This is a genomic window from Prevotella sp. HMSC077E09, from assembly GCF_001814685.1.
Taxonomy (GTDB): Bacteria; Bacteroidota; Bacteroidia; order Bacteroidales; family Bacteroidaceae; genus Prevotella; species Prevotella oris.
On the sequence record NZ_KV817544.1, the window covers coordinates 1 to 49,263 of the forward strand.

A 49,263-nucleotide genomic window follows, 5' to 3' on the forward strand; every position below is an offset into this window, starting at 1 on the left:
GTCGCATTTACTAATTTAAACTGCACTTTAGAGCAGGCATAGATAGAAGAAGAATAGCAGAAAAATAGGTGTAATCTTTTTGTTTCAAAGAGGTTGGTGTGCAATATCATTCATAATACGCTGTGTTTTGATGCAGATTGCATGGCTATTTGAGTCATATCATGCGATAATCTGTGGCAAGTTACATGGCGATTTGACGCAAATGACATCACTTTTTGATGTGATATTGTGTCTGATTTTGTAGGAATAACCGTAATGTTCTGATAGTCAATGTTTTGCTTGTTGTTAAAAGTTAGTATGTTTTTTAAGCGAAACAGCCTTTCGTTTCAAATATGCAAAGCTCGTGAAAGCATTTGTAAACTTATATGATGAAAATTAACATAAATTTCGTTTATAGGTTTACAGCCCTAAATGATGTTTGCTGTTGAATGGTGGGCTCATGCAGATGTTTAGGTTGTTTACATTGGATAGAGTAATAATGGCCTACGTGTTGTTTTGCTTGACAGCTTATTTGATTATCCAGTCATCAAGCATTCTTCTTGCAATACTCAGTTTTTCGGGAATATTGGGAAGATTATCTTTAGTGAACCATGCCCCTTTTGACAATTCTTCTTTTTGCAGATGAATGTTTCCACTGACGTAGTCGGCTGTAAAACCAATCATCAATCCGCTGGGATAGGGCCATGGCTGACTGCCGAAATAGTGGAGATTTTCAATGGTTATTCCTGTTTCTTCCAACACTTCGCGATGCACGGCTTCTTCCAAAGTCTCACCGGTTTCTACAAAACCTGCTACAAGTCCATAGAAGTCGCCTTTGAAGTTGCGGGCGTGAACAAGCAATACTTCATCGTTCCTTTGGATGAGTACGATGATAGCTGTAGCCAAAGAAGGCCACACTTCCTTTCCACAGTTGATACAACGCTTGCTGATATCAGTGTGCATCTTCATCGGTGCACCGCAAACTCCACAGAACTTTGTGTTTTGATCCCAGTAAAGGAGTTCCTGACATTTACCAGCCTTGAGATATAGTTCGTTGGATAGATAATAGAAACTCTTGCGGAGTCCGCACATTTCATAGCGTGGATGGTTGCTGACAGGATTATCAATCATGAAGGTTTTAACCTCTTCTCCATTGTCCATCGGCGTGACATTCAGAACGTGTGTCCATTCTTTTGTCGGTAGAGGAGCTTGCTCCCCTTCTGGAATTGTATAGCTTCCATCGGGGAGTTTCTCAAGCATGATGTCTCCTTTACAGAATATAAACCAAAGGCGTTGCATTATTTTTCGTCTTTTGGATTAGGCGTATAACCAAACAACAGCAAGCTGTCGCGTGTTGCAGCAGGTTTTGTCCAGTTCTCCGGAACAAACTTCCAGTTGTTGTTTGCCTTTGGAGTCACTGTCCCCATCTTCTCAATTTCCTGCATCAGATAATATCTTTGGTCGCGTGGACTGCGGTAGATAATCCTGCTGTTGAGACTGTCTTTTGGAATGCCTGCTCCTTTCGTAAGCAACTCTCCACCGCCGTTTCCACGATAACTATTAATAGCAACAGTGTACCATTTGTGCTCGTCAAAGGGCTGTCCATTTGACATTTGCAGTATCTTTACCTTTTGTCCGTCGGGCTTTGTCACGTCGACAATATAGTCAATTCCTGCTGCAGAATCAAAGTTGAAGGTAAAGTTCTTGAAGCCTAAACGCTGGGCATCACCGCGTGTGTCAGCTAAAAGGAGAAGATGATCATCGGGAGATTTCATCGTGTTGACCCAAAGATCATAACTCATTTCAAGGTGTTTTCTGATTTCTTCACCTGTCAGCCGCATGACGTAAAGCTGATTTTCAAACCTATAAAGATTGAACATGTCGGCCACTCTCACAGGACCAGCCTTGATAGATGCATTGAATTGGAGTGGGGCGTTAAAGGCAATGTCGGCCTTGGTGATTTGTAATTCAAGATTAAGGATAAAGTCATTGAACGCACTTGAACCGAAATAGCTGTCACGAGTGTAAATGGTATTGGTGAAATTACCGATAACTCGGTCTACAAAATTGTTCACTTTGGCAATCTGCGGCTTGAAATGTGCCATGTATTCTTCATCTACTTGCATCTGGGTAACGTCAACTAAGGTGCCTGTTACCTGCTTTTTAGTTACTTTGCCATTATGAAGCGTGAGTGTAACATCGGCTTGAGCCACTGTCATTGCATTGTTGGCCGGGTCTATACAGAGCACTTCCTTACCCTCAATATTCTTTATCTTCTGGTTGAAACGCGTGTGGTCATGACCAAACATGATGACATCGAAGCCTGGAACCTGCTTAGCTACGGCGCAGCTCGCATCTTCTTGGTATTCATTTGTGGTGATTCCGCCTTCACGTCCACTGTGGAATAGGCCTATAACAACGTCAGGATGCTCTTTCTCTTGAATAATCTTCATCCATTTTTTTGCTGAAGTGACCATGTCTTCAAAGCGTAGTCCTTCCCAAATATTTTCTGTCAGCCAGTTTGGAATAGCCGGTGTCAGCATGCCGAGAACTGCTATCTTTACGCCGTTGCGTTTCAGAATGGCGTAAGGTTGTGTGTAGGGCTTGCCTGTTTTCTTATTGATTACATTGCAAGCAATAACCGGGCATTTCACTTCTTTAATCCATTTGTCATATACGGCATGTCCCGGTTCGATGTCATGGTTGCCGATAGTCTGGGCTGAATAGCCTAAATAATTGATGACCTCTGCAGCAATATTGATGTCATTGGTGGCTACATAGTTGTAGAAATAGCTGGTAGGTTGGCCTTGCAAGATGTCGCCATTGTCAAGCAAGACAACGTTATTGCCATATTGTTTACGCAGTTGTTTAACATAACTGCTTACTCGTGCCATTGAACCTTGCCGTGGTTTACGGTTTGTGAAGTCGTAAGGAAAGAAGCTTCCATGTACGTCACTGGTCTCAATAAATCTAAGTGAGACGGTCTTTTCTGTTGCATAAGAAGCGATACTTAATGCCGTCAAAAGGAGGATTGAAAAGAGTTTTTTCATAATTGTATTTATGTTAATCAGGACATAAAGCCGAGACTTGTAACGTGGTCTCGGCTTTATCTATATTTATCTACAATGCTTCGTCTTCGGGTTTTTCAGGGCGAGGCCTTTTAATCTTGGTGAGATGTTTCTTGTTTTTCAGCCATTGCTGTTTGCGTTCCTCGTAACTCTGACGTTGACGTTCAAGAAAATTATCAGCCATGTTGGATGATCTATTTGAATTTACTGTATATCACCGTGAGCTTGACAGGTGTATTCCCACCCTCTATCTTAGTGCTCTTTATCGACATATCGTGATAGACTCCGGTTTGATAGGTCGAAGTATATCCTCCGTTTTGAATGCTCATGCTGGTTGTTGTCACTGGAATGACAACCACTTGGTTCCAGTTTGGCGATGCAGTTCCATTTTTCTTACTCTCATACATCGTGCGAATAATAGAACTGATATTGTTGAAAGTATAACCGTTTTGGTTCAATTTTGCCACAAAAGAGTTCTTGTAATTTGTATAATTATGATGTTCAAAGAATGTTTGTATGCTATCAACAGGAATCATCAGCACTTGTTTGGGAGCTTCCAATGCATAGTTGTTTGTTGATGAATTATTAATTCGCTGCAATGTAATCTTAGCACTATTGATGCTGTCTTTCTCATGTCCGGCAACGATTTCCTCAACAGGAAGAGTCATCTGGGTAAAGATACCTGCTGGTGTCTTGAGATAAGTGCCGCTCTGATTATTTATCAACTGCTGAAGTGCATTGCCATCGTTGACAATGTGAGTAGTCTGCATAACTTCCTGTGTACCACCGAATGTGGCAGCTCTTGTATACACAGAATCTTTATACTGCATGCGGAAGTAGACAAATAAAATAGAGTTGAAAATCTTACCGATAGAGCCAGATCCCCCGACAGACTTGAAGTAGAAGCCTGGCATGATGTTATGAATCAGCTTATATGAATTCTTGAAATTTACAGAATCCGGACTGTAATATTTCTGCATGATATAAGTACCATAGTTCTTATAAGTCTTTCCATTCTTGTCTGTATAAGGCTTATTGAGTGGTATACGAATGCTCGGACTGTAACCTTTTGCTTTCTTTTCCTTGTCCGAACTCGTTACGTCTGCTAAGGTATATGCCTTCTCAACGGTGAGACCTCCATTGCGAATATAGTTCTCCTGAACGGGATCAAAGTTTGTATAGTAGTCTTTACTGTCGCTGATAGGCTTACTTAATTCATACATCTTCAAGTGCATTGGCGCTAAAGAGTCGCCAACTGTATCTTCGTTATACAGTCTAATCTCACATGAATCTGCATAGACAAGATCGTTTTCCTTAGATACAATACTCTTTAATTCAGGGAGGTAGAAGTTCTCAAGTACACCAAACTGTGTCATGAAATCAGCTGTAATATCTGTTTCGGTCTCGGGGTCTTTGAATTTACCAATATAGCCACTGATGTTCCTTGACAGTACGGCATTGGCCGCAATAGATTTCGTCGTAACATTGAAAGTATCTGTAGTAATGTCCAACTGATCACGTTTATTTGTGAGAGTTGTACCGATACCATCTGTAGAATCGTCGCAAGAAATTATAATCAGAGATACAAGTAAAAGGCTTGTAAGCGTTTTCAGTTTCATTTTGATGAATGTTTTATATGATTATTCTTCACCTGATGGGCATATCTTTTCATAGAAGTCTATATATGACTTCATGAAATCTTCACCTGGATAATTAAGGACAGGCAGTTTCTTTTCAGCTGCATAATCCAACAGGTTCTTATTGACTTTGGGGCGAGCTTCAATGATACCGTCACTGTAGTCGATTGCAAGTTTCCCTAATTCAAAGAAGTCAAACTTCTCATTATAGCCTGCAACCAATTCTTTCTTGGCTTCTCTGAAAGCTACGGTTGATTTGAATTTACTTCCTAAATCACCTTTCAGTTGCTCTGAGAAAAGCGAAGTTACTATCTTAGTATTTGCAAATGAAGGCTCTTCGTGGTAGGCTTTCTTGATATAGAAAGGCACAACGGCACTCATCCAGCCTTGACAATGAATGATATCTGGAGTCCATCGCAGTTTCTTTACTGTCTCCAAGACGCCTCGCGCAAAGAAGATGGCACGCTCTCCATTATCAGCATACTCTTCACCTGCTTCATCTGTTGTCATCTGACGCTTGGTAAAATAATCATCATTATCTATAAAATAGACCTGAATTCTTGATTGTGGGATAGACGCTACCTTGATAATCAGAGGGTGGTCGGTATCATCAATGATGAGATTCATACCTGAAAGCCTAATCACTTCATGCAGTTGGCCACGCCGTTCATTGATATTACCCCATTTGGGCATAAACGTTCTGATCTCAAGTCCGGCCTCCTGTGCTTTCTGTGGTAAGTCACGTCCCATGATTGACATATTCGTTTCAGGAACGTACGGAGTAATCTCTTGATTGATGAATAATACTTTCTTTGCCATGTCAATTTTCAAATTTGAGTGCTACAAAGGTATAAAAAAAATGCGAATAATGTGAGAAAAATGCGTATAAAGCCAGGAATAGGGGTGTTTATTGGCATATTTTTAAAAATATTCTTTCTTATTTAAGAAAAAAGTTGTTATTTTGCGGTTCGATTTGAATAAATAGAATGAAAGTTTTCAGAAAGACAGTTGAACTTCAGAATGAGCTTTTCTGTGCTCGTAAAGAAGGGAAGAAGATTGGTTTAGTGCCTACAATGGGAGCATTGCATGAGGGACATGCTTCTTTGATCAGGCTCAGTGTGAAGGATAATGAAGTGACAGTGGTTTCTGTGTTCCTCAATCCTACCCAGTTTAATGATAAAAATGATCTTGAGCGTTATCCTCGTACGTTGGAAGCCGATTGTCAGTTGGCAGAAGCTTGTGGTGCAGATTATCTGTTTGCCCCAAGCGTAGAGGAGATTTATCCGACTCCGGATATGCGTCATTTTGAGTTCCCTCCAGTCTCAACAGTCATGGAAGGCGCGCGTCGTCCGGGCCATTTCAATGGCGTGTGTCAGGTTGTCAGCCGTTTGTTTTATATTGTAAAGCCAGATAAAGCCTATTTCGGAGAGAAAGATTGGCAGCAGATTGCGGTCATCAAGCAACTTGTGAAGTTCATTAATAGTAATGTACAGATTGTGGAATGTCCGATTGTCCGTGAAGCAGATGGCTTGGCTATGAGTAGCCGCAACAGTTTGCTGACTGATGAGGAACGCGCAATCGCTCCGGCAATATATCAAGCATTGAAAGACAGTGTAGACTTCTCACAGTCGCATACTGTCAAGGAAACTCACGATAAAGTCGTTGAACAGATTAACGCTGTCAACGGACTTGAGGTCGAATATTTTGAGATAGTGGATGGCGATAGCCTTCAAACAGTTGATAATTGGGAAGCATGTGATGGTGTTGTTGGCTGTGTCACGGTCTATTGTGGCAAGACTCCAATCCGTCTCATTGATCATATTAGATATAGGGAGAACAGATAAGATGATGATAGAAGTATTAAAAAGTAAGCTTCATTGTGTTACGGTTACGGAAGCCAATCTGAAGTATATGGGGAGTATTACGATAGATGAGGATTTATTGGATGCTGCCCATTTGATTGCAGGAGAGAAGGTTCAGATTGTCAACAACAATAATGGTGAACGGTTTGAAACCTATATCATCAAGGGAGAACGTGGCTCCGGCTGTATCTGTTTGAATGGTGCTGCTGCGCGTAAAGTCCAGGTCGGTGACGTCGTTATCATCATTGCCTATGCTCTTATGGATTTCGAAGAGGCCAAGAACTATACGCCTATAGTTGTTTTCCCAAAGGAGGGAAACAAACTTTAATATGCTCTTCTGGTGCAACAGAAGAGATGCTGTCCTACGAATTAGGCCACAATACTCTATGGATAGCATGGTGTGGGCAGGTGACAGATAGAAACGTTGTTCACAAAATCAAAGGAGTTGTTTCGTATAATTGCAAATAAGGAAGTAAAATTCCACTCTTTTGAAAAACATTTACGATTGTCGTTGCAATGCTCGTGTATTTGAAATGGAATGCTCTTTCATTCAAAATATGCCCTGTTTTTGAGGAAATCACAATGCGTTGACAATCAATGTGTTGCAAAATACAAGGTAGATTGTAGTGTGATGCCATGCTGAAAAGCATTGCATTTTCTATTGAATTACCTCGCAATCTGCATCAAAATGCGTGATGTTTTCAGTCACTTTAGACGGTAAAGTGATACAGAAAGCAACGCGAAATGACCGATGTTGCAAGATAGAGTGATAAAAGCGAGGGTATCGAAGTCATAAAATGGCTTTGCACAAGCATTGAAAGTGAGTTTTCATTTCTATTTGGTGAGGTCTGGAAGTGTTAAAAAATGGAGATAATCTTTACAGAAAGCAAGACGTTTTAGAGGTGATGTTTCTGTTTGATATATTCCAAGATATGACTTATTCACACAGCTTTGTCTCCTTTGAGACTATTGATTTTGCTAAACGGTGGCATTCCTATTCCTAATGAAATCTATGTCGTGAAAGGAAAAGTCGACGCTATGCGTGTTGCTTTCTCCGTTTATCTATGTATCAAAGAGTGAACTAAAGGCTTGCCAAGTGTTTCCTTTTTGCACTGCACGGTGATGTCTTTTGAATGAAACTCCTGTCTTGTTTTGTTATTTTTGATAGTTTACTTGCTTCAGTTTTATGGGTTGTGGGTTGGCAATCACCCATTTGACAGTCAGTTCTGTCAGTCGGTATAGGTCTTCTTCCGTGCTGTCTGCATGAATACTTTTAGCCAAGGCTGCTAATTCTTTGTTTTCATCTTGCTGCTGATTTGGTTGCAGAGATGAAGAAAAGGCAGATGCAGGAATAGGGTTTCCCATGGAAAAATAGTCGGGGAGAGCCTGTGGTAGTCTTTTATATTCACGGCTCCAGTTGCATGAACCATTGTCAAGAATCTCGCGACTTACCTTTCCACAGATGCGTATTACTTCGCCTTGAACAGGCGGCGCATGGCCTTCTGAAGGCACAAGGTAATCCCAAAACTCTTTAAAGCAGCTCGTCTGGTTGGTTGAATGAACGGTGAAAGGTTCATTTCCTCTGTGTTTCTTGATTGCCCGAACAGGCCTTATGCCAGATAGTTATATACCACATACATCCCATTCTTTGAGATTTTCTTTCTTCACGAAAATAGAGAAAATAGGGGAAGTGGCGAAGGAAATGATAAAAAATAAAGGGTTTTATAGAATGTTTAGGAATAAATTAGTTAATTTTGTAGCAGACTTTTAAGGATAGGGTGCATGTTATGTGTGCGCTTTTAATTTAACACCAACATCTATGAAAATTAAAAATCTCTTCAAACGACAGTTGCGTTCCGTCATAGAATGGAAAGAACAAGATGTGCATATCCTGTTTCATCGAATGGAAACAACTACTGATGAAATTAAAAATTCGAGTAAACTCATCGTTGCTCCTGGCCAGGGTTGTCTCCTTGTTTATGATGGAAAAGTGAAGGCTACTCTGACAGAACCTGATACCTATGAACTTGCAACGGACAATCATCCGTTTATCACAACGTTGCTCAATCTGGCACAGAGTATGGAGAGTGAGCACAAGATGCGCTTCTATTTCTTTCGAACGGCAGAGATGGTGAATGTGCTTTGGGGCACAGCGACTCCTGTGAAATACATGGAACCGAACTATAAGATACCGGTAGCTTTGGGAGCTTGTGGTAACTTCTCGGTGAAGATTGATAATGCTGCAACCATGTTCGGCACGCTTTTAGGTTCAATAAGTGATTATACTTCCCGCGAAGTCCGTGAACTTGTGTCGTCACGTATCGTTGCTCCTTTGACCTCTTTTCTTGCAGAAAAAGCTTACCCTTACACGGAAGTGGATAAACATTTGTTGGAATTATCGGCAGATCTTCAGACTCGTACAGCTGAAGAATTGCAGCGATTAGGGCTGATATTGACCGATTTTCGTATTGATTCTGTCACTTTTGACGATGATACGCTGTCGCGCATCGGTAAGATTGCGGACATGACTGCAGAGAAGCAGGCTGCAGCCGAAGTTGATCTTGATTATGCCGGAGTACAGAAACTGGCTGCTTTGCGTGATGCTGTGCGCACGGAAGGAGGTCTTGCTGGTGCTGGATTGCAGGTAGGTGCAGGTGTTCAACTGGCTAAAGAATTCTTCAGTACAAAGGAAAACACTGCAACTTCAACTGAAGCTGCGCCATCAGAAGTCAGTGCTCGGTTGAAACAATTGAAGCAACTTATGGATGAACAACTCATCACCGAAGAAGAATATAACAAGAAAAAGAACGAAATCCTTGAGAAGTTATGAAAAGAATCTTAATTATTTCCATTATCATACTTGTTGCAAACCTGCTTGCAGGACTTGTGATTACAGCCTATTCTCCTCTGAACTTGCTTTTCACGAGTATGGTGATTGTCATTAACACAATGTTGCTTGCATTTGCTTTCATAGGGCGTGCAGAGAGTACTCACCGTTTGAGCCTGGGTTTTATATTTGCAGGTGTTGGCGCCCTCGAATTTATTACAGGTTTCTTTGCACCTGAACAATGGACCAACAACTGGTGGTTGCTATGCACAATCATTCTGACTGCAGTGCAGTCCATACTGCTATTCTTGGCGGTATATTATTCAAAAGAGGTTTAATCTGATATATGGCAACGAAATTAAAGGCTGTTAAATGTCCACAATGCGGTAGTGAAAAGCATGAGCAGATAGATAAGAAACGCTATAGATGCTTGAATTGCGGGACGGAATTCTTCTTGGATGATGATGACATTAATATTAATGTAAATCATCATTACGACTTTCAGTCGTCATCAACTTTCGGCAGTGATCTGGGAGTTGGAATGAAACTTGGAATTGTCGCTTTGTTGATTCCACTGGCTGTTGTATTCATATTTGTATTTTTCTTGTTTCAAACTGGGGAAAGTAGTGTTGCATCAGGTGGAAAAGATTCTGTGAGTGTGAGAGAGACTTTCGAAGAAATGATTCCGATGATTCATGATGGAAAGGCATGTGTTTTTTATATGACAGATCGTGATTATACTGTAAGTTTTGGTCAGGATGAGTCAAAATATGTGAATGGTTATTATCTTGGATTTCGTGATGCAACGACAGGTAAGGTGCTCGTGGACCAGCTTTTCATGTCTGAAGAGGATGCACGTGATGAGTCTGTCTCTTCTATTTCAAATACAAGTATATCCTATCTTCAGCAAGCTCACCGTTGGTTTCTTATTATAGGTAAGCGTTATGTCTTTGAGATAGAACCTAAATCATTGGCTATAAAGGATGTTTCCAAGTTACTTTTTAAGGGAAAACAGGCTATGAGTACTGGTATTTCATCCATTACATTCATTGATAGTGATTATGGTGAAGGCTTTGAAGTGCACAATAATTTAGCTGAAACCTATTATTATTTCCCTGCTTCCAATCGTCTTTACTCGGAGGAGGCATTTAAGTTTGCAAGGCGACTTCCACCATCAGAACTGAATGGTGAAGTGCGTGATACTGCATATTGGGAAATGCATAAGAAAAATATAAGCGAAGAAACAAGCAGTGCAGGTGGTCTCCTGCGCCTATGGAAAGTGCATGCAAAATATCATTTGGGCGATCCTCAAGACTTTAGTTTCTATAATTGGATAAGTCAGACTTTCTCTTATGATCCAGGTAATCGATTGGTTAGTGCAACTCCTGTTACAAACTGGTTTATTGGTTTTAACGGTGGTGTAGTTTATCAAGATGCCCAAAGACTACTGATAACATTCTATCCTTCTATGGCTCCGGATGCTAATTCTGTATTCCAAATGCGTGACAAGGAAGGAAATGTGCTTTGGACGCAGGCCCTAAGAAGATTCTCAAATGTAAGTGTTGGAGCCTGCTATGGCAATAAGATTTGGTTCTTGGGACAAAGAAGTCGTCGCTCCGGATATGATGACATACATAGCTATAGCTTTGATATCAATACGGGAAAGTGGGCACAAGGAGCACAAATGTCTCAAGAATATAGTATAAAAATTGAGTAGAATAGGATTAATGATGTATTGTGAATATGAATAAGACTCTATTTATAGGCCTGCTTTCTCTTACCTCTATTGCAGCAACTGCTCAAGAAAAATATATGGAACACGATGCTGATGGCAGATTACGTGTGTTGGGTTATATTGACAAAAAGACTGAAAAGAAAGTTGGTCATTGGGTAGAATACGGGAGAAATGGGCGGAAAATCAGTGAAGTAGACTACAAAAACGGAGAGAAAGACGGGCGTTATTATGAATATGATGACGAAGGTCGTGTAGCCGTTATGCAGACCTATCGTGATGGACTGCTTGATGGACCTTACTTACAATATCATGATTCTCCCAACAAGAAAGGTGTATTACCGCTTTATGTTCGTGCTTTTTATCGCGATGGACAACAGGAAGGTATGGAATATATTTATGAATCCAATGGGAAAATCCTACATCGAAGACGGTATGAAGCAGGTACAATGTTGACCGATACGGCTTATGAGTATAACGGGATATATATAACAACGATGCGTCGTGTTACAGATCCAACAGATCCTGAAGGTTTCAGATATAAAGAAGTAACAGATTTTACTCCTTACAAGAAGGCAAAAGTAGAGATCCGGGAGGAGAGACAGTCTCATAGAAGAAAGCAAGTGAAGTCTAAACATCCTCAATCACAGGTTGCTCCTAAACCTAAAGAAACCCCAAAAACAAAACTGAAAGTAGGGAAAGATGGTGCTATAGTGCTTGATTGATCTGGTGATTTATCTCATCATATAAACTTGAAGGGGGCGACAAGTGTTTGATACCTGTCGCCGTCTTTCATGGGTTAATGCTTGAAGTAAGCATCCATGTTGATTACCTTATTCTGTTTTTAACTGCCTATTGATGTAATCTCGCAATACTACAGCTTGGTTGTGGACTTCATCTTTGGCGCCGAACAGAATAGTTACATTGCTCTCTTTGAGTTGTTTTCGGCAAAGCTCAATGAATGCATTTGTCGCTGGGTTGGCCTCAAGTTCTTTGATGTAGCGTTCTGTGAAAGTAGGGAAATTCTCCGGGATATGGCCGAACCATTTCCTTAATTCTGCTGAAGGAGCAATATTTTTCTCCCAAAGATTAATGTCAGCTTTTACTTTTGCAATTCCTCTTGGCCACAATCTGTCAGCCAAAATGCGATAGCCGTCGTGTTCATCGGCAGCATCATAAACCCTTTTAATCTTTATTTCGTTCATGAAAGCAAAGATACTAATATATATTAAAAGCGGGTAAGAATGAGGTAGAAAAATCTATTTAATTTGTAATTTTGCGGCTCATTAATATATTAGTTGTCGTGGAAATAAAGAATAAGAAGATAAAACAATTAGTCTCTTTTGTTATCTGTTTCGTAGTAATGGCCGTTATAGCTGTTGTGCGTGATGGGCAGATTTTGGGGCATAAAATGCGTGTAATGCCAGGTGATTCAATAGCAAAGAATGTAGCTGTTGATACAATGTATCAGACAATGAATAATGTGACAGTTATCAATACGACCTCTCTTGCAAAAGATGTGACGGGATTCGGAGGAACCGTTCCATTAGAGATTTACTTAAAGGATGGTAAGATTTTGAAAATCAAGGCACTGAAGAATCATGAAACACCAGAGTTCTTTGAACAGGCAAGTAAATTGCTGACAGCGTGGAATGGAAAATCCGTTGATGAGGCACAGCAACTGAAAGTCGATGCCATTAGTGGTGCAACATTCTCATCGCGTGGGATTATCGGTAATGTGGAACGTGGCCTTCAATATGCTGCAAAGAATGTGCATGAGAAGAGTTTCTTTGAGAAAATGGATCTTAATACCAAGACTGTTGCGGGTTTGATAGTCGTACTTTTAGCGGCTGTTGTCCCCTTGTTCTATCGTAAAAAGACCTATCGAACGATACAGCAGATACTGAATGTGGCCGTATTGGGGTTTTGGTGTGGCACGTTTATATCTTATTCCCTCATGGTTGGCTATATGTCAAGTGGTGTAAATCTATGGACTTCGCTTATCCCTGTCATTATGTTGATAACGGCATTTGTTTATCCTTTGTTTGGTAAAAAGTACTATTATTGTACGAATGTGTGTCCTTGTGGAGCACTTCAGGAGTTGGCTGGAAGAGTCAATAAGCGCAAAAAGTTGAGAATGAGCCAGGAAACAGCCAAGCAATTGGGACGCTTTCGCGAAATATTATGGGCCACACTTACGATGTTAATGCTGTTAGGCGTTGGCTTCCAATGGATGGATTATGAGGTGTTTGCAGCCTTTATCCTGCAAAGTGCATCGGTCGTTGTGTTGGTTTTGGCAGTCGTAGTGCTTGCATTGTCAATCTTTATACCACGCCCTTACTGTCGCTTTGTTTGTCCAACAGGTGTTTTGTTCAAGATAGCTCAAAACTCGAAGTCATGAAAATACGTTTGATTTTATTTGATTTAGGTGGCGTCATCTATACCAGTGACCGCCATGAAGCGGTGAGACGCTTTGGAAGTTTAGGCCTGAAAGATGCTGAACATCAACTGAGTATGTACACTCAAACGGGCCTTTTTGGTGCGCTTGAAGAAGGAAAGATTAGTGATAAAGAATTTGTTGCACAGCTTTCTGACAAAGTCGGGAAATCGCTTTCATGGGATGACTGCAGGCTGGCGTGGTTGGGTTATGCCACCTTTTTGCCGCAACGTAATCTCAATGTGCTACTTCGCTTACGTCACATGGGTTTTCGTTTGGCCTTGGCCAGCAATACCAATCCATTCATGATGTCGTGGATTGACAGCTGTGATTTTGATGGGAAAGGCAATAGTATTAGGTCTTATTTAGATGAACTTTACGTCAGTTATAAGATAAAAGCGTTGAAACCTTCACCTGTTTTCTTCGAATATATCCTTCAGAAGGAGAAGGTACAAGCCGAAGATGTGCTGTTCATTGATGATGGACCACGCAATGTTGAAGCTGCTCATAGCTTAGGTATCCATACTGTTCTGGCTGTGAACGGGGAGGATTGGACAGAAGATGTGTTGCGTTTGTGCACGCAAACAGATTTTTGATATAAATCAAGAAAGTAGCTTTTAATCAATGAAATGCGTTATGATATTTGGAGCATTCATGAAACTTGCCTAACTTTGCACATACAAAAGGTTAATAGATTGTTTAGGTTTTTAGTTATTAGGTTTAAAGATTGTGATTCTGAAAGGTATTAGTTTAAGGTAAAAGTCATAGATTGTGGATAACACCGAGTGAGCAATCACTCAACAATGAAATTTCAAATCACAAAATATAGCAGTCTTGGAAGTGATTCCGGGACTGCTTTTTTTATGTCTGCTAACCAATGAATTCATTCTTAACTCTATTGATAACAGATGATGATGACTTATTGTTATAGTGGGAGATAAGGTTTCTGTATGCTGTAACCCCAGGCGATAAGCCATGTCTTTTGATGCATATGGACTCTACGATGTTTACAGGTTACATCATCATTTACGCTTTCCTAAAAGCCTTCCAGTATCAAGAATAGTTCTCGTTTTGTAAAGATTATTGGCCGAAATCTATGACTAAAAAATTGCACCAAATAGAAATGGAAAAGCAGGAAAATAGGTTAAATCTCCCAATTTCAAAGTCTGCAGTGTGTAATTTGAGGCATACTACAGTGTAATTTGATGCAAAACGCGTGGCTATTTGAGTCAAAATACACGATGAAATGGCGCATATTGCACTGTAATTTGATGCAAATTATGGGTGTTTTTTACATGATTTCACTTCACTTTTTCTCTTGAATTCAGTAACATGTTGACTCTTAAGAATTTATAAACTATCGGAAAACAGCGGTTATTTGGAGCAGGGAAGACTCTCGTTTCAAATACGCAAATCTGACAAGGGTATCTGTAAAATCATTTGACAGCCTTGATTTTAATAGAATGGAGTTCGAAAGTTAGATTTTGTTCCCTTTGTCCGGACATGTTTTTCTCCGTGCATATGCACTTCAGTGTGCCGATGATGTTAGGTTATAGTATTGCAGATGAAGATGTTGATTGGGCTTAAACTTTCTCTGTCTCTTGAATATTTATTAGCGATATCAACATACTTCCAGAGAAAATTCGTATTTTTGCAGGGTATTATTAAATAAAAACAATGACAGACATCATTACGAAATATTTCCCTCATCTTACGGAAGTGCAGTCCCGACAGTTTGCAATGCTTGATGCACTCTATCGTGACTGGAACAGTAAAATCAATGTGATTTCGCGTAAAGATATCAACAACTTGTATGAGCATCATGTGCTCCATTCCTTGGCAATTGCCAAAGCTATCCGCTTTAAGGAGGGTACGGAGATACTCGATTTTGGCACGGGTGGCGGTTTCCCCGGTATCCCCTTGGCCATAATGTTCCCACAATGTAGGTTTCGGTTGATTGACGGAACGGGTAAGAAAATACGTGTAGCCACAGAGGTTGCACAGGCAATTGGACTGACGAATGTCGAGGCTTTGCATCGTCGTGGAGAGGAGGAGAAGGGAAAATATGATTTCATAGTGAGTCGTGCTGTGATGCAGTTGCCCGATTTGATGAAGATTATCCGCAAGAACATCCGTAAGGAACAGCGGAATGCTTTGCCTAATGGTCTGCTGTGTCTGAAAGGTGGAGACTTGCAAGAAGAACTCAAACCGTTCAAGAACATTGTAGAGGTGACCCCGTTAGCAGATTTCTTCGACGAGGAGTGGTTTCGTGAAGATAAGAAACTTATTTATGTCCCAATAGGCTGATTATGTTAAAGATAAAACGCTTTTTGTGCAACATGTTGCAGGAAAACTGCTATGTTGTGAGTGATGAAACTGATGAATGTGTCATCATTGATAGCGGTGCTTTCTATGAAGAAGACTTAGCTGCAATCAAAGATTATATTCAGTTTGAAGGGCTGAAACCGGTGCATCTTCTTGCCACGCATGGTCATATAGATCACAATTTCGGCAACGGAATGATTTATAAGGAGTATGGCTTGAAGGTTGAAGTGCATGAGGGAGATAAGCCTTTGATGCTGAAACTTAAGGAACAGGCGCTTCAGATAGCGGGTGTGAAACTTGAGGAAGATCTGCCGTCAGTAGGAAAATATCTCACGGGTAAGGACACAATTGCCTTTGGCTCACATGTGTTTACGATTATAGAAACACCGGGACATTCTCACGGTAGTGTCTTCTTCTACGATGAAGGGGAGCATGTTGCTTTCACGGGCGATACTCTTTTTCAGCGTTCCATTGGGAGAACAGACTTTGAAGGTGGCTCAATGTTCCAGATGATACAGAGTCTTCGCATTGTATGTCAGCTTCCTGATGACACAATAGTGTATCCCGGACATGGCCTGGAAACGACAATTGGCGCAGAACTTGCCAGCAATCCCTATTTAGACCGTTAGTTTATGGCGGTGAACAAAGCAGAGAAAATCATCTTAGGTATTGACCCTGGAACGAATGTTATGGGTTATGGTGTACTTCGTGTGAATGGAAACAAGGCGAAGATGGAGGCTATGGGCGTTATAGATTTACGAAAGATGCATGATCCTTATTTGCGTTTGGGACATATTTTCGAACGTGTAACGGGCATTATTGAGTCTTATCTTCCGGATGAGTTGGCTATTGAGGCACCGTTTTTTGGCAAGAATGTACAGTCAATGCTGAAGCTCGGACGTGCACAGGGGGTAGCTATTGCTGCTGCAATACGGCGTGATGTGCCCATTCACGAATATGCTCCGTTGAAGATTAAAATGGCTATTACGGGTCAAGGTCAAGCGTCTAAGGAACAGGTGGCAGGCATGTTGCAGCGTGTGTTGCATCTTGAGGAAGAAGACATGCCAAGATTTATGGATGCAACGGATGCTCTTGCTGCAGCCTATTGCCATTTTCTGCAAATGGGAAGACCCGAAACTGATGCCCGACATTACAGCAGCTGGAAAGACTTTGTCACAAAAAACAAGCAGGTTGTTTCTAAGACTTCAAAGTCTGTGGCAAGTGTTGTGAGATCACATAAGATACCTTGAAACAAGGTCTCATGATGTTTTAGTAAGATATATAAAATAGCAATGAAAAGAGAGGTAAAGGCAGCTTTGTTTGATTTGGACGGTGTTATATTCAACACCGAACCACAGTATACGGAATTCTGGAGGTCGCAATGCAGGTTGTATCATCCCGAAAAGCCAGGATTGGAGAATCAAATTAAGGGACAAACGCTCGTTGAAATCTATGAGAAATATTTTGCTGACGTGAAGGGAGAACAGGCAAAGATAACCGAAAGATTGAACGAGTTTGAAGCCAATATGCATTTCGATTATGTTGATGGCTTTCTGGATTTTGTTGCCGATCTGCGTCATCATGGTGTGAAGACGGCTGTTGTCACGAGCAGTAATGTTGCTAAGATGAACACGGTTTATGCGAAAACACCTTCTTTCAAAAGTTTGTTTGACCGCATTTTAACCAGTGAAGACTTCACTGCAAGTAAGCCAAATCCTGCTCCTTATTTGAAAGGTGCTGAATGTTTTGGCTTATCTCCGTTGCAATGTGTAGGATTTGAAGATAGTTTCAATGGCTTGAAGGCTGTCCGTGGGGCAGGAGTGTTCACGGTTGGTCTGTCAACTACCAATCCGGAAGAGGCGATTAAACCTTATGCAGATATTGTTATTCCCAACTATGTCGGCAAGAGCTATGAGTGGTTGGCAGGCGAATTAGATTGATATATATACGCGAATTCGGTTTAAGCATCAATCTTTCTGCTTCCCAACTTTGGGAAAACCGTTTTTTCCCATTTTTTTAGTTTCCCAACTTTGGGAAAGCCGTTTCCAAGCATTTTCTTCGTGTCCCAACTTTGGGAAACTTGTTTTCTCCCGTTTTTTTCGTTTCCCAATATTGGGAAAGCTGTTTTCAAGCATTTTCTTCGTGTCCCAACTTTGGGAAAGTCATTTTGGGACTGTTTTTTCGTTTCCCGTAGGGCGAGAAAGTCGTTTTGAGGCTGTTTTTATGTTTCCCGTAGGGCGAGAAAGCCATTTTGGGGCTGTTTTTGCGTTTCCCGTAGGGCGGTAAAGTCGTTTTGAGGCTGTTTTTATGTTTCCCGTAGGGCGAGAAAGCTGTTTTGAGGCATTTTTTCTGCTTCCAAGGGGTTGGAAATGTGATTTTCAGCGTTTTTTCAATTTCGGCCGTGGCCGAAACGCAGTTTTTTTTCATTTTTAAGCTTTCGGCCATGGCCGAAAGTCGATTTTCGCTGTTTTTTCAGTTTCGGCCGCGGCGGAAATACTGTTTTCACTGTTTTCTACTCATCCGCCGCGGCGGAAATGCTGTTTTTGCTGTTTTCTACTCATCCGCCGTGGCGGAAAGTCGGTTTTCAGCGTTTTTCCACTTTCATCCACGGATGACGGGCATTTTTTTCCTCTTTTTCGCTTTCATCCATGGATGACGAATGATTTTCGGCAAATCCTGCGTTTCGTCGGCCGACGACGGGCGTTTTTCGGCGTTTTCTGCATTTCGTCGGCCGACGACGGGCATTTTCCAGCGATTTCTGCATTTCGTCGGCCGACGACGGGCGTTTTTCGGCGTTTTCTGCATTTCGTCGGCCGACGACGGGCATTTTCCAGCGATTTCTGCATTTCGTCGGCCGACGACGGGCATTTTTCTGCGTTTTCTGGCTATCCAAGGAGTTGGATAGCCGTTTCTTAAACCGAATTCACGCATATATATTTTGACATGTCGTGTTTTTGATGTACTTTTGCATGCTGAAAAATAAAATAACATGGGATATTTATCAATTGACAAGAAAAAGATTACATCGAAAACCTTCGTGGAATTAAAGCAGGCTGGTGAGAAAATCACAATGCTTACCGCCTATGATTATACTACTGCAGGCATTATTGACGCTGCAGGCATTGACGGAATCTTGGTGGGTGACTCGGCTTCTAACGTCATGGCTGGCAATGAGACCACCCTTCCTATTAGCATAGATCAAATGATTTATCATGCAAGAGCTGTGGCTCGTGCTTGCAAGCATTGTTTGGTTGTCTGTGATATGCCTTTCGGAAGCTATCAGGTGAGCCGTGAAGAAGGTGTCCGTAATGCTGTCAGGATGATGAAAGCGACAGGCGTTGACGCCTTGAAAATGGAGGGTGGCATTGAAATTGCAGATACCATAAAAGGTATTATCGATGCAGGTATTCCTGTAATGGGACATTTGGGATTGACGCCACAGAGCGTACATAAGTTTGGTGGTTATGGTCTTCGCGCCAAAGAAGAAGCCGAAGCAGAGAAACTTCTGAATGATGCGCGGACGCTTGATGCTGTCGGTTGTTTTGCGATTACCCTTGAGAAAGTGCCTGCAAAGCTTGCGGAAGAAGTCACAAAGTCTGTTAGTTGTGCAACTATTGGTATTGGTGCGGGTAGCGGTACAGATGGACAGATATTGGTTTATGCAGATGCTTTGGGAATGACCCAAGGTTTCAAACCAAAGTTCCTGCGTCATTTTGCAGATGTGAATAAGTGTATGACTGATGGTGTTCAGGAGTATATTCACACCGTGAAGGCTTGCTCTTTCCCGAATATTGACGAAAGCTATTGAACTTATGGATACTCAAAACACCCCAATACATATTAATCTGTGGCATCGGGAGTTCTGGATGCTGTCGTTAGCTAATCTCTTTCTGTGCATGGCAATCTATATGTTGCTTCCCATTGTACCGGAATGGTTGATGAAAGTGCACCATACCGTGCATTGGCAAGTGTCATACGCTTTTGCTTTTTATGCCGTTGGATTGTTTTTCTTGGGTGGGTTCTGTAGTTATTTTGTTCAGAAATACCGACGCAACAGAGTTTGCAGAGTCGGTATTTTCATAATGATAGTGTGTCTGTATGCCATGACATTCTTCCATAGATTGGAGAGTTCTTATGTTTTCTGGGCAGTCAATATGCTGAGCTTTTTGCTTGGTGCTGTGTTTGGGTTAGTACAAATGGTACTTTCAAGTACGCTGATTATAGATGTGTGTGAGTCATTTCGGCGCACAGAAGCAAACTATGCATCTTCTTGGTTCGGTCGTTTTGCACTCTCACTTGGCCCCATTGCAGGAATAATCATCAGCAGATTTTTGGGTTTCAATAGTTTTATTGTGGCTTCAGTATTGCTTTGTTTGGCGGCAGTTTTATTGATTTACGGTGTGAAATTCCCTTTTAAAGCACCTGATGACAATATTCCTCTCTATAGTCTTGACCGATTTTTCCTCCCACAAGGTAAGTGGCTGTTTGTCAATTTGATGTTGGTGTCGATGCTGTTAGGTGTTCTTCTCTCCATTTTTCATACGCTGACATTCTATGGAATGATGTTAGTTGGTTTTGCTTTTGCTATCTTAGCTCAGAAGTTTGTCTTTGTAAATGCCGATTTGAAGAGCGAAACAGTTACCGGACTTCTTGCTGCTTCAATGGCTTTGTTGCTATTATTGACACGTCGGCAATTGTCTGTTGATATTCTGGCACCGGCACTTATCGGGTTTGGGGTGAGCCTGATAGCTTCTCGTTTTCAGTTGTTTTTCATCAAATTAAGCAAGCACTGTCAGCGTGGAACCTCTCAAAGTAGCTATTTCTTAGCTTGGGAATCGGGGCTTGCATTGGGCCTGTCAGTGGGTTGGGGCTATCTTTATAGCCAGGAACAATTGGCTTTGTTTGTAGCATTGGGACTTGCAATCCTTGCTTTTCTCTATTATCAATTCTTTACTCATCGCTGGTATATGGAAAATAAAAACCGATAAATTGCGTTATAGCAATAATGAAACGGTTTTTATCAAGCATCTTTATTCTTGGTGCTTTGTTTGCAATAGCGTCCTGCAATGACGAAGAGACATTCTCTTTGTCGAGGGCAGATAAGCTGACTTTCTCTACAGATACGGTCAGTCTTGATACGCTTTTCTCTACTACATCATCTTCAACGTATCAGTTTTGGGTTTATAATTTGAATCGCTCAGGATTGCGTTTGGCTAACATACGGTTGGCACATGGTAATCAAACAGGCTTTCGGGTGAATGTGAATGGAACTCCCTTGAATGGCAATAATGGCTTTCAGGCGAGTGATATGCCCATTTATCATGGTGATAGTCTGCGTGTATATGTTGAAGCTACCGCTCCTAATACTGGAGCAACTGCACCGCAGGCATTCACAGAAGACCTTGTTTTCACTTTGGAAAGTGGGGTGGAGCAGCGGGTGAAATTACGTGCCTGGGCATGGGATGCCACGCACTTTGATTTCTTGGATGTGCGCCATGACACTGTTATTGACAGCCCCTCGCGTCCAATTGTAATCTCCAAGGGTATTAAGGTGAACGAAGGAGCTACATTAACTGTAAAGGCAGGTACAACGATTTACTTTAATCATTCGGCAGGTGTGGATGTTTTCGGTCGGTTGGTGCTTGCTGGAGAGGCGGGGAAAGAAGTGCTAATGCGTGGTAGTCGATTGGATAAGATGTTTGACTATCTGCCTTATGACCGTGTTAGTGGGCAGTGGCAGGGATTGCATTTTCATAGTTCTTCCTATCAAAATCAGTTGAATTATACTGAAATTCATGGCTGTTTTGACGGTATAGTTTGTGACAGCAGTGATGTTAGCCGTGAGAAATTGAGACTTGAACAGGTCACTGTGCATAATTGTCAAGGTGATGGTGTGCGATTGACCAATAGTAAAGCAACACTGGTTAATACGCAACTGACAAATACATTGGGCAACTGTTTGGTTGTTGATGGGGGAGATGTGGCTTTGAATGCTTGCACATTGGCACAATTTTATCCTTTCGACAGTAATCGAGGTGCAGCCCTACACATTGCCGCCAAACATGCTTTGGTGAATTTAATGGTAAGAAACAGCATTGTTACGGGCTATGCAAGTGAGCAGGTTGAAGTATCCTTGAGCAGGCTTTCTACGTCAGCTTATCGTTTTGCACATTGTCTGTTGCGTGCCTCTAAAACTCAATCGGCTGATAGTGTGAACTATACTAATGTCATATACGAAGTTCCTACAGACACGGTTTCTATGGGCATGAAACTTTTTCTTAAGGTTAATGGCGATCGTCAAGACTATGATTTTCATCTCAGTAAGCAGGCTTTTGCTATCGGTAAGGCCGATAAAACAACGGTTCCCTCTATTGATAGGGATGGAAAAAGACGCAATACTGTACCCGATTTAGGTGCTTATGCACATCATTGAAATAAGAAGATAATGCTCATATTCAGGATATGATAAAATAATGTCCATTACATGGCGTTGTAATTTGTATTGAATCACACCACAATTTGAGTCATTTCACCTCGCAATTTGAGTCATTTTACCATGTAACTTGAGTCAAAATGCAGTGTAATCTATATCAAGTTAGGCAGCAAACTGATATGAATTACATTCTCTGGAGATTAATCTTTGCTTGTAATAGTTCCAATTGCTTATTTCGAACAGAGGTTAGATAACATATTAAATGTAAAAAGGGAAAGCAAATATCACTTGGTTTTATTGCTTTCCCTTCCTATATTAATAAGGCTTTCTCCTTGTTTTCATATGGAAAAAGATCTTCTTTATTCCAGATTATAGCCTTTGGCAAGACCACCCTCACTGGTCTCTTTGTAGAGAGAAGGTAAGTCATGACCAGTTTGTTTCATCACGTTGACCACGCGGTCGAAGCTTACACGGTGGCTTCCATCGCCAAAAGAAGCGTATAGTTGGGCATCAAGTGCACGGGTTGCTGCAAAGGCATTCCGTTCGATACATGGGATCTGAACGAGTCCGCAGACAGGATCGCAGGTCATTCCCAAATGGTGTTCCAAGCCCATTTCGGCAGAATATTCTATCTGTGATGGGCTTCCACCGAAGAGTTGACAGCTTGCAGCGGATGCCATTGCACAGGCTACACCTACTTCTCCTTGGCATCCTACCTCAGCACCGCTGATAGATGCATTCTTCTTGACAATGCTTCCGAAGAGTCCCGCAGTGGCCAAGGCACGTGCAATACGCTCATTGCTGAAGTTGTGTGATTTGTATAAGTGATATAAAACCGCTGGAACAACTCCACAGGCCCCACAGGTTGGAGCTGTGACAATGGTGCCCCCGGAGGCATTTTCCTCACTAACAGCCAGCGCATATGAATAGACTAATCCGCGACTCTGCAGGGATGGCTTGTAACCACTGGCTTTTACATAGTAGGTTGCAGCCTTTCTTGGTAGGTGGAGTGGGCCGGGAAGAACTCCCTCATGAGCCAACCCTGCTTTTACCGACTGCTTCATAACCTCCCAAACGTTTAGTAGATAGTCCCAGATGTCATTGTCTTCATACTTCTTTACGTATTCCCAATAGCTGCATCCGTTGTTGTTACACCACCTCATGATGTCGTGAAGTGAATTGAGAGGATAAACTTCTTGGGTTGCAAAATAGTCACTAATTCCCTTACCTTCAGACAGGGCACCGCCCCCAATACTATATACAGTCCATTCGTCTAAGGGTTTCTCATCAATATCCAGAGCAATGAATTTCATGCCATTGGGGTGGAAGGGGAGGAATGTTTGTGGTTGCCATATGATTTCAACAGGTGCTATTGGGCGCATAACTTCTTCGATCGCGATATCTGTCATATGTCCTTTTCCTGTTGCAGCCAACGAGCCATAGAGGATTACTTGAAACGAAGAAGCATCTTGGTGGCGCTCTGTGAATATCTTTGCAGCTTTCTGTGGACCCATAGTGTGACTGCTCGAAGGGCCTTTACCTATTCGAAATATTTCTTTGATTGACTCCATATGCGAACTTTCTTAAAGCAAAAAGTCCCACAAATCTGTGATTTGCAGGACTCTATTGTAGTCGGTACGAGAATCGAACTCGTATGCCAAGATTGAGAATCTTGTATCCTAACCGTTAGATGAACCGACCAGTTAGCTTGCATTCTCTTAAAACTTTGCGTGCGGAAGGAGGGGGATTCGAACCCCCGGTACGAGAACTCGCACGGCAGTTTAGCAAACTGCTGGTTTCAGCCACTCACCCATCCTTCCATTGATGGATTGTATCCGATACGCCAAGCATTATTCTTAAATGCGGTGCAAAGGTATGAAAAGTTTCTTATACATCCAAAACTTTTTCGTGCTTTTTTTGAAATTATCTTTAATTTTGCTTGATGTTTGCCCCGCAAATAGGGCAGGGGATTTTATTAGTAATGTTTTTAAAGTAACAGGAACAAATGGAGGCAACCATATGTTCCTGTTTTATAAAGATGCAAGTCCTCTTTTGCTGTGTGTCGGAGTGAATGCTATTTATATGTATTTCTTTATTTCAAATGCTCAATAAACCAGTTGGAAATCTGGCGTAATAAGTGGGTACGCGTGTTGCCACCATAGATACCATGATTTCGGTTGGTATAGATGTTCTCTTTAAAATCCTTATCAGCCTGTATCAAAGCCTCTGTATATTCCATTGTATTCTGTGGCTGCACGTTGTCATCAGCCATGCCATGGCATATAAGCAGGGCACCATGAAGAGCATTCGCACGCTGGATGGGATTAGTGGCATAGCCACTTCCATTTTCTTTTGGTGTACGCATGTAGCGCTCTGTATAGATAGTGTCATAGTATCTCCAATTGGTTGGTGGTGCAACTGCCACACCTGCTTTGAACACAGGGCGTCCTTCGCTCATGCTCATCAAGGTGTTAAAACCACCGAAACTCCATCCCCAAATGCCTATACGCTCCTTATCAATGTAGCTTTGCTTGCCCAACCATAATGCTGTTTCAATCTGATCGCGAGACTCAAGTTCACCAATTTTCAGGTAAGTGCATTTCTCAAACGCTGCACCCCGACCGCCTGTACCTCGCCCATCAACACAGACTACGATGAAACCTTGCTGTGCAAGATAGTAGTCGAAAGCTCCACCGTTGCCCATAGAACCTGCATTCCATGCATCGATTACCTGTTGACTTCCTGGTCCACTGTATTGAAAAAGGATGACAGGATACTTTTTATTGGTATCAAAATCTTTAGGTTTAACCATCCAACCATCAAGCTTCACACCTTCAGAAGTAGTGAATGAGAAAGTTTCTCGACCATTAAAGCCGTATGTTTTTACTTTTTCTTTGAGTTCTTTATTATCTACAGGAGTTGAAAGCACCTTGCCTTTGCTGTCGCGAATAGTAAATACGTAGGGCGTATTATAGTTGCTCCATGTGTTAAGGAAATATTTGTAGTCTCCAGAGAAAATAGCCTTGTTCCAACCATTTGTATCCGTAAGCCGTTCTGTTTTACCGTTCTTGTGGCTGACGAATATCTGGCGGTCGTGTGGATTGATACCTGCCGCCTGATAATATACATCTCCAGTCGTCTCATCATAACCATAAATGCTCGTGATGTCATAGTTCCCGTCGCCGATTTTACGGATGAGACTACCATTCATATTATAGAGATAGAGGTGCATGTAACCGTCGCGGTCGCTTGGAAGCAGAATGCTGTTCTGCCCGATAGCGATGCCTTCCATGGCCTCTTCTTTCACATATTTATCTCCTTGTTCCTTGATAAGTAGTTGTGAAAGGGTAGTGCGAGGATTGACTGCATATAGATTAAGTACGTCTTGATGACGGTTCATAGTGAATACGATAATGCGGTTAGCATCGTTGGTTGACTTTATTCTGGGTATGTATCCGTCACCTTCAAGAGGCACTTGCAGGCGGTTAGTCTTGTGAGTCTGTATTTCATAGCTCCACACGGATACGATAGAGTTGTCTTCTCCAGCTTTAGGATATTTATAAGTATAGGTTCCCGGATAAACCTCATTCGCTTTCATGGTAGGGTGGCTGCCCATAAAGAGCTGCAAAGAATACTCTTTTACCTTTCTTTCATCATATTTTATCCAGCATAACATACGGCTGTCTGCAGTGAAACAGAGCGAACGATTGGTTGAAAACTCTTCCTCATAAACCCAATCGGGAACTCCATTGATGATTTCATTAAACTTGCCATCCTTTGTAATTTGGCTCTCTGCATTATCATAAAGCAGTTTTACGAGAAAGATATTATTATCTCTGACGAAAGCAATCTGATTGCCGTCGGGTGACCATGTCGGTATCTGTTGTGATCCACCTGTCGAGAGTTTTTCAAGTTTCCTGCTCTGAATGGTGTAAATATAATAGTCAGCCGTGAACGAACGGCGATAGATTTTGTGTGTATTTGTCTGTATAAGCATGCGCTTTCCATCGGGAGAAAGCGTGTATCCGTCGAGTTGTTTGATGCTTTCCCCATGTGTGTTGGCAATGTCAAAAAGCACACGTGTCTGATTACCTGTCTTAAAAGCATATTCAATAATCTGTCTGCCGTCGTTGCTTATGCTGGCATATCGGTCAGTACCTTTAATGGGATCAATACCTGTGATATATTTAGGGGTGAATGTTTTTCCCGTAACATCTTTCAGTGTAATCTTATTGTCAGCTGATACATTTGATGTGGCTAAAAGCATCATTACGCACATAACAAATAGTTTGTTCATATTGGTGAAAATTTAATGTTATGTTGACAAAGTTACGAAAAAGCCCTGAAAACCGTTTGCCGTTTGCCTGCTTTTTTCATAACTTTGCATGTGATGAATGCTTTTTACAATGATTTTTCTTCGTGGATTAGAGCGAAATTCCCGTTCAGAGTCCAGAAATTAAGTATTGATGCAGGCTTTTCCTGTCCCAATCGTGACGGGAAAATCGGTTTAGGTGGGTGCACGTATTGCGATAACCGAACTTTTAATCCAAACTATTGTGACCGTCATAAGTGCGTTTCCCAACAATTGGAAGAAGGCAAACGCTTCTTTTCCCATAAATATCCTGACATGAAATTCTTAGCCTATTTCCAAGCTTTTTCCAACACTTATGCCCCGCTGGAACAGTTGAATGCACGCTATGAAGAGGCGCTTCAGGTGGAAGATGTTGTAGGAATAGTCATAGGTACTCGGCCCGATTGCATCAATGATGAATTGCTCGACTATCTTGCTGCTTTGCAGAGACACACGTTTGTGCTGATCGAATATGGCATTGAAAGTGCTAATGATATTACGTTGAAGAGGATAAATCGTGGACATGATTTTGCTTGTTGCCGCTTAGCTGTTGAGAAAACACATGCACGTGGCATTTTGTGTGGTGCTCATGTTATTCTTGGACTGCCGGGGGAAGATGCTGATGAAAGCATCCGTCAGGCCGAGATAATATCTTCCTTGCCTCTTGATATCCTGAAAATACATCAGATGCAGATTATTCGTGGCACGCAGTTGGCTGCCGAATATCTCCGCAATCCTTTCCCTGTTTATTCTGTAGATGACTATATCAAGCTCGTTGCGACCTATATTTCGCATCTCCGTTCCTCGCTTGTGCTGGAACGTTTCGTCAGTCAGTCTCCTGCCCATCTGTTGATAGCACCGAAGTGGGGCCTGAAGAACTATGAATTCACTAACCTTCTTCATCGTTATATGAAAGAGCATAATATCCGACAAGGGGATGCACTTTAGTTAGAAAATCACTATTCTGTATTTGAGATAACGGCTGCTTTTGATTTTTGTTTTCCAACAAGCTTTTAACCTAATAAAATACAGAATTCTGCACAATACTGGGTGAGTTTGTCCGTTTTTCAAATAAAGCAAACAATCTCCTAACTATATTCCTCTTGTTTTGAGAATGGGTTTAGAGAAATGAATTAAAAACATTAATCATTACTGCTCAAGAATATCAAGTGGTAAATAGAATTTAATGAACCTTGTTATTATTATAGAATTAAAGAATAAAAAACTTAGATAAAGTAATCATGTTACACGATGACTATATTTTATTTAGGCTTTATGTGCCTTTAGTCTTGACAGTTCTTTTGGCAATCATGGCGTATGTGCATCGAAAACAATTGTTCAGATACATCTATTTCGGTAATATATTTTGCTTTGTAATAGCCGTTGTCTGCTATGTGCTTGTCATGAATCATCTTGCAGGACAGCCTTATTCAACTCCTTGGATGGCGGCAGTTCCGTTTCTTTGGCTATTTGGTATCTTCGGTGGTTACTTTCTTTTTCTTGTTTCTGCCTTTGCATTTTTAGTAGAAATGGCACAGCGGAAAATGCTGGCAAGAGTGTTACTTGGAATTGGAATTTTATTTTTTGTGCTGCTGTTAATCAAGGCTTTATTTATATTGTTTGGTGCTATTTGGGTGATGAGAGGAGTTTATTAGTTAGGTTTAGTCTGAAAGATTGCTGTATAAATTCAATATTGGAAGAATATAATGGGAATGGAATTATAGTTTTCCTCAATCTTTCTTATAACATTTTCTATAAATACAAAGAACATGAATTCTACACTTTTAAATATTATATTTTAAGGGTTTGAATGCTTGTTGAACAGAGTCGAAATAATCATTTTATCAATCTTTATGAATAATATGCCTCATACAGCTTTGTAATTTGACTTTAGTTACGCGGTAATCTGCGTCAGTTTACCACGTAAGATGACGCAGATTGCAGGGTGATTTGATGCATATTGCATTCCTCTTTGATATGAACTAAAGTTGTCAATCCTCTGAAGTCGGGATGTCACTTGTTGTAGGTAATACCTATTTATAATAGAAATTGAGGTATATCCTCTTATCTTATTTACACGAAGGGAGGGCATCATTATGATGTCCTCCCTTTTATTTTTATAAGTAAAGTAATGGATTTAGCACACTTTGTGTGAACCTTCGCTAATCACAACTGGATAGACTTCCGGCTCATGACCATACTTGGCTGCGAACTTAACTTTAGCATCGGCGATGAACTTGTCATAGAGATCATCTTTTACAAGATTGATAGTGCATCCTCCAAAGCCACCGCCCATGATGCGGCTTCCTGTCACACCATTCTCTCTTGCGATGTCATTGAGGAAGTCAAGTTCTTCACAAGAAACTTCATATTCTTTGCTTAGACCTGCGTGAGTTTCGAACATCTTCTGACCAACGGTTTCGTAATCGCCTTTCTCAAGTGCATCGCAGACAGCAAGTACGCGGTCTTTCTCACCGAGAACGAAATGTGCACGCTTGTAATCTTCTTCGCCGACTTCGGCTCTAACCTCTTCCAATTGCTCCCATGTACAGTCACGAAGTGTTTCAAATTTAGCCTCCGGATGCTTGGCAGCAATGTGTTTTACCACATTCTCACAGCTGTTGCGACGATCGTTATAGGGGCTTCCTGCAAGTTCATGCTTTACCTTTGAATTTACGAGAACAAGTCGATATCCTTGCGGATTGAATGGGAAATATTCGAATTCACGGCTGCGGCAGTCCAAACGCATCAGCTTACCTTTCTGGCCGAAGACGCTTGCAAACTGGTCCATGATACCGCAGTTTACACCGATATATTTGTGTTCGGTAGCTTGTCCGGCAAGTACCATATCCCATTTTGAAACTTTGTTGTCGCCAAAAAGATCGTTCAGAGCGAAAGCAAAACAACTTTCAAGTGCTGCACTTGAAGACATACCTGCCCCCAGCGGAACGTCACCATAGAAAGCTGCATTAAAGCCTTTGACATCAACACCAAGGCTCTTCATCTCCTGTACAACACCATAAATATAGCGTGCCCAGCTTGCACGAGGTCCTTGTGGGTCGTTGACTTTGAATTCAACACGATCTTTGAGGTCAATAGAATAGAGCATGACGGTTTCGGTTCCATTAGGGCGAATTTCTGCCATGATACCTTTATCTACAGCTCCGGGAAATACAAAACCACCATTGTAGTCGGTGTGCTCACCAATAAGATTTATTCTTCCTGGAGACATATAGATGTTTCCTGTCTTGCCATCAAAATGCTTGATGAAGCGACTTCTTACTTTTTCAATATCCATAATTTAATAGATTTTAGATTGCTTTTGAGGGGTAAAAGTATAAAGCCCTCATCTTGACTTTACAATATGAGAGCTTTGATTAGATATTAGTCTACGGGGATATCCTTGTTGACATTCTTGCTTCCAATCACAGCATAGAAGCACATGAAAGCTAATGCAATGAGAGGAACAATGTAAGAGAACATATATGATGAATAATCAGCAATGAAGTTCTGTAGCAATGGTAGTAGACCTCCGCCAACAACCATCATCATAAAGATGCCGGATGCAGCTGCTGAATATTTCCCAAGGCCTTCTGTTGCAAGATTGAAAATGCAACTCCACATGATAGATGTGCATAAACCGCAAAGCACTAACAATAGGGCTGCAATAGGAACAATAACCATCTTGAATGATGTACCGGTGAATACTGGCATAGAAACTGTTGTCGATTTACCGAGAATCATGGCCAAAATGATGAGTATCATTCCTGCAACGGTTGTGATTATCATCATCGAACGGCTTGAAACCCTACCGCCAATGAAGCTGCCGATGAAGCGGCCAACCAGCATAAGGAACCAATAGGTCCCGGCAACAAAACCTCCGATAGCGGCAGCATTCTCTAATAATCCAGCACCCTTAGCTGATGTATCACTGATGTAAAAGTTTAATGTTCCAGGAATACCAACCTCAACACCGACATAAACAAAGATGGCGATGGTGCCAAGTACGAAGTGACGGAAGGCCCATGGGCTATGTTCAAAGACGGTCTTGCTTGTTGTCTTGCCCATTTCCGGGTCAGCAATTGGAATAAACATAAGCACAATAAAGGCTGTTGCAAATACGCCTAAAGCAATGAAGAGGACTAAATTAACATTGGCCATCTTCGTCGTAGCTGTAACTGTTCCAATAAGGGCACCGACCAACATAGGGGTCAAGGTTCCAGATAAAGAGTTGAGCGTGCCTCCAATGAGGTTCAGCTGATTACCACGATTACCGCCACCACCAAGCAGGTTCAGCATGGGATTAACCACCGTGTTGAGAATACATACAGCAAAACCGCTGATGAATGCACCGAACAGATAGACGGCAAAGCCACTGATATCAGCACCAAATTTGCCCGAAATAAACTGAATAAGTACGCCTACAAAGCCTGTTGCAATACCAGTCAAAGCTGTATTCTTGTAGCCAATCTTGGTGAGTAACTTGCCAGCAGGAATACCCATGAAGAGGTAAGCGAGGAAATTCATCGCATTACCCAGCATACCTATCATGTTCTCACTACCTGTTCCGTCGAACACGTTTTTCCAGATTACACCAATAGGAGCTGCAAGGTTTGTAACGAAAGAAATCATTGCAAAGAGAAACATCATTGTAATAATGGCAATGATGTTTCCTTGTTGTTTAGTGTTTTTTTCCATTGATTTATGTGAATTATTTGTCTACTCCGAATTTGTAGATAGTTTTTTGCTTATATTGTTCCCCTGGATTTAGCACAACAGATGGGAAATAGGGACGGTTTGGACTGTCAGGGAAGTGCTGAGCTTCAAAGCAAACAGCAGATCGGCGGGGATAAGTTGCTCCATGCGTGCCTTTCATACCATCTTCAAAGTTACCAGTATAGAGTTGAACACCAGGTTCTGTAGTGTACATTTCCATTGTACGGCCACTGTTGGGTTCTGTGACTTTAACGGCGAAACTCAGTTCTCCTTCTTCCTTTTTGTTAAGTACGTAGCAATGATCATAGCCAGAACCATTCTTCAGTTGCTCATTGTCGTCGTCATTGATTCGTTTGCCAATTGCTACAGGTTTACGGAAGTCAAATGGAGTGCCCTCAACTTTGAGGATTTCACCTGTAGGTATACTGGTTGAGTCTATTGGTAAGTAGAAGTCTGCATTAATTTCACATTCAAGATTGTCAACCGTTGGAGTGGGGGTGGCTATACCTGTTAATGAGAAGAAAGCGTGGTGAGTTAAGTTGATAATCGTTTTTTTATTGGTGCACGCTAAATAATCTATAATGAATTCATTATCATCATTAAATGTATAGATAACTGTAGTCTTAAGTTCTCCGGAGAAACCTTCTTCACCATAAGATGAAACGTAATGGAGCACAAGTGACTGATTATTCATCAGCTCTGCATCCCAAACCTTGACATTAAAGCCTTTCTTTCCACCGTGCAAAGAGTTTGGACCATTGTTAATAGGCAAGTAATATTCCTTGCCATGAAGTTGAAATCTCCCGTTAGCAATGCGGTTACCGTATCGTCCTATCAGTCGACTTAGATACGGTTCTGGGGAGTTGATAACATCATTGATATTATCATGACCTTGGATAACATTGGCATAGTTTCCCTTTCTGTCTGGAACCATGATGGCTACTACTGCACCGCCGTAATTAGTGATAGCAACTTCGTTTCCCAAGGCGTTGCGAAGGATAAATAAATCGGTTTTCTTTCCGTTCACTGTGGTCTGAAAATCCTCACGTTTCAGGCCACAAATGTTTTCATTTGGAACTGTGTTCATAATATCTTTAAGTTTTTAGTTACTGATATATTTATTGCAAAGTAAATAAAAAATAACGAGTTTCCCAAATGAAAAAGTAAAAAACTTATTCCTTTTTTGATTATTTTTCAACAGAGGAAAGCAAATCTGCAACAATATAACTTGAACCACCTATAAATATGAAGTCTGCATCGTCAGCCTCTGCAAGTGCATGACTATAGGCTTCCTTTACACTCTTGTATATATGGCCACTCAAACCATACAGCAAGGCTTTGTCTGAAACTTTGTCTGCAGGTACTGCTCGCTTAGTGGTTGCTTGTGTCCAATAATAAATAGCCTGTTTAGGGAGCATACCCATCACAGTGTCAATATCTTTGTCGTCAACCATACCGAACACAATTCTAAGTTGTTTGCAAGGTTGTGCCTTTATCTGTGGAACCAAATATTGCCATCCGCCAACATTATGCCCTGTATCGCATATTGCTTTTGGCAAGCGATTTACTTCCATCCACCGACCTGTTAAATGTGTCAATGCTGTAACATGGGCTAAGGCACAGATTTCATCGCTTAAATCAATGCCTTGCGCTTTTAACACATTGACCGCATTCAGCAGAGTATTCATGTTCTTAACTTGGTAGTCACCTGCAAGTTCGGCATGAAAAGAACCAAAGTGTGTTGTTTTGTATGTTCGTCCGCCTGTTTTATCCGCTTCACTATAGATGATTTCTTGATTATCTTGTGCAAAACATATCGGACAGCTCTTTTCTTTTGCTTTGCTTTCGAATATAGGTCGTGTTTCTTTGGTGTACTCTCCGATAATTACGGGAATACCTTTCTTGATAATACCAGCCTTTTCATATGCGATTTGAGGCAGTGTATTGCCGAGAAACTGTGTATGATCAAAACTAATATTCGTAATGATTGATAAGATGGGAGTTATGATATTAGTAGAGTCAAGCCGTCCTCCTAATCCCACTTCGATAACAGCAATATCAACCTTTTGCTCAGCAAAATATTTGAAAGCTAATGCAGTTGTAAGTTCAAAGAAGCTTGGATGGAGTGGTTCAAAAAAGTTTCGTTCTTTTTCTACAAAATCAATAACAGCCTTTTCGCTGATACATTGGCCATTAACTCTTATTCGTTCTCGGAAATCTATAATATGAGGAGAGGTGTAAAGTCCCACTTTATAGCCTTTCTTTTGCAGCATTGCAGCCAGTGAATGTGAACAAGATCCTTTACCGTTTGTGCCTGCTACGTGGATAGTCTTGTATAAACGATGAGGAAATCCAAAGTGCTCGTCCAAAACTTGTATGTTATGTAGTCCCTCTTTATATGCAGAAGCACCCACATGTTCGAAAACAGGGGTGCTATTGAAAAGGTATTCTGTGGTCTCTTTATAATTCATCATTTCAATTGAAATAGTTCTTAAATTTCTGGAAGATAGTCTGTTTGGTTGTTATATCCCCTTTGAAATTATCACTATTCTTGAATTTTTCAATGGCTATTTTCTCGTCTTTATCAAGTGTTTTAGGGATGTAAACACTGATGTTAACAACCAAATCGCCCATTCCGCTACCATATCCTTGTACGGCAGGAAGTCCCTTACCACGTAGACGTAGCGTTTTTCCAGGCTGTGTTCCTGCGTCAATTTTAATCTTGACTTGGGTACCTTGGATAGTAGGGATCTCTACTTCACCACCAAGAGCAGCAGTCGGGAAGTCGAGTAGGAGGTTGTAAATCACGTCCTGTCCATCTCTAACAAAGGTGTTATTAGGCTCTTCTTCAATCAGAACTTGAATATTGCCTGTGACGCCATTACGCATACCTGCATTACCCTTTCCGGGAACATTGACAACCATTCCCTGTGCAACGCCTGCCGGAATCTGGATCTCAACGACTTCTTCACCCTTGACAACTCCAGTACCACCACATTCCTTACACTTATTTTTGATGATAGTTCCTTCGCCATGACATTCGGGACACTCTGTTTGTGTCTGCATCATGCCAAGCATAGTGCGTACGGTTTTCATGACAACACCACGTCCACCACATTTAGGACAAGTCTCACTACTGCTTCCTGCCTCTGCACCACTGCCATGACAATGTTTACATTCTACATCTTTTCGTACCTTGAATTTCTTAGTTACACCTGTAGCAATCTCCTTTAAAGTGAGACTAACTTTCAGTCGAAGGTCTGCACCACGATATTGGGGCTGTCGTGAGCCACCCCCATTGCCAAAACCTCCAAATCCACCGAAGCCTCCACTATGACCTCCGAAGATATCTCCGAACATAGAGAATATATCATCCATGTCCATACCTCCACTGAAACCTCCACCAAATCCGCCTGCGCCTTGAGGTCCATTGAACCCAAACTGGTCATATTGTTGACGTTTCTGTGGATCTCGGAGCACATCGTAAGCTTCAGCAGCTTCTTTGAATTTCTCTTCAGCTTCTTTGTTCCCAGGGTTTCTGTCAGGATGAAATTTGATGGCTATCTTGCGATAAGCCATTTTTATTTCATTGTCAGTGGCAGTTTTCTCAACACCAAGTACCTCGTAGTAATCTCTCTTCTCAGCCATAATCTGTTCTGCCTTATTATTGTCCTACAGCTACTTTTGCGTGTCTGATTACTTGATCGTTCATTGTATAGCCTGTTTGAACGCAATCAATTACTTTCCCTTTCTTGTTGTCACCCATACCTGGAACCATGGCTATAGCCTCATGAAAGTCGGTATTGAAGTCTGCTTCGTCAGTCTCAATCTTCTTTACTCCCATGCTTTCAAGGGTCTTTACAAATTTATTGAAAATCATCTGCATACCTTTTTTAATGGCAACAGCATCTTCACTCTTGTCACTCAGTGCACGCTCGAAGTCGTCAAGTATGGGTAGAATGCTTGTAACAGTTTTTCTTCCGCCATTCAGAAGAAGTTCTGCTTTCTCTTTATTGGTACGCTTTCTGAAGTTGTCAAACTCCGCAATTGTACGTAACAGTTGCTCTTTAAGTTTGCTGTTTTCTTCTTTCAGAGCTTCCATTGGATCCTTTTCCTCCTTGCCTGCACCTTCCTCTTCAGGTTCTTTCTCTGTCTCATTGACAGTTTCCTCTTCAGTATGAGCATGTTCTGATGCTGTGTTCTCTGATTCTTCAGCTGACATGTTTACGTCTTGTTTTATGTCTTCTTCTTTTTTCATCATATCTAATTTTCTGTGAGTTATTGCAAAAAGCATGCCAAAACAATGCCTGAAAGCAGCAGACATATATCGCGATTGATAAATGCTTTACAGCTTTCAGGCATGATATGGTTTAGCAATACATCTTTGCTTTCTGTTCCTTGATGGTCTCATCGTGAATGTATTCATCGTAAGGCATCAATTTGTCAATCGCTCCATTAGGTGTCAATTCAATAATCCTGTCGGCCACAGTTTCAATGAATTCGTGGTCATGACTTGAGAAAAGAATGTTGCCTTTGAAGAGTGTCAAGTTGTTATTGAAGGCTTGAATACTTTCCAAGTCAAGGTGGTTGGTGGGAGTATCGAGGATTAGGCAATTGGCATTCTGCAGTTGCATGCGGGCAATCATACAACGCATCTTCTCGCCTCCCGAAAGTACATTGACCTTTTTCAGTACTTCTTCGCCACTGAACAGCATTCTGCCTAAGTAGCCTTTCATCATGACCTCATTACCTACACCATATTGCCCTAACCAATCCACCAAGTTCAAGTCGCTGTTGAAGAACTCTGTGTTGTCAAGTGGGAGATAAGCCGTTGTAATGGTTACTCCCCATTTATAAGTTCCGGCATCAGCCTCACGATTACCATTGATGATTTCGAAAAGTGCTGTCATGGCTTTAGGGTTGTGGCTCAGAAAAACAACTTTCTGCCCTTTTTCAATATTGAAATTGATATTATCAAAAAGCACAGTGCCATCAGTATCAACAGCTTTCAATCCCTCAACTTCAAGAATTTGGTTGCCGGGTTCACGTTCCATCTGGAAAATGATGCCTGGATATTTACGGCTTGATGGCTTGATTTCTTCAATATTCAGCTTTTCAAGCATCTTCTTTCTTGATGTCGTCTGCTTGCTCTTGGCAACGTTGGCAGAGAAACGACGGATAAATTCTTCCAACTGTTTCTTTTTCTCTTCAGCTTTCAGTTTCTGGTTCTGTGCCTGACGAAGTGCCAGCTGTGAACTCTCATACCAGAATGAATAGTTACCGGAAAAAACGGTAACTTTACCATAATCAATATCAATCGTCTGTGTAGAAACCGCATCAAGGAAGTGTCGGTCGTGGCTCACAACGAGTACAGTCTGGCTTTCATCAATTTCTCCTAAATAGTCTTCAAGCCATTCAACGGTGTCCAGATCAAGGTCATTGGTAGGCTCATCAAGCAGAAGATTATCCGGTTTACCAAACAAGGCCTTTGCCAACATCACGCGAACTTTCTCAGTATTGCTCAGTTCGCCTACCATTTTCTGGTGTAATTCTTCCTTAACTCCTAAGTTCTGCAACAGTTGGGCAGCCTCACTTTCTGCTTCCCAACCATTCATTTCAGCAAATTTCTCTTCCAATTCTGCTGCGCGATTACCGTCTTCTTCGGTCATTTCTGCCTTTGAATAGAGGCGTTCTCGCTCTTTCATGTTCTCCCAAAGAGGCTGATGTCCCATAAGTACCGTGTCCATAACACGATACTCATCGTATTTGAAGTGATCTTGCTCCAAAACAGAAAGGCGTTCGCCCGGCCCGAGCTCTACACTTCCATGGTTGGGTTCCAAGTCGCCACTTATGGCACGCAGCAGGGTTGACTTACCTGCGCCATTGGCTCCAATGACCCCATAGATGTTGCCACGTGTAAACTTGATATTTACGTCTTTGTAAAGTACTCTCTTTCCAAATTGGATAGCAAGATTGGTTAATGTTATCATTTTGTCTTTTACCTTATAAATGAAATCTGGTGCAAAGGTAATCAAAAAACTTTGTATTTACGATGTACAGCCTGCTAATTTCGCAATTATATCGTATAATATGGCTTTATAATGTGGTTTCAGTAGCTTTATAAGTGCCTTTGATTGGTTACATAAGAAGAAGCTGGGCATCTTTATACTTCAATGAGAAAGTTAGGGCTCTGCGTAGAAATATATTTTCATAACCACTGTATAAAAGAGATGTTTTAACATCAGATACCTTCTTGAATTTGTAAAGATATCACCATGTTTTTAACACTTAAAATCTTCACTAAACAGAAAAGAAGAATAGGAAAAGTGAGTGTTATTTTTCGATTCCAATGCTCTCTGTTTGCAATTCCATTCGTTTTGCATTGTAATTTGATGCAGATTACATGGCTATTTGAGTCAAAACATGGGACAAACAGGTGCAAGTTGTGGCGTAATTTGAGGCAAATCGCATGGTTTTTCAGCGTGATTTCATTCTGTAATTTGCTTTATATTTCGTAATGTGTTGACTGTAAGTATGTTATGATTTATTAAAAAATAGCTCTTTTCGAGCGTGTAGGAGAGACTCGTTTCAAATAGACGAGATATGTGAGGGCAATCGTAAATATATTTGAATAGAATTAACACATAATTGGTTTACAGGAATTATGCGGGCGAAGTTGATATGTTTGGCACAGACGATAAATGGAAATGTAGTGCGTATGACTGCATATAGGAAAACGAATTAAAGCCAATCTGCAAGAGAAGCTGATTGACTTTAATCCATGAAAGCAATGTTCAGGGCTTGGCTTTTATGTGTCCATGAGGAATTGCTTGAATGTTTCGAATTGCTTATCCATAGGAATGCTTTGCTTTATTCCTTTCATGAAGGCTGCCAAACGCTCTGGAACAGCAATCTCTGTCGACAAGATTTCATCTACTTTATCCTTGAATTTTGCAGGATGTGCCGTTTCAAGAAAGAGGCCGGTTTCGCTTGGTTGCAACTGTTCTTTCAGTGCCTTATAGCCGCAGGCACCATGAGGATCGAGAATATAATCTGTTGACGCATAGCATTCTTGCATGGTTTTGCGTATCATGTCGTCAGTGTAAGTCGCTCCGCTGATGAGTTCAGTAATAGCCTGATGACTGCCATTGAACAGCGTATAGATGCGGGCGAAGTTTGAAGGATTGCCTACATCCATGGCATTAGCCAAGGTCTGTTTGCTGGGTTGAGGCATATATTCACCGGTTCTTAAATAATGGAAGAAGACATCATTGGCATTGTTTGCAGCAATAAACCTATTGACGGGAAGCCCCATTTTATAGGCGAAGAGTCCGGCACAGAGGTTCCCGAAATTTCCACTTGGAACTGATACTACCAGTTTGTCGGCCTTACCTAACCGTTTAAGTTGGGCATATGCATAGAAGTAATAGAATGCCTGTGGAAGAAAACGAGCCACATTGATGCTGTTGGCAGAGGTGAGTTTCATGTGATGATTGAGTGTTTCATCCATGAAAGCCTGCTTGATCATAGCCTGACAATCATCAAATACGCCATCTACTTCCAGTGCAGTGATGTTTTGACCTAAGGTGGTAAACTGGCTTTCCTGTATATGACTCACCTTGTCTTTAGGGTAGAGTACATAGACATGGATACCGTTGACACCAAGAAAACCGTTGGCAACGGCCGAGCCGGTGTCGCCACTTGTTGCCACGAGAACGTTGATTTGTTGTTGCCCTTCACGTCGAATGAAATGCTGAAGTAAGCGGGCCATGAAGCGAGCTCCAATGTCTTTAAAAGCCAATGTGGGGCCATGGAAGAGTTCAAGCGAATAGATATTATCTTCTATGTGAATGGCGGGAACATCAAAAGGCAACGTTTCATAGACGATGTTTCGCAAAGCCTCAATCTCAATGTCGCCACCAAAGAAGGCCTTGGATACTTCGAAAGCTATCTCCTGAAAACTTAGTTTCTCAATTTGGTTGAAGAAAGTTGCCGGCAGTTTTTGGATATGTTCAGGCATGTATAGCCCACGGTCGGGAGCTAATCCCTTGATGACAGCCTCTTCAAGCGTGGCTGTAGGTGCCTTTTTGTTAGTGCTGTAATATTCCATTGTTCATTTGATTTTCATGAAAGTTTCCATAAACTGTTGTAGTGAGAGCAGTCCATATTCTCCACGAGTGCAGCTCTTTTCGTCGTAGGTTGTTACCTTGTCGGGTTGTATATCTCTATGCCAGATAGCAAAAGGAACGGGTTCTTTGACGTGAGTGCGTATCTCTACAGGCGTTGGGTGATCGGGAAGTAGGGCGATACATACAGGTTCTTCCCACTCACTAACAGCTTCATAGACGGGTTTAACGATGCGAGCGTCAAGATAGCGGATAGTCTGGAGTTTCAAATCAAGGTCTCCGTCATGCCCAGCTTCATCACTTGCTTCTATATGTAGAAACACGAAATCTTGTTTCTTCAGCGCCTCAATAGCTGCTGATGCCTTTCCTTCATAGTTGGTATTAGCCAGTCCGGTTGCACCGGGAACCTTGATAATATCAAGTCCGGCATAGTGACCGATACCGCGAATGAGGTCGACTGCCGAAATGACACTTCCGCTTTTGATCTCCGGATAGCGTTGCATCAGCGTCGACATAGACGGGCGATAACCTCCGCTCCAAGGCCAGATGCTGTTGGCTTTCTCTGTGCGTTGCCGGTTAAAAGGGTGGTTTGCAAGCAGTGATTGGCTCTTGATGATGAGATCATTAAGCAGATCGGCCGTAGCCTGTGGAGTCATTCTGTCGCTATTGTATTCGGTATATCCTTCTTCAGGTTTAACGAGAAGCGGTTTCCATTCCTCGTTAGGATGATCGTGTGGTGGGGCACAAGTGATGTGTTTATTGCCATTCTTGATGACAAGTAAATGGCGATATTGAATGCCGGTGATGAACTTCACTTGGTCATTACCAAGCTCCTTGTCTAAGAACTTAATGAGAAGATTGCCTTCTTCTGTAGTCAGATGCCCTCCGTGATGGTTCTTGATACGTCCGTTTGCCAGTTCGATGATGTTGCATCGTATTGCCATATCATTGGGTTGCATCTCATATCCAATGGAGGCAGCTTCTAATGGGCCGCGTCCTTCATAGACCTTATTGAGGTCGTAACCCAGGATTGCAGTGTTTGCAACTTCAGAACCGGGGAGAAATCCATCAGGTATAGTGTTGAGCATTCCTGTCTTTCCTTGCTTGGCCAGAAAGTTCATGTATGGTGTATCTGCGTATTGGAGAGGTGTCTTTCCTCCCAATTGGTCAATGGCATGGTCGGCCATGCCATCCCCTAAGATGATGATATGTTTCATACGGAATTAAATGTTTGCAATAGACATGATGTTGGCAAATACACCGGCTGCAGTTACGCTTGCACCGGCTCCATAGCCTTGTATTAACATTGGATACTCCTTGTAGCGCTCGGTGGTAAGCAATACAATGTTGTTGCTTCCTTCGAGATTATAGAACGGATGATTGCGATCAATGGCCTTAAGTTCTACGCTTGTGTGGTTTCCATCAAGTGTTGCTACAAAACGCCAACGCTTATCTTCTTTCTCCAAGGCCTTTCGTTTATCTTCAAAATCAGTGTCCAAGTCGGGCAAACGCTTCCAGAATTCTTCAACACTTCCCTCAAAATATTTCTGCGGAACGAATAGATGCTTCTCTACATCAGCTTGTTCTACTCGATATCCAGCCTCGCGTGCCAAGATAACGAGCTTGCGGACAACATCTGTTCCACTAAGATCTATGCGCGGATCCGGCTCGCTATAGCCCTGCTCTTTGGCTCTTCTGACAGTTTCAGAGAAAGGAACTGTGGCACTGATTTCATTAAAGATAAAGTTAAGTGTACCGCTTAACACCGCTTCAATTTTCAGTATTTTATCCCCCGAATTGCGTAGGTCGTTGATGGTTCCAATAATTGGAAGACCAGCTCCGACATTGGTTTCAAATCTGAATTTGACACCACGACGGAGGGCAGTTTTCTTGAGTTGTGCATATTTGTCATACTCTCCGCTGGCTGCAAGTTTATTAGCTGCAATGACACTAATATTATGTTCGAGGAAATTTTGATAGAGTGAAGCTATTTCCTTGCTTGCTGTACAATCAACAAAGACACTGTTGAAAATGTTCATCTCCACAATGTGATCGCGTAACTTCTCTGGAGAACTCGGCTCAGAACTTTTCAAGGTCTCGCGGTAGTTGGACAGATTAAGTCCGTCTCGGTTGAAAATTGCATTCTTAGAACTTGCTATTCCCACGACATTCAGCTTCAACTGATTGCGTTCCTTAAGTTCATTATATTGTTTACGGATTTGTTCTATCAGTTTACTTCCTACAGTTCCAATTCCACAGATGAATAGATTGAGCACTTTATATTCAGAGAGGAAGAAAGAATCGTGAAGCACATTAAGAGACTTCCGAAGATATTCACTCTTGACAACAAAGGAAATATTAGTCTCACTGGCACCCTGGGCACAGGCGATAACGCTTATACCGCTTCGGCCTAATGTGCCGAAAAGCTTTCCTGATATACCCGCGGCATGCTTCATGTTGTCACCAACAATGGCGACTGTTGCCAATCCTTTCTTGGCATGCATAGGAAACATGGCACCGTCTTCTATCTCTGCAGAAAACTCTTTATTCAGCACTTTGACAGCTTCATCGGCATCTTCTTCCTTGACACCGATACTTGTAGAATTCTCTGAAGAGGCTTGAGAAACCATGAATACACTGATACCTTCATCGGCAAGTGCCGTGAAAATGCGTCGGTTTACTCCGATAACTCCAACCATAGACAAGCCTGTAACCGTGATGAGTGCTGTGCCGTTTATGGAGCTGATACCCTTGATGAGTTTGTTGTCATCATCAATTTTATTTTTAATGGTAGTGCCGGGATAATTCGGGTTAAAGGTATTCTTAACCTTGATAGGTATGTTTTTTACACATACTGGATAGATAGTCGGAGGATAAATGACCTTTGCACCGAAGTTACAAAGCTCCATGGCTTCAATGTAACTCAGCTCATTGATGGTATAAGCAGACTTGATAACACGGGGATCTGCTGTCATAAAACCGTCTACATCAGTCCATATTTCCAATGCACTTGCATTGAGGGCTGCCGCAAGAATCGCTGCTGTGTAATCGCTCCCGCCACGCCCGAGGTTCGTTGTCTCGTCGGTATCTCGGTCTCGACTGATGAAACCGGGCACAAGTGATATGTGCGGAAGATCGCTGAAAGTATCTCGTACAAGCTTATTGGTCAGTTCACTGTCAAGTGTATTCTTGTTGTTTTTCCGTTCTGTTTTGATGAAATCACGGCTTTCATACCATTTTGCTCCTCTGATTAGCGTAGCAACAATGACACTTGAAAGTTGTTCTCCATAGCTCACAATAGCATTCTCGGTCTTTTCACTGAGGTCATGAATGAGGTAAACGCCAAAGTAAATGCTCTTCAATTGTTCAAAAAGAGCATCTACTTTATTAAATAAAATAACACGTTTCTTGGTATCGGTAATGATGGTGTCTATCATCTTGTGATGACGATCGACCATGATGTTGAATTCTTCTTTCCATTTTCCATCATGCCTAAGGGCTAATTGTGCGGTGGTAATGAGTTTGTCGGTAATACCTCCAAGGGCACTGACAACAACGATAATGTCTTCGCTCTTTGCCTCGTTCTCTACGATTTTCTTTAAGCTGAGAATGCTTTTTACGGAACCAACAGATGTCCCGCCAAATTTCAATACTTTCATTTTATAACAGTTTTGGGTTTGTGCAACCACTCAACAATAGTGGCTTTCTTGCTATAGATGTGTTAAACGGATAGCTTTCTTACATATTTCGTTCTCTTTTACCGACCATACAAAAGTGGGAAATGTTAACAAAATGCAGTGTAAAACTTACAGTTTAATCAAATCTAAGCGCAAAAATACAAAGATTTATTATTGTGACCAACAAAATGAATGATATTTTTCTATTTGTCATCAAATTTGGGTAACTTTGCAAATATGACACAAGAATATCAAATTCGTGTATTGCCCCAGGTGGCCTACACAGAAGAGAATATCAAGCAATATATAGCTGAGGAGAAAGGTCTTGACGTTCGCACACTCTATCAAGTGCGGGTGTTGAAGCGTAGTATAGATGCGCGTCAACGACAAATTTTTGTCAACTTGAAAGTGCGTGCATACATCAATGAGTTTCCACAAGAAGAGGAATTCGTACGTACGGACTACCCAAATGTGGAAAGAGGCAAGCCTGTTATTGTCGTTGGTGAGGGGCCAGGCGGACTCTTTGCTGCACTTCGTTTGATAGAAAAAGGTCTGCGTCCGATAGTTTTGGAGCGTGGCAAGAACGTACGTGAGCGCAAGAAAGATTTGGCTCTGATTACGAAAACGCAGAAAATTGACGCGCTAAGCAATTATAGTTTTGGCGAAGGAGGTGCAGGTGCTTATAGTGATGGTAAACTTTATACACGGAGTAAGAAGCGTGGCAGCGTGGAAAAGATTCTTAATGTGTTTTGTCAGCATGGGGCTTCTGCGTCGATATTGGCTGATGCCCACCCGCATATTGGCACAGATAAACTGCCCCGTGTGATAGAGAATATGCGCAATACTATTCTCAAGAGTGGTGGTGAGGTTCATTTCTTGACAAAGATGACCCGATTACTCATGGCTGAAAACAGGGTGGTGGGTGTTGAGGCTGTTGATTTACAGAACCAATGTCAGTTGGAGTTTCGCGGTCCTGTTATCCTTGCCACAGGCCATAGTGCACGTGATGTTTATCGCTATCTTAATGAGGCAAAGGTTGAGATAGAAGCTAAGGGAATAGCTGTCGGTGTACGTTTGGAACATCCGAGTGAATTGATAGATCAGATACAATACCATAATAAGAATGGTCGGGGAAAGTATCTTCCTGCTGCGGAATATTCCTTTGTGACTCAAGTTGATGGTCGTGGGGTGTATAGTTTTTGCATGTGTCCGGGTGGATTTGTCATTCCTGCAGCTACAGATAAAGAGCAGATTGTTGTCAATGGCATGAGTCCGAGCAATCGTGGAACGGCATGGAGTAACAGTGGCATGGTTGTAGAGATGCATCCGGAGGATTGCATGAAGATCGTTGGTGAAGATAAAGAGGATGCTTTGAGCGTGATGCGTTTTCAAGAACAATTGGAGAAAACGTGTTGGCAGCAGGGGAATATGAAGCAGACTGCGCCTGCACAACGAATGGCAGACTTTGTCAGTGGCCGTCTGAGTTACGACCTTCCCAAGAGTTCATACGCCCCCGGGCTTATCAGCAGTCCGCTTCATTTCTGGCTCCCTTCCTTTGTAAGCAAGCGATTGCAGGCGGCATTCAAAGTTTTTGGAAAGAATGCCCACGGTTTTCTGACGAACGAGGCGGTGATGATTGCAGCCGAAACAAGAACGTCAAGCCCCGTAAGGATAATCCGCGACAGAGCCACATTGCAGCACGTGCGCTTGCAGGGGCTGTTTCCTTGCGGTGAGGGTGCGGGCTATGCAGGCGGTATTGTGTCGGCGGGAATTGATGGTGAACGCTGTGCGGAAATGGCTGCGTTGTATGTGGAGAGCCTTTAATGTGTTGCTTTCCACCAGGCGGTTTGCTTTTTGTTGTCAAAAACGGTTGCGTTTCGTGTAGGGTCGCTGATCGTAATACCACAGAACTTATCCACCTTAAATGTGTTATCGTGATGTTCCGAATCTCCCTGCCGATAGCTGTTCGTGTACATGGTATATATATAAGGTGTAGATGCTTTATAGGGAACCAAGTCCTGTAAAGCCTGATCAAAGTTTGCACGAAGTGGCGACAGAACGCCGAGTTCGTCGATATAAGAACTTAGGTCGAAGAAGACGTGATTGTCGTATCCGTCAAGAAACTGCACGTTGTTTAGATTACCCGTGTTGAATGTATAAGTCTGATTAATGGCTTTCATGACAGTAGCCATGTCTTCAATATATTTTCCACAGCGTATGGCAGAGAGTGAACCATAGGGGAGGGGGGGGCTCGAATAATGCTGATAGAAGCCGTCAATCCATTTCCCGTAGTCGGGTTGCCCTATGATGTGGCCAAAAACCTTACTGTATGGGATGCCGTCTGCCAGCACTTCGCTTGTTGAGCCTACAAGATAATCGGTGACATCTTTCAAGGCATAAGCGGTCTCTACGTTGGCCATGTAGCAGTCGTCAAAACATATAAATCCCACCTTCTTCATCCCAGATTGTGCAATGGCATCCCGAAGGTCGCTGATATTGTATTGTGTAGCCTGCTCTGTACCGCCGAAAGCGCGGCTTGATGCACGCGGCATGGTATTGTCACTGCCTCGTGGAGTCCAACCGCTTCCATGACAACCAATCAGCAGACTGTACTTTCCTGTAGTGCTGTATGAAGTGACAAGGTTCAGGAGGCTTTCCAGGTTGGCTTCAGATACTGACACAAAACCGGCATTTGTTCTGAGAGTATCGAATTCGCAGCGTTGCTGTGTTATGTTATATTTCATGCGGAACATCACACTCTGGCTCTGATTGTTGGCTTTGAAAACGATGATGTCAGTACCTTTGATGCCCTTTGAAGTATCAATATATGCCTTCATGCCTGCAATATTTTTATCAAAGTAATAATTCAAATTGCCTGCTGAAGAAATTGTTGACCCCGTCCATGGCATATAGACGAACAGCGTTTGCGTGGTCGTTTCATAGGAATCATAAATCGGAATGTCATCATGGCATGAGGATAATGCCAATATCATAATGATTAATCCTGAACAATATTTCCTCATCATAAGCTTGCGTGTTCTTGTTTAGTGTTGCGTGTTGATAAAGCCGACCTCACTTTGTCATAGCTTGTAAGCTATATACAAAGTGAGGTTATGCCTTCTTTTATTTTTTCTTCAACTCTTCAATTGTCTGCTTCAAGGCAGCAATCTTCTCTACAGAATCGCTTTCTTTTTTGCGTTCACGAACAACAACTGCTTCAGGTGCGTGTGCCACGAAGTTTTCATTGCCGAGTTTCTTGCGGATGCCCATGAGGAAACCCTCTAAATGTTGTAGTTCTTTTTCTGCTTTTTCAATTTCAGCCTCAACATCGATGAGATCACCCAATGGCACTGCATATTCATCAGTTCCGACCATGAAACTGCTTGCATCGCTGCTCTTTTCTGTTGCAACATTAATATCTTTGAGATTGGCCATTTTGAGAATGATGCTGTCGTAATCAGTCATCTTGTTTTCACCGATAGCTTGAAGCACAAGCTGTTCCTTGGGAGCAATATTCTTTTGGTTGCGAACGGTGCGCACACCGCCTACAATCTGCTTGACAATCTCAATATCATTGATGAGTTTTATCTCATTTGCTGAAGGAGCATCCATCTGCAAGGTAGCCAACATAATGCTTTCGCCTTCCTTACGGTCTGTTATGTGCTGCCATAATTCCTCTGTGATGAAAGGCATGAACGGATGTAGCATCTTGAGCAAATTGTCAAAGAAACCAATCGTCGCATCATAGGTCTTTTGGTCGATAGGCTGTGCCTCGCCATTGATGTATGCAGGTTTCACCATCTCCAAATACCAGCTGGAGAATTCATCCCAGAACAATTTATAGACAGTCATCAAAGCTTCAGAGATGCGATACTGCTTGAACTGGTCCTGCAATTCTGCGTTCACCTCCTTGAGTTTTGCAGCAAACCATTCTACTGCCAACTTGTTACAAGTGGGCTGTTCGATATCCGCAGCCTGCCAACCCTTTACCAATCTGAATGCATTCCAAATCTTATTGTTGAAATTGCGACCTTGCTCGCAGAGCGTTTCGTCAAAGAGAATGTCGTTGCCTGCAGGTGCACTGAGCATCATACCCATGCGTACACCGTCTGCACCATACTTCTCTATGAGCATGATAGGGTCGGGGGAGTTGCCGAGACTCTTGCTCATCTTGCGGCCTAACTTGTCGCGAACAATGCCCGTAAAGTACACATGTTTGAATGGATAGGTCTTGCGATACTCATAGCCGGCCATAATCATACGCGCCACCCAGAAGAAAATGATGTCAGGCCCTGTTACGAGATCAGAGGTTGGATAATAGTAGTTTATCTCTTCATTGTCGGGATGATTGACCCCATCAAAAACAGAAATCGGCCATAACCATGAAGAGAACCATGTGTCAAGGCAGTCACTCTCCTGCTCAAGGTCATTGACTGTAAGCGTAGAGTTCTTGGTTTTGGCCTTTGCCAAAGCTTCCTCAATGGTGGCAGCAACAACAAAGTCGCGCTTGCCATCTGTATTTGTAAAATAATAAGCAGGTATGCGATGTCCCCACCACAATTGGCGTGAAATACACCAATCCTTGATGTTTTCAAGCCAATAACGATAGGTGTTTTTGTATTTCTTGGGATAGAATTCAATCTCATCAGACATCACTGGGCCGAGTGCAAGGTCTGCAAAGTGCTGCATTTTGAGGAACCATTGTGTAGAAAGTTTTGGTTCAATAGGCACGTTGGTACGCTCGGAGAAGCCCACTTTATTGTCATAATCCTCAATCTTTTCCATTAGTCCGGCTGCTTCCAGATCCTTAGCTATCTGCTTGCGGACGTCCATTCGGTCTTGACCTACATAGAGACCGGCTGCTTTGCTGATAGTTCCGTTATCATTGAAGATATCGATGGTTTCCAATTCATGCTTCAACCCTAAGGCATGGTCGTTGATATCATGTGCAGGAGTTACTTTCAGACAGCCCGTACCAAACTGAATATCAACATATTCATCTTCTATAACTGGAATTTCACGACCAACGAGTGGCACGATGACATGCTTCCCTTTGAGCCATGTGTTCTTTACATCAGCAGGGTTAATACACATTGCAGTGTCACCCATAATAGTCTCAGGACGGGTGGTTGCAACGACAGCATAGTATCCTTTGTCGTCTTTGTGCATCACATTTCCTTCTTCCACCTGCTTGCAATCAGCTTCTGCTACGCGGTATTTCAGATAGTAAAGTTTGGAATGTTCATCTTTATAGATAACTTCTTCATCAGAAAGTGCAGTCTGTGCTTTGGGATCCCAGTTGACCATACGAACGCCACGATAAATCAATCCCTTTTCATAGAGATCGCAGAACACCTTGATAACCCCTTTGCTTCGGGTCTCATCCATTGTAAATGCTGTGCGATCCCAATCGCATGAACAACCTAATTTGCGCAATTGTTTCAGAATAATTCCACCATGTTCATGCGTCCAATCCCAAGCATGTTCAAGGAACTCTTCACGGCTGAGATCGGTTTTCTTTATTCCTTTTTCAGCCAATTTACCCACAACCTTAGCTTCCGTGGCAATACTGGCATGGTCGGTTCCCGGCACCCAACAGGCATTCTTGCCCTCCATGCGGGCACGACGTACAAGAATATCTTGAATAGTATTGTTAAGCATGTGCCCCATGTGAAGTACCCCTGTTACGTTTGGTGGTGGGATAACTATCGTGTAGGGGTCGCGCCCATCAGGTTTGCTGCTGAACAATTTGTTATTGAGCCAGTATTCATACCATTTTGACTCTACTGCTTGTGGATCATATTTACTTGCAAGTTCCATGATTTCAACCTTTTTATTTCCTTTTTAATTTTACGCCGCAAAATTACAAATAATATTCGAATATTCGTCATATTATGAGGTGGAAAGTAACTCTGTTTGGATAAACGAGGCTTGATTTTCCATATGTTTACAAGCATAGATGCACAATAATTTACAGTAGAGGTGTCCTCTGTTACTTATACTGAACAGCAGTTCTATACTTTCTTTTGTTTCTGTTTGTTGTCAATTTTATATCACGATTTTAACACTTGGTAGTTTCAACTACCAAATGCG

Annotated in this window: 41 protein-coding genes and 2 tRNA genes; 18 read left to right on the top strand and 25 right to left on the bottom strand. The window is 41.9% G+C overall.

Going from position 1 to position 49,263, the window contains the following annotated elements; genetic code table 11:
* Nucleotides 1-507 precede the first annotated feature (507 nt).
* The 5 genes from nudC to HMPREF2983_RS05410 all read right to left on the bottom strand — a co-directional run bounded on the left by nudC (nt 508) and on the right by HMPREF2983_RS05410 (nt 5,503).
* Nucleotides 508-1,278 carry an NAD(+) diphosphatase gene (gene nudC, locus HMPREF2983_RS05390; RefSeq protein WP_070667277.1) on the bottom strand — a complete coding sequence of 257 codons (771 nt, stop codon included), beginning with the start codon at nt 1,276-1,278 and terminating at the stop codon, nt 508-510.
* Complete coding sequence (locus HMPREF2983_RS05395) at nt 1,278-3,029, bottom strand: bifunctional metallophosphatase/5'-nucleotidase (protein WP_070667279.1); 1,752 nt, start codon at nt 3,027-3,029, stop codon at nt 1,278-1,280. Before HMPREF2983_RS05395 ends, nudC begins: the two co-directional genes overlap by 1 nt.
* Nucleotides 3,030-3,099: 70 nt before the next feature.
* A complete protein-coding gene (locus HMPREF2983_RS05400; RefSeq protein WP_004374933.1) occupies nt 3,100-3,231 on the bottom strand; it encodes a hypothetical protein in 132 nt (43 codons plus the stop codon).
* 10 nt (nt 3,232-3,241) lie between these two features.
* Nucleotides 3,242-4,666: a DUF4270 domain-containing protein gene (locus tag HMPREF2983_RS05405; protein ID WP_070667281.1), complete on the bottom strand. Its 1,425-nt coding sequence runs from the start codon at nt 4,664-4,666 to the stop codon at nt 3,242-3,244.
* Between the two features lie 21 nt (nt 4,667-4,687).
* Entirely contained in the window at nt 4,688-5,503 is an 816-nt protein-coding gene (locus tag HMPREF2983_RS05410) for a glycogen/starch synthase (RefSeq protein ID WP_039873191.1), read from the bottom strand.
* Nucleotides 5,504-5,670: 167 nt separating this feature from the next.
* On the opposite strand from HMPREF2983_RS05410, the gene panC reads away from it, so the two are divergent.
* Both panC and panD read left to right on the top strand, forming a co-directional pair.
* Nucleotides 5,671-6,528 carry a pantoate--beta-alanine ligase gene (gene panC, locus HMPREF2983_RS05415; protein WP_070667282.1) on the top strand — a complete coding sequence of 286 codons (858 nt, stop codon included), beginning with the start codon at nt 5,671-5,673 and terminating at the stop codon, nt 6,526-6,528.
* Nucleotide 6,529: 1 nt separating this feature from the next.
* A complete protein-coding gene (gene panD, locus HMPREF2983_RS05420; protein WP_004376447.1) occupies nt 6,530-6,874 on the top strand; it encodes an aspartate 1-decarboxylase in 345 nt (114 codons plus the stop codon).
* Nucleotides 6,875-7,701: 827 nt separating this feature from the next.
* On the opposite strand, the gene HMPREF2983_RS05425 is transcribed toward panD, so the two are convergent.
* Nucleotides 7,702-8,058, bottom strand: a complete 357-nt coding sequence (locus tag HMPREF2983_RS05425) for an ankryin (RefSeq protein ID WP_070667283.1) — start codon at nt 8,056-8,058, stop codon at nt 7,702-7,704.
* A gap of 307 nt (nt 8,059-8,365) precedes the next feature.
* Between HMPREF2983_RS05425 and HMPREF2983_RS05430 the strand changes: the two genes are divergently transcribed.
* From HMPREF2983_RS05430 to HMPREF2983_RS05445, 4 genes are read left to right on the top strand one after another with little or no spacing between them, the layout of a single operon-like run.
* Nucleotides 8,366-9,376, top strand: coding sequence for an SPFH domain-containing protein (locus HMPREF2983_RS05430; protein WP_070667284.1), 1,011 nt, complete (start codon nt 8,366-8,368; stop codon nt 9,374-9,376).
* On the top strand, nt 9,373-9,711 hold the full coding sequence (locus tag HMPREF2983_RS05435; protein ID WP_070667285.1) for a transporter: 339 nt from the start codon (nt 9,373-9,375) through the stop codon (nt 9,709-9,711). Before HMPREF2983_RS05430 ends, HMPREF2983_RS05435 begins: the two co-directional genes overlap by 4 nt.
* Before the next feature lie 8 nt (nt 9,712-9,719).
* Nucleotides 9,720-11,090 carry a hypothetical protein gene (locus tag HMPREF2983_RS05440; protein ID WP_070667286.1) on the top strand — a complete coding sequence of 457 codons (1,371 nt, stop codon included), beginning with the start codon at nt 9,720-9,722 and terminating at the stop codon, nt 11,088-11,090.
* Nucleotides 11,091-11,116: 26 nt separating this feature from the next.
* Nucleotides 11,117-11,830, top strand: coding sequence for a toxin-antitoxin system YwqK family antitoxin (locus tag HMPREF2983_RS05445; protein ID WP_070667287.1), 714 nt, complete (start codon nt 11,117-11,119; stop codon nt 11,828-11,830).
* A gap of 108 nt (nt 11,831-11,938) precedes the next feature.
* Here the strand turns inward: HMPREF2983_RS05445 and HMPREF2983_RS05450 are convergent, their stop codons facing one another.
* Entirely contained in the window at nt 11,939-12,310 is a 372-nt protein-coding gene (locus HMPREF2983_RS05450) for a DUF488 domain-containing protein (protein WP_070667288.1), read from the bottom strand.
* 98 nt (nt 12,311-12,408) lie between these two features.
* Here HMPREF2983_RS05450 and HMPREF2983_RS05455 point away from each other — a divergent pair, with 98 nt between their 5' ends.
* The 6 genes from HMPREF2983_RS05455 (at nt 12,409) to HMPREF2983_RS05480 (ending at nt 17,807) form a co-directional block, all read left to right on the top strand.
* A complete protein-coding gene (locus HMPREF2983_RS05455) occupies nt 12,409-13,506 on the top strand; it encodes a 4Fe-4S binding protein (RefSeq protein WP_070667289.1) in 1,098 nt (365 codons plus the stop codon).
* Nucleotides 13,503-14,138 carry an HAD family hydrolase gene (locus HMPREF2983_RS05460; protein WP_070667290.1) on the top strand — a complete coding sequence of 212 codons (636 nt, stop codon included), beginning with the start codon at nt 13,503-13,505 and terminating at the stop codon, nt 14,136-14,138. Before HMPREF2983_RS05455 ends, HMPREF2983_RS05460 begins: the two co-directional genes overlap by 4 nt.
* 1,081 nt (nt 14,139-15,219) lie before the next feature.
* Nucleotides 15,220-15,849, top strand: coding sequence for a 16S rRNA (guanine(527)-N(7))-methyltransferase RsmG (rsmG, locus tag HMPREF2983_RS05465; RefSeq protein WP_070667291.1), 630 nt, complete (start codon nt 15,220-15,222; stop codon nt 15,847-15,849).
* A gap of 2 nt (nt 15,850-15,851) precedes the next feature.
* Nucleotides 15,852-16,496, top strand: a complete 645-nt coding sequence (locus HMPREF2983_RS05470) for an MBL fold metallo-hydrolase (protein ID WP_070667292.1) — start codon at nt 15,852-15,854, stop codon at nt 16,494-16,496.
* Nucleotides 16,497-16,499: 3 nt separating this feature from the next.
* Nucleotides 16,500-17,117 carry a crossover junction endodeoxyribonuclease RuvC gene (gene ruvC, locus HMPREF2983_RS05475; RefSeq protein WP_004378506.1) on the top strand — a complete coding sequence of 206 codons (618 nt, stop codon included), beginning with the start codon at nt 16,500-16,502 and terminating at the stop codon, nt 17,115-17,117.
* A 42-nt stretch (nt 17,118-17,159) separates the two neighbouring features.
* Nucleotides 17,160-17,807 (top strand): HAD family hydrolase, encoded by a 648-nt coding sequence (locus HMPREF2983_RS05480; protein ID WP_070667293.1) that lies wholly within the window; start codon nt 17,160-17,162, stop codon nt 17,805-17,807.
* Between the two features lie 27 nt (nt 17,808-17,834).
* Here HMPREF2983_RS05480 and HMPREF2983_RS13985 read toward each other — a convergent pair whose 3' ends face one another.
* Together HMPREF2983_RS13985 and HMPREF2983_RS05490 are read right to left on the bottom strand one after the other, a co-directional pair.
* The gene (locus tag HMPREF2983_RS13985) at nt 17,835-18,002 is read right to left on the bottom strand and encodes a hypothetical protein (protein ID WP_168166200.1); all 168 of its coding nucleotides are present in this window, start codon (nt 18,000-18,002) and stop codon (nt 17,835-17,837) included.
* A gap of 449 nt (nt 18,003-18,451) precedes the next feature.
* Nucleotides 18,452-18,760: a hypothetical protein gene (locus tag HMPREF2983_RS05490; protein ID WP_141757627.1), complete on the bottom strand. Its 309-nt coding sequence runs from the start codon at nt 18,758-18,760 to the stop codon at nt 18,452-18,454.
* Nucleotides 18,761-18,856: 96 nt separating this feature from the next.
* Between HMPREF2983_RS05490 and panB the strand changes: the two genes are divergently transcribed.
* From panB to HMPREF2983_RS05505, 3 genes are read left to right on the top strand one after another with little or no spacing between them, the layout of a single operon-like run.
* Nucleotides 18,857-19,675 carry a 3-methyl-2-oxobutanoate hydroxymethyltransferase gene (gene panB, locus HMPREF2983_RS05495; RefSeq protein WP_070667296.1) on the top strand — a complete coding sequence of 273 codons (819 nt, stop codon included), beginning with the start codon at nt 18,857-18,859 and terminating at the stop codon, nt 19,673-19,675.
* 4 nt (nt 19,676-19,679) lie between these two features.
* Nucleotides 19,680-20,855, top strand: a complete 1,176-nt coding sequence (locus HMPREF2983_RS05500) for an MFS transporter (protein WP_070667297.1) — start codon at nt 19,680-19,682, stop codon at nt 20,853-20,855.
* Nucleotides 20,856-20,872: 17 nt separating this feature from the next.
* The gene (locus tag HMPREF2983_RS05505) at nt 20,873-22,300 is read left to right on the top strand and encodes a right-handed parallel beta-helix repeat-containing protein (RefSeq protein ID WP_070667298.1); all 1,428 of its coding nucleotides are present in this window, start codon (nt 20,873-20,875) and stop codon (nt 22,298-22,300) included.
* Nucleotides 22,301-22,659: 359 nt separating this feature from the next.
* Here the strand turns inward: HMPREF2983_RS05505 and HMPREF2983_RS05510 are convergent, their stop codons facing one another.
* The 4 genes from HMPREF2983_RS05510 to HMPREF2983_RS05530 form a co-directional block, all read right to left on the bottom strand.
* Entirely contained in the window at nt 22,660-23,871 is a 1,212-nt protein-coding gene (locus HMPREF2983_RS05510; RefSeq protein ID WP_070667299.1) for an L-serine ammonia-lyase, read from the bottom strand.
* A gap of 58 nt (nt 23,872-23,929) precedes the next feature.
* Nucleotides 23,930-24,001: transfer RNA gene (locus HMPREF2983_RS05515), tRNA-Glu, on the bottom strand.
* 32 nt (nt 24,002-24,033) lie between these two features.
* A tRNA-Ser gene (locus tag HMPREF2983_RS05520) sits at nt 24,034-24,120 on the bottom strand.
* Nucleotides 24,121-24,392: 272 nt separating this feature from the next.
* Complete coding sequence (locus tag HMPREF2983_RS05530; protein WP_070667300.1) at nt 24,393-26,597, bottom strand: S9 family peptidase; 2,205 nt, start codon at nt 26,595-26,597, stop codon at nt 24,393-24,395.
* A gap of 93 nt (nt 26,598-26,690) precedes the next feature.
* On the opposite strand from HMPREF2983_RS05530, the gene HMPREF2983_RS05535 reads away from it, so the two are divergent.
* Complete coding sequence (locus tag HMPREF2983_RS05535; protein ID WP_070667301.1) at nt 26,691-27,599, top strand: tRNA modification radical SAM protein MnmL/YtqA; 909 nt, start codon at nt 26,691-26,693, stop codon at nt 27,597-27,599.
* Nucleotides 27,600-27,892: 293 nt separating this feature from the next.
* A complete protein-coding gene (locus HMPREF2983_RS14280; protein WP_246829354.1) occupies nt 27,893-28,306 on the top strand; it encodes a hypothetical protein in 414 nt (137 codons plus the stop codon).
* A gap of 482 nt (nt 28,307-28,788) precedes the next feature.
* Here the strand turns inward: HMPREF2983_RS14280 and galK are convergent, their stop codons facing one another.
* From galK to thrA, 10 genes are all read right to left on the bottom strand, one after another.
* On the bottom strand, nt 28,789-29,949 hold the full coding sequence (gene galK, locus HMPREF2983_RS05545; protein WP_070667303.1) for a galactokinase: 1,161 nt from the start codon (nt 29,947-29,949) through the stop codon (nt 28,789-28,791).
* A gap of 86 nt (nt 29,950-30,035) precedes the next feature.
* Complete coding sequence (locus HMPREF2983_RS05550; protein ID WP_070667304.1) at nt 30,036-31,349, bottom strand: MFS transporter; 1,314 nt, start codon at nt 31,347-31,349, stop codon at nt 30,036-30,038.
* Nucleotides 31,350-31,362: 13 nt separating this feature from the next.
* Nucleotides 31,363-32,454 carry an aldose epimerase family protein gene (locus tag HMPREF2983_RS05555; protein WP_070667305.1) on the bottom strand — a complete coding sequence of 364 codons (1,092 nt, stop codon included), beginning with the start codon at nt 32,452-32,454 and terminating at the stop codon, nt 31,363-31,365.
* A gap of 100 nt (nt 32,455-32,554) precedes the next feature.
* On the bottom strand, nt 32,555-33,841 hold the full coding sequence (locus HMPREF2983_RS05560) for a bifunctional folylpolyglutamate synthase/dihydrofolate synthase (RefSeq protein ID WP_070667306.1): 1,287 nt from the start codon (nt 33,839-33,841) through the stop codon (nt 32,555-32,557).
* A gap of 1 nt (nt 33,842) precedes the next feature.
* Nucleotides 33,843-35,015 carry a molecular chaperone DnaJ gene (gene dnaJ, locus HMPREF2983_RS05565; RefSeq protein ID WP_070667307.1) on the bottom strand — a complete coding sequence of 391 codons (1,173 nt, stop codon included), beginning with the start codon at nt 35,013-35,015 and terminating at the stop codon, nt 33,843-33,845.
* Nucleotides 35,016-35,031: 16 nt separating this feature from the next.
* Nucleotides 35,032-35,628 (bottom strand): nucleotide exchange factor GrpE, encoded by a 597-nt coding sequence (locus tag HMPREF2983_RS05570; RefSeq protein WP_083316699.1) that lies wholly within the window; start codon nt 35,626-35,628, stop codon nt 35,032-35,034.
* A 109-nt stretch (nt 35,629-35,737) separates the two neighbouring features.
* Nucleotides 35,738-37,357 (bottom strand): ABC-F family ATP-binding cassette domain-containing protein, encoded by a 1,620-nt coding sequence (locus tag HMPREF2983_RS05575; RefSeq protein ID WP_004376372.1) that lies wholly within the window; start codon nt 37,355-37,357, stop codon nt 35,738-35,740.
* Nucleotides 37,358-38,175: 818 nt separating this feature from the next.
* Nucleotides 38,176-39,477, bottom strand: a complete 1,302-nt coding sequence (thrC, locus tag HMPREF2983_RS05580) for a threonine synthase (RefSeq protein WP_070667308.1) — start codon at nt 39,475-39,477, stop codon at nt 38,176-38,178.
* 3 nt (nt 39,478-39,480) lie between these two features.
* Entirely contained in the window at nt 39,481-40,710 is a 1,230-nt protein-coding gene (locus HMPREF2983_RS05585; RefSeq protein WP_070667309.1) for a cofactor-independent phosphoglycerate mutase, read from the bottom strand.
* A 6-nt stretch (nt 40,711-40,716) separates the two neighbouring features.
* Nucleotides 40,717-43,152 carry a bifunctional aspartate kinase/homoserine dehydrogenase I gene (gene thrA / locus HMPREF2983_RS05590; RefSeq protein ID WP_070667310.1) on the bottom strand — a complete coding sequence of 812 codons (2,436 nt, stop codon included), beginning with the start codon at nt 43,150-43,152 and terminating at the stop codon, nt 40,717-40,719.
* A gap of 255 nt (nt 43,153-43,407) precedes the next feature.
* Between thrA and HMPREF2983_RS05595 the strand changes: the two genes are divergently transcribed.
* Complete coding sequence (locus tag HMPREF2983_RS05595; protein WP_070667311.1) at nt 43,408-44,994, top strand: NAD(P)/FAD-dependent oxidoreductase; 1,587 nt, start codon at nt 43,408-43,410, stop codon at nt 44,992-44,994.
* On the opposite strand, the gene HMPREF2983_RS05600 is transcribed toward HMPREF2983_RS05595, so the two are convergent.
* The gene (locus HMPREF2983_RS05600) at nt 44,991-46,163 is read right to left on the bottom strand and encodes a clostripain-related cysteine peptidase (protein WP_246829355.1); all 1,173 of its coding nucleotides are present in this window, start codon (nt 46,161-46,163) and stop codon (nt 44,991-44,993) included. The genes HMPREF2983_RS05595 and HMPREF2983_RS05600 overlap by 4 nt on opposite strands.
* A 130-nt stretch (nt 46,164-46,293) precedes the next feature.
* Nucleotides 46,294-48,990 (bottom strand): valine--tRNA ligase, encoded by a 2,697-nt coding sequence (locus HMPREF2983_RS05605; RefSeq protein WP_070667313.1) that lies wholly within the window; start codon nt 48,988-48,990, stop codon nt 46,294-46,296.
* Between the last annotated feature and the right edge of the window lie 273 nt (nt 48,991-49,263).

Excerpts from the sequence above, each read along its gene's own strand:
- HMPREF2983_RS05605 (WP_070667313.1), bottom strand. The coding sequence starts at position 48,990 with ATGGAACTTGCAAGTAAATATGATCCACAAGCAGTAGAGTCAAAATGG.
- HMPREF2983_RS05400 (WP_004374933.1), bottom strand. The coding sequence starts at position 3,231 with ATGGCTGATAATTTTCTTGAACGTCAACGTCAGAGTTACGAGGAACGC.
- HMPREF2983_RS05440 (WP_070667286.1), top strand. The coding sequence starts at position 9,720 with ATGGCAACGAAATTAAAGGCTGTTAAATGTCCACAATGCGGTAGTGAA.
- HMPREF2983_RS05435 (WP_070667285.1), top strand. The coding sequence starts at position 9,373 with ATGAAAAGAATCTTAATTATTTCCATTATCATACTTGTTGCAAACCTG.
- HMPREF2983_RS05505 (WP_070667298.1), top strand. The coding sequence starts at position 20,873 with ATGAAACGGTTTTTATCAAGCATCTTTATTCTTGGTGCTTTGTTTGCA.
- thrC (WP_070667308.1), bottom strand. The coding sequence starts at position 39,477 with ATGGAATATTACAGCACTAACAAAAAGGCACCTACAGCCACGCTTGAA.
- panD (WP_004376447.1), top strand. The coding sequence starts at position 6,530 with ATGATGATAGAAGTATTAAAAAGTAAGCTTCATTGTGTTACGGTTACG.
- panB (WP_070667296.1), top strand. The coding sequence starts at position 18,857 with ATGGGATATTTATCAATTGACAAGAAAAAGATTACATCGAAAACCTTC.
- HMPREF2983_RS05450 (WP_070667288.1), bottom strand. The coding sequence starts at position 12,310 with ATGAACGAAATAAAGATTAAAAGGGTTTATGATGCTGCCGATGAACAC.
- HMPREF2983_RS05585 (WP_070667309.1), bottom strand. The coding sequence starts at position 40,710 with ATGAAACATATCATCATCTTAGGGGATGGCATGGCCGACCATGCCATT.
- HMPREF2983_RS05445 (WP_070667287.1), top strand. The coding sequence starts at position 11,117 with ATGAATAAGACTCTATTTATAGGCCTGCTTTCTCTTACCTCTATTGCA.
- HMPREF2983_RS05510 (WP_070667299.1), bottom strand. The coding sequence starts at position 23,871 with ATGGAGTCAATCAAAGAAATATTTCGAATAGGTAAAGGCCCTTCGAGC.
- HMPREF2983_RS05430 (WP_070667284.1), top strand. The coding sequence starts at position 8,366 with ATGAAAATTAAAAATCTCTTCAAACGACAGTTGCGTTCCGTCATAGAA.
- rsmG (WP_070667291.1), top strand. The coding sequence starts at position 15,220 with ATGACAGACATCATTACGAAATATTTCCCTCATCTTACGGAAGTGCAG.
- nudC (WP_070667277.1), bottom strand. The coding sequence starts at position 1,278 with ATGCAACGCCTTTGGTTTATATTCTGTAAAGGAGACATCATGCTTGAG.
- HMPREF2983_RS05550 (WP_070667304.1), bottom strand. The coding sequence starts at position 31,349 with ATGGAAAAAAACACTAAACAACAAGGAAACATCATTGCCATTATTACA.
- thrA (WP_070667310.1), bottom strand. The coding sequence starts at position 43,152 with ATGAAAGTATTGAAATTTGGCGGGACATCTGTTGGTTCCGTAAAAAGC.
- HMPREF2983_RS05460 (WP_070667290.1), top strand. The coding sequence starts at position 13,503 with ATGAAAATACGTTTGATTTTATTTGATTTAGGTGGCGTCATCTATACC.
- dnaJ (WP_070667307.1), bottom strand. The coding sequence starts at position 35,015 with ATGGCTGAGAAGAGAGATTACTACGAGGTACTTGGTGTTGAGAAAACT.
- panC (WP_070667282.1), top strand. The coding sequence starts at position 5,671 with ATGAAAGTTTTCAGAAAGACAGTTGAACTTCAGAATGAGCTTTTCTGT.
- HMPREF2983_RS05600 (WP_246829355.1), bottom strand. The coding sequence starts at position 46,163 with ATGATATTGGCATTATCCTCATGCCATGATGACATTCCGATTTATGAT.
- HMPREF2983_RS14280 (WP_246829354.1), top strand. The coding sequence starts at position 27,893 with ATGTTACACGATGACTATATTTTATTTAGGCTTTATGTGCCTTTAGTC.
- HMPREF2983_RS13985 (WP_168166200.1), bottom strand. The coding sequence starts at position 18,002 with ATGCTTGAAAACAGCTTTCCCAATATTGGGAAACGAAAAAAACGGGAG.
- HMPREF2983_RS05480 (WP_070667293.1), top strand. The coding sequence starts at position 17,160 with ATGAAAAGAGAGGTAAAGGCAGCTTTGTTTGATTTGGACGGTGTTATA.
- HMPREF2983_RS05535 (WP_070667301.1), top strand. The coding sequence starts at position 26,691 with ATGAATGCTTTTTACAATGATTTTTCTTCGTGGATTAGAGCGAAATTC.
- galK (WP_070667303.1), bottom strand. The coding sequence starts at position 29,949 with ATGGATATTGAAAAAGTAAGAAGTCGCTTCATCAAGCATTTTGATGGC.
- HMPREF2983_RS05555 (WP_070667305.1), bottom strand. The coding sequence starts at position 32,454 with ATGAACACAGTTCCAAATGAAAACATTTGTGGCCTGAAACGTGAGGAT.
- HMPREF2983_RS05470 (WP_070667292.1), top strand. The coding sequence starts at position 15,852 with ATGTTAAAGATAAAACGCTTTTTGTGCAACATGTTGCAGGAAAACTGC.
- HMPREF2983_RS05530 (WP_070667300.1), bottom strand. The coding sequence starts at position 26,597 with ATGAACAAACTATTTGTTATGTGCGTAATGATGCTTTTAGCCACATCA.
- HMPREF2983_RS05405 (WP_070667281.1), bottom strand. The coding sequence starts at position 4,666 with ATGAAACTGAAAACGCTTACAAGCCTTTTACTTGTATCTCTGATTATA.
- HMPREF2983_RS05595 (WP_070667311.1), top strand. The coding sequence starts at position 43,408 with ATGACACAAGAATATCAAATTCGTGTATTGCCCCAGGTGGCCTACACA.
- HMPREF2983_RS05570 (WP_083316699.1), bottom strand. The coding sequence starts at position 35,628 with ATGATGAAAAAAGAAGAAGACATAAAACAAGACGTAAACATGTCAGCT.
- HMPREF2983_RS05410 (WP_039873191.1), bottom strand. The coding sequence starts at position 5,503 with ATGGCAAAGAAAGTATTATTCATCAATCAAGAGATTACTCCGTACGTT.
- ruvC (WP_004378506.1), top strand. The coding sequence starts at position 16,500 with ATGGCGGTGAACAAAGCAGAGAAAATCATCTTAGGTATTGACCCTGGA.
- HMPREF2983_RS05575 (WP_004376372.1), bottom strand. The coding sequence starts at position 37,357 with ATGATAACATTAACCAATCTTGCTATCCAATTTGGAAAGAGAGTACTT.
- HMPREF2983_RS05395 (WP_070667279.1), bottom strand. The coding sequence starts at position 3,029 with ATGAAAAAACTCTTTTCAATCCTCCTTTTGACGGCATTAAGTATCGCT.
- HMPREF2983_RS05560 (WP_070667306.1), bottom strand. The coding sequence starts at position 33,841 with ATGATGAATTATAAAGAGACCACAGAATACCTTTTCAATAGCACCCCT.
- HMPREF2983_RS05500 (WP_070667297.1), top strand. The coding sequence starts at position 19,680 with ATGGATACTCAAAACACCCCAATACATATTAATCTGTGGCATCGGGAG.